Origin of the sequence: Lelliottia nimipressuralis, assembly GCF_004115925.1 — a bacterium.
Classification (GTDB): Bacteria; Pseudomonadota; Gammaproteobacteria; order Enterobacterales; family Enterobacteriaceae; genus Enterobacter; species Enterobacter nimipressuralis.
Map to the genome: position 1 here is coordinate 57,672 of NZ_SDDX01000011.1, position 55,868 is coordinate 113,539.

The 55,868-nt window shown below is 54.4% G+C and carries 58 protein-coding genes and 2 tRNA genes (2 of these 60 cut by a window edge); 28 read left to right on the plus strand and 32 right to left on the minus strand.

The window, feature by feature from the left end; all coding sequences use genetic code 11:
- Together ETG88_RS10380 and ETG88_RS10385 are read left to right on the plus strand one after the other, a co-directional pair.
- On the plus strand, positions 1-783 hold the 3' portion of the coding sequence (locus ETG88_RS10380) for a PTS fructose transporter subunit IIC (protein WP_129035367.1). The gene continues 630 nt to the left of window position 1, outside the view; 783 of the gene's 1,413 nt are visible here — the last part of the coding sequence; the start codon falls outside the window, past its left edge; its stop codon occupies positions 781-783.
- 11 nt (positions 784-794) lie between these two features.
- Positions 795-1,607: an HPr family phosphocarrier protein gene (locus ETG88_RS10385; RefSeq protein ID WP_129035368.1), complete on the plus strand. Its 813-nt coding sequence runs from the start codon at positions 795-797 to the stop codon at positions 1,605-1,607.
- A gap of 28 nt (positions 1,608-1,635) precedes the next feature.
- On the opposite strand, the gene ETG88_RS10390 is transcribed toward ETG88_RS10385, so the two are convergent.
- The gene (locus ETG88_RS10390) at positions 1,636-2,445 is read right to left on the minus strand and encodes a DeoR family transcriptional regulator (RefSeq protein WP_100778785.1); all 810 of its coding nucleotides are present in this window, start codon (positions 2,443-2,445) and stop codon (positions 1,636-1,638) included.
- Between the two features lie 250 nt (positions 2,446-2,695).
- Between ETG88_RS10390 and kbaZ the strand changes: the two genes are divergently transcribed.
- The 10 genes from kbaZ (at position 2,696) to agaD (ending at position 11,119) form a co-directional block, all read left to right on the plus strand.
- Positions 2,696-3,991, plus strand: a complete 1,296-nt coding sequence (gene kbaZ, locus ETG88_RS10395; protein ID WP_129035369.1) for a tagatose-bisphosphate aldolase subunit KbaZ — start codon at positions 2,696-2,698, stop codon at positions 3,989-3,991.
- 19 nt (positions 3,992-4,010) lie between these two features.
- On the plus strand, positions 4,011-4,484 hold the full coding sequence (gene agaV, locus ETG88_RS10400) for a PTS N-acetylgalactosamine transporter subunit IIB (RefSeq protein ID WP_129035370.1): 474 nt from the start codon (positions 4,011-4,013) through the stop codon (positions 4,482-4,484).
- Between the two features lie 10 nt (positions 4,485-4,494).
- Positions 4,495-5,274, plus strand: a complete 780-nt coding sequence (gene agaW / locus ETG88_RS10405) for a PTS N-acetylgalactosamine transporter subunit IIC (protein ID WP_129035371.1) — start codon at positions 4,495-4,497, stop codon at positions 5,272-5,274.
- The gene (agaE, locus tag ETG88_RS10410; RefSeq protein WP_095283527.1) at positions 5,264-6,142 is read left to right on the plus strand and encodes a PTS N-acetylgalactosamine transporter subunit IID; all 879 of its coding nucleotides are present in this window, start codon (positions 5,264-5,266) and stop codon (positions 6,140-6,142) included. The genes agaW and agaE overlap by 11 nt, the downstream gene beginning before the upstream one ends.
- A gap of 17 nt (positions 6,143-6,159) precedes the next feature.
- On the plus strand, positions 6,160-6,594 hold the full coding sequence (gene agaF / locus ETG88_RS10415) for a PTS galactosamine/N-acetylgalactosamine transporter subunit IIA (protein WP_123428272.1): 435 nt from the start codon (positions 6,160-6,162) through the stop codon (positions 6,592-6,594).
- A 335-nt stretch (positions 6,595-6,929) separates the two neighbouring features.
- Positions 6,930-8,087, plus strand: coding sequence for an SIS domain-containing protein (locus tag ETG88_RS10420; RefSeq protein ID WP_129035372.1), 1,158 nt, complete (start codon positions 6,930-6,932; stop codon positions 8,085-8,087).
- Positions 8,084-8,959: a tagatose-bisphosphate aldolase subunit KbaY gene (gene kbaY, locus ETG88_RS10425; protein ID WP_129035373.1), complete on the plus strand. Its 876-nt coding sequence runs from the start codon at positions 8,084-8,086 to the stop codon at positions 8,957-8,959. The genes ETG88_RS10420 and kbaY overlap by 4 nt, the downstream gene beginning before the upstream one ends.
- Before the next feature lie 46 nt (positions 8,960-9,005).
- Positions 9,006-9,482 carry a PTS galactosamine transporter subunit IIB gene (agaB, locus tag ETG88_RS10430; protein WP_100778777.1) on the plus strand — a complete coding sequence of 159 codons (477 nt, stop codon included), beginning with the start codon at positions 9,006-9,008 and terminating at the stop codon, positions 9,480-9,482.
- 52 nt (positions 9,483-9,534) lie between these two features.
- Positions 9,535-10,338: a PTS galactosamine transporter subunit IIC gene (gene agaC / locus ETG88_RS10435; RefSeq protein ID WP_129035374.1), complete on the plus strand. Its 804-nt coding sequence runs from the start codon at positions 9,535-9,537 to the stop codon at positions 10,336-10,338.
- Positions 10,328-11,119 (plus strand): PTS galactosamine transporter subunit IID, encoded by a 792-nt coding sequence (agaD, locus tag ETG88_RS10440; protein ID WP_129035375.1) that lies wholly within the window; start codon positions 10,328-10,330, stop codon positions 11,117-11,119. The genes agaC and agaD overlap by 11 nt, the downstream gene beginning before the upstream one ends.
- A gap of 21 nt (positions 11,120-11,140) precedes the next feature.
- Here the strand turns inward: agaD and ETG88_RS10445 are convergent, their stop codons facing one another.
- The gene (locus ETG88_RS10445) at positions 11,141-12,166 is read right to left on the minus strand and encodes a Fic family protein (RefSeq protein ID WP_129035376.1); all 1,026 of its coding nucleotides are present in this window, start codon (positions 12,164-12,166) and stop codon (positions 11,141-11,143) included.
- 3 nt (positions 12,167-12,169) lie between these two features.
- Complete coding sequence (rsmI, locus tag ETG88_RS10450; protein ID WP_100778773.1) at positions 12,170-13,033, minus strand: 16S rRNA (cytidine(1402)-2'-O)-methyltransferase; 864 nt, start codon at positions 13,031-13,033, stop codon at positions 12,170-12,172.
- A gap of 62 nt (positions 13,034-13,095) precedes the next feature.
- Between rsmI and ETG88_RS10455 the strand changes: the two genes are divergently transcribed.
- The 4 genes from ETG88_RS10455 to dolP are packed head-to-tail and all read left to right on the plus strand — an operon-like array spanning position 13,096 to position 16,797.
- Positions 13,096-15,246, plus strand: coding sequence for a penicillin-binding protein activator (locus tag ETG88_RS10455; RefSeq protein WP_129035377.1), 2,151 nt, complete (start codon positions 13,096-13,098; stop codon positions 15,244-15,246).
- Positions 15,204-15,599 (plus strand): YraN family protein, encoded by a 396-nt coding sequence (locus ETG88_RS10460; RefSeq protein ID WP_100778771.1) that lies wholly within the window; start codon positions 15,204-15,206, stop codon positions 15,597-15,599. The genes ETG88_RS10455 and ETG88_RS10460 overlap by 43 nt, the downstream gene beginning before the upstream one ends.
- A gap of 22 nt (positions 15,600-15,621) precedes the next feature.
- Positions 15,622-16,212 (plus strand): DnaA initiator-associating protein DiaA, encoded by a 591-nt coding sequence (gene diaA, locus ETG88_RS10465; protein WP_003861754.1) that lies wholly within the window; start codon positions 15,622-15,624, stop codon positions 16,210-16,212.
- A 9-nt stretch (positions 16,213-16,221) separates the two neighbouring features.
- Positions 16,222-16,797, plus strand: a complete 576-nt coding sequence (gene dolP / locus ETG88_RS10470) for a division/outer membrane stress-associated lipid-binding lipoprotein (protein ID WP_129035378.1) — start codon at positions 16,222-16,224, stop codon at positions 16,795-16,797.
- Positions 16,798-16,831: 34 nt separating this feature from the next.
- Here the strand turns inward: dolP and ETG88_RS10475 are convergent, their stop codons facing one another.
- Positions 16,832-17,869 carry a permease gene (locus ETG88_RS10475; protein WP_123428259.1) on the minus strand — a complete coding sequence of 346 codons (1,038 nt, stop codon included), beginning with the start codon at positions 17,867-17,869 and terminating at the stop codon, positions 16,832-16,834.
- 40 nt (positions 17,870-17,909) lie between these two features.
- The gene (locus ETG88_RS10480; protein WP_142503649.1) at positions 17,910-18,554 is read right to left on the minus strand and encodes an NAD(P)H-binding protein; all 645 of its coding nucleotides are present in this window, start codon (positions 18,552-18,554) and stop codon (positions 17,910-17,912) included.
- 128 nt (positions 18,555-18,682) lie between these two features.
- On the opposite strand from ETG88_RS10480, the gene ETG88_RS10485 reads away from it, so the two are divergent.
- Positions 18,683-19,201 (plus strand): type 1 glutamine amidotransferase domain-containing protein, encoded by a 519-nt coding sequence (locus ETG88_RS10485; protein ID WP_100778768.1) that lies wholly within the window; start codon positions 18,683-18,685, stop codon positions 19,199-19,201.
- On the opposite strand, the gene ETG88_RS10490 is transcribed toward ETG88_RS10485, so the two are convergent.
- Complete coding sequence (locus ETG88_RS10490) at positions 19,181-19,615, minus strand: YhbP family protein (RefSeq protein WP_102105476.1); 435 nt, start codon at positions 19,613-19,615, stop codon at positions 19,181-19,183. The two genes, ETG88_RS10485 and ETG88_RS10490, sit on opposite strands and share 21 nt — an antisense overlap.
- A gap of 14 nt (positions 19,616-19,629) precedes the next feature.
- On the opposite strand from ETG88_RS10490, the gene ETG88_RS10495 reads away from it, so the two are divergent.
- Entirely contained in the window at positions 19,630-19,971 is a 342-nt protein-coding gene (locus ETG88_RS10495) for a GIY-YIG nuclease family protein (RefSeq protein ID WP_100778766.1), read from the plus strand.
- Here the strand turns inward: ETG88_RS10495 and ETG88_RS10500 are convergent.
- Both ETG88_RS10500 and ubiT read right to left on the minus strand, forming a co-directional pair.
- A complete protein-coding gene (locus ETG88_RS10500; protein WP_102105478.1) occupies positions 19,958-20,461 on the minus strand; it encodes a GNAT family N-acetyltransferase in 504 nt (167 codons plus the stop codon). The two genes, ETG88_RS10495 and ETG88_RS10500, sit on opposite strands and share 14 nt — an antisense overlap.
- Complete coding sequence (gene ubiT / locus ETG88_RS10505; RefSeq protein ID WP_100778764.1) at positions 20,455-20,979, minus strand: ubiquinone anaerobic biosynthesis accessory factor UbiT; 525 nt, start codon at positions 20,977-20,979, stop codon at positions 20,455-20,457. The genes ETG88_RS10500 and ubiT overlap by 7 nt, the downstream gene beginning before the upstream one ends.
- 220 nt (positions 20,980-21,199) lie before the next feature.
- Here ubiT and ubiU point away from each other — a divergent pair, with 220 nt between their 5' ends.
- The 3 genes from ubiU (at position 21,200) to ETG88_RS10520 (ending at position 24,289) form a co-directional block, all read left to right on the plus strand.
- Positions 21,200-22,195, plus strand: a complete 996-nt coding sequence (gene ubiU, locus ETG88_RS10510; protein WP_100778763.1) for a ubiquinone anaerobic biosynthesis protein UbiU — start codon at positions 21,200-21,202, stop codon at positions 22,193-22,195.
- 8 nt (positions 22,196-22,203) lie between these two features.
- Positions 22,204-23,082 carry a U32 family peptidase gene (locus tag ETG88_RS10515; RefSeq protein WP_123428249.1) on the plus strand — a complete coding sequence of 293 codons (879 nt, stop codon included), beginning with the start codon at positions 22,204-22,206 and terminating at the stop codon, positions 23,080-23,082.
- Between the two features lie 199 nt (positions 23,083-23,281).
- Positions 23,282-24,289 (plus strand): luciferase-like monooxygenase, encoded by a 1,008-nt coding sequence (locus ETG88_RS10520; protein WP_100778761.1) that lies wholly within the window; start codon positions 23,282-23,284, stop codon positions 24,287-24,289.
- Positions 24,290-24,371: 82 nt separating this feature from the next.
- Here the strand turns inward: ETG88_RS10520 and mtr are convergent, their stop codons facing one another.
- The 12 genes from mtr to ETG88_RS10580 form a co-directional block, all read right to left on the minus strand.
- The gene (gene mtr, locus ETG88_RS10525; protein ID WP_129035379.1) at positions 24,372-25,616 is read right to left on the minus strand and encodes a tryptophan permease; all 1,245 of its coding nucleotides are present in this window, start codon (positions 25,614-25,616) and stop codon (positions 24,372-24,374) included.
- A gap of 155 nt (positions 25,617-25,771) precedes the next feature.
- The gene (locus ETG88_RS10530; RefSeq protein ID WP_100778759.1) at positions 25,772-27,691 is read right to left on the minus strand and encodes a DEAD/DEAH family ATP-dependent RNA helicase; all 1,920 of its coding nucleotides are present in this window, start codon (positions 27,689-27,691) and stop codon (positions 25,772-25,774) included.
- Positions 27,684-27,764 (minus strand): protein YrbN, encoded by an 81-nt coding sequence (gene yrbN, locus ETG88_RS10535; protein ID WP_097919743.1) that lies wholly within the window; start codon positions 27,762-27,764, stop codon positions 27,684-27,686. Before yrbN ends, ETG88_RS10530 begins: the two co-directional genes overlap by 8 nt.
- A gap of 109 nt (positions 27,765-27,873) precedes the next feature.
- Positions 27,874-28,758, minus strand: a complete 885-nt coding sequence (gene nlpI, locus ETG88_RS10540) for a lipoprotein NlpI (RefSeq protein WP_100778758.1) — start codon at positions 28,756-28,758, stop codon at positions 27,874-27,876.
- Positions 28,759-28,866: 108 nt separating this feature from the next.
- Entirely contained in the window at positions 28,867-31,002 is a 2,136-nt protein-coding gene (gene pnp, locus ETG88_RS10545) for a polyribonucleotide nucleotidyltransferase (protein ID WP_095283551.1), read from the minus strand.
- A gap of 241 nt (positions 31,003-31,243) precedes the next feature.
- A complete protein-coding gene (gene rpsO, locus ETG88_RS10550; protein WP_003861789.1) occupies positions 31,244-31,513 on the minus strand; it encodes a 30S ribosomal protein S15 in 270 nt (89 codons plus the stop codon).
- Between the two features lie 150 nt (positions 31,514-31,663).
- Positions 31,664-32,608 (minus strand): tRNA pseudouridine(55) synthase TruB, encoded by a 945-nt coding sequence (gene truB, locus ETG88_RS10555; protein WP_129035380.1) that lies wholly within the window; start codon positions 32,606-32,608, stop codon positions 31,664-31,666.
- Positions 32,608-33,009: a 30S ribosome-binding factor RbfA gene (rbfA, locus tag ETG88_RS10560; protein ID WP_100778756.1), complete on the minus strand. Its 402-nt coding sequence runs from the start codon at positions 33,007-33,009 to the stop codon at positions 32,608-32,610. Before rbfA ends, truB begins: the two co-directional genes overlap by 1 nt.
- A 104-nt stretch (positions 33,010-33,113) precedes the next feature.
- Entirely contained in the window at positions 33,114-35,807 is a 2,694-nt protein-coding gene (gene infB / locus ETG88_RS10565; protein ID WP_129035381.1) for a translation initiation factor IF-2, read from the minus strand.
- A gap of 24 nt (positions 35,808-35,831) precedes the next feature.
- Positions 35,832-37,319, minus strand: a complete 1,488-nt coding sequence (nusA, locus tag ETG88_RS10570) for a transcription termination factor NusA (protein ID WP_100778754.1) — start codon at positions 37,317-37,319, stop codon at positions 35,832-35,834.
- A 28-nt stretch (positions 37,320-37,347) separates the two neighbouring features.
- Complete coding sequence (gene rimP, locus ETG88_RS10575; RefSeq protein WP_142503648.1) at positions 37,348-37,800, minus strand: ribosome maturation factor RimP; 453 nt, start codon at positions 37,798-37,800, stop codon at positions 37,348-37,350.
- Positions 37,801-38,007: 207 nt separating this feature from the next.
- Positions 38,008-38,084: transfer RNA gene (locus tag ETG88_RS10580), tRNA-Met, on the minus strand.
- A 341-nt stretch (positions 38,085-38,425) separates the two neighbouring features.
- Between ETG88_RS10580 and argG the strand changes: the two genes are divergently transcribed.
- Positions 38,426-39,772, plus strand: coding sequence for an argininosuccinate synthase (gene argG, locus ETG88_RS10585; RefSeq protein ID WP_100778752.1), 1,347 nt, complete (start codon positions 38,426-38,428; stop codon positions 39,770-39,772).
- Between the two features lie 195 nt (positions 39,773-39,967).
- Here argG and ETG88_RS10590 read toward each other — a convergent pair.
- The 6 genes from ETG88_RS10590 to rlmE all read right to left on the minus strand — a co-directional run bounded on the left by ETG88_RS10590 (position 39,968) and on the right by rlmE (position 45,559).
- Positions 39,968-40,054, minus strand: a tRNA-Leu gene (locus ETG88_RS10590).
- A gap of 9 nt (positions 40,055-40,063) precedes the next feature.
- Entirely contained in the window at positions 40,064-40,396 is a 333-nt protein-coding gene (gene secG, locus ETG88_RS10595) for a preprotein translocase subunit SecG (RefSeq protein WP_100778751.1), read from the minus strand.
- 224 nt (positions 40,397-40,620) lie between these two features.
- Positions 40,621-41,958, minus strand: a complete 1,338-nt coding sequence (gene glmM, locus ETG88_RS10600; protein WP_100778750.1) for a phosphoglucosamine mutase — start codon at positions 41,956-41,958, stop codon at positions 40,621-40,623.
- The gene (folP, locus tag ETG88_RS10605) at positions 41,951-42,799 is read right to left on the minus strand and encodes a dihydropteroate synthase (protein WP_100778749.1); all 849 of its coding nucleotides are present in this window, start codon (positions 42,797-42,799) and stop codon (positions 41,951-41,953) included. Before folP ends, glmM begins: the two co-directional genes overlap by 8 nt.
- Positions 42,800-42,895: 96 nt before the next feature.
- Positions 42,896-44,830 carry an ATP-dependent zinc metalloprotease FtsH gene (gene ftsH / locus ETG88_RS10610; RefSeq protein ID WP_100778748.1) on the minus strand — a complete coding sequence of 645 codons (1,935 nt, stop codon included), beginning with the start codon at positions 44,828-44,830 and terminating at the stop codon, positions 42,896-42,898.
- A 102-nt stretch (positions 44,831-44,932) separates the two neighbouring features.
- Positions 44,933-45,559, minus strand: coding sequence for a 23S rRNA (uridine(2552)-2'-O)-methyltransferase RlmE (rlmE, locus tag ETG88_RS10615; RefSeq protein WP_100778747.1), 627 nt, complete (start codon positions 45,557-45,559; stop codon positions 44,933-44,935).
- Between the two features lie 126 nt (positions 45,560-45,685).
- Between rlmE and yhbY the strand changes: the two genes are divergently transcribed.
- Positions 45,686-45,979 (plus strand): ribosome assembly RNA-binding protein YhbY, encoded by a 294-nt coding sequence (gene yhbY, locus ETG88_RS10620; protein WP_095283563.1) that lies wholly within the window; start codon positions 45,686-45,688, stop codon positions 45,977-45,979.
- 151 nt (positions 45,980-46,130) lie between these two features.
- On the opposite strand, the gene greA is transcribed toward yhbY, so the two are convergent.
- Positions 46,131-46,607, minus strand: a complete 477-nt coding sequence (gene greA, locus ETG88_RS10625; RefSeq protein WP_100778746.1) for a transcription elongation factor GreA — start codon at positions 46,605-46,607, stop codon at positions 46,131-46,133.
- Positions 46,608-46,853: 246 nt separating this feature from the next.
- Between greA and dacB the strand changes: the two genes are divergently transcribed.
- From dacB to pmrB, 3 genes are read left to right on the plus strand one after another with little or no spacing between them, the layout of a single operon-like run.
- On the plus strand, positions 46,854-48,287 hold the full coding sequence (gene dacB, locus ETG88_RS10630; RefSeq protein WP_100778745.1) for a serine-type D-Ala-D-Ala carboxypeptidase: 1,434 nt from the start codon (positions 46,854-46,856) through the stop codon (positions 48,285-48,287).
- A gap of 2 nt (positions 48,288-48,289) precedes the next feature.
- A complete protein-coding gene (pmrA, locus tag ETG88_RS10635) occupies positions 48,290-48,952 on the plus strand; it encodes a two-component system response regulator PmrA (protein WP_100778744.1) in 663 nt (220 codons plus the stop codon).
- The gene (gene pmrB, locus ETG88_RS10640; protein ID WP_129035382.1) at positions 48,949-49,992 is read left to right on the plus strand and encodes a two-component system sensor histidine kinase PmrB; all 1,044 of its coding nucleotides are present in this window, start codon (positions 48,949-48,951) and stop codon (positions 49,990-49,992) included. Before pmrA ends, pmrB begins: the two co-directional genes overlap by 4 nt.
- Positions 49,993-50,027: 35 nt before the next feature.
- Here the strand turns inward: pmrB and cgtA are convergent, their stop codons facing one another.
- From cgtA to rplU, 4 genes are all read right to left on the minus strand, one after another.
- Positions 50,028-51,206, minus strand: a complete 1,179-nt coding sequence (cgtA, locus tag ETG88_RS10645; protein ID WP_100778742.1) for an Obg family GTPase CgtA — start codon at positions 51,204-51,206, stop codon at positions 50,028-50,030.
- A 15-nt stretch (positions 51,207-51,221) separates the two neighbouring features.
- Positions 51,222-52,187 (minus strand): DMT family transporter, encoded by a 966-nt coding sequence (locus ETG88_RS10650; protein WP_129035383.1) that lies wholly within the window; start codon positions 52,185-52,187, stop codon positions 51,222-51,224.
- 95 nt (positions 52,188-52,282) lie between these two features.
- Positions 52,283-52,540: a 50S ribosomal protein L27 gene (gene rpmA, locus ETG88_RS10655; RefSeq protein WP_004385076.1), complete on the minus strand. Its 258-nt coding sequence runs from the start codon at positions 52,538-52,540 to the stop codon at positions 52,283-52,285.
- 19 nt (positions 52,541-52,559) lie between these two features.
- A complete protein-coding gene (gene rplU, locus ETG88_RS10660) occupies positions 52,560-52,871 on the minus strand; it encodes a 50S ribosomal protein L21 (RefSeq protein WP_095284390.1) in 312 nt (103 codons plus the stop codon).
- A 257-nt stretch (positions 52,872-53,128) separates the two neighbouring features.
- On the opposite strand from rplU, the gene ispB reads away from it, so the two are divergent.
- Complete coding sequence (gene ispB, locus ETG88_RS10665) at positions 53,129-54,100, plus strand: octaprenyl diphosphate synthase (RefSeq protein WP_102105489.1); 972 nt, start codon at positions 53,129-53,131, stop codon at positions 54,098-54,100.
- A gap of 226 nt (positions 54,101-54,326) precedes the next feature.
- Positions 54,327-54,614 carry a DNA-binding transcriptional regulator SfsB gene (gene sfsB / locus ETG88_RS10670; protein ID WP_100778739.1) on the plus strand — a complete coding sequence of 96 codons (288 nt, stop codon included), beginning with the start codon at positions 54,327-54,329 and terminating at the stop codon, positions 54,612-54,614.
- A gap of 63 nt (positions 54,615-54,677) precedes the next feature.
- Here sfsB and murA read toward each other — a convergent pair whose 3' ends face one another.
- Positions 54,678-55,868, minus strand: partial view of a UDP-N-acetylglucosamine 1-carboxyvinyltransferase gene (murA, locus tag ETG88_RS10675; protein ID WP_100778738.1) — the 3' portion only. It continues 69 nt past the right edge of the window; 1,191 of the gene's 1,260 nt are visible here — the last part of the coding sequence; its start codon lies beyond the right edge, outside the window; it ends in the stop codon at positions 54,678-54,680.

Consider the following 55,868-nt stretch of genomic DNA (forward strand, 5'->3'; position numbering starts at 1 on the left):
CTGCTTGCCAATGCTACCGGGGCCGGATTCCTGGGCGGGATTATCGCCGGTTTTGCCGCAGGCTATTTTATGCTACTGGTTCGCCACTGGCTCGAAGGTCTGCCACGCCAGTATGAAGGGCTGAAATCCATTTTCATTATGCCGCTGGTCGGGGTACTGGTCATTGGCGTACTAATGGTACTTCTCGGTAAACCGGTCGCAGCCATTAATACGGGCATGATGGCCTGGCTAAGCTCTTTGCAGGAAGCCAACCCAATTCTGCTGGGGATAGTGGTCGGTGCCATGTGCTCCTTCGACTTCGGCGGCCCGGTCAATAAAGCGGCCTATGTAACCGGTACACTGCTTCTAGGACAAGGTAACTACTTCTTTATGGCGGGTGTCTCCGCCGCGTGTATTACCCCCCCGCTGGTGATTGCTCTGGCCACGACTTTCTTCCCGAAAGGGTTTAGTGAAGAAGAACGCGCCGCCGGGATGGTTAACTATATCCTTGGCTGCACGCACATCACCGAAGGGGCGATCCCCTTTGCCGCGAAAGATCCTCTGCGCGTCATCCCGATGATGATGATCGCTTCGTCGATCTCCGCAGTACTCAGCTATAGCCTGCACATTCAGGTACCTGCCCCGCACGGTGGCTTCTTAATTCTGCCATTAGTGAGCAAACCTCTCGCCTGGGTGCTGTGCATTCTCGCCGGATCGGCCTGCGGCGCTGTGATGCTGGGTGTGTGGCGCCTGTGGCAAAAACGTGCTCAGGTTCACGCTTCACTGGCGAATGCGATCAAATAAGGAGAATAACGATGGAACTGACCCAGAGCGATATCCAGTTTAATCACCATATTCATAGCAAAAGCGAAGCGCTGCGCGCCGTTTCTGCCGCGCTGGAGCTGGCAGGACTGGCCCGGAGCGACTACCTGGCAGGGCTGGAAGCACGCGAACAGCAAATCAGCACTTTTCTTGGCAATGGAATCGCCATCCCACACGGCACACCCCAGAGCCGCGATGCAGTGCTCAAAACCGGCGTCAGTGTATTGGTCTGCCCACAGGGCGTTGACTGGGGCGAAGGACAAACGGCGCGGCTGATCGTCGGTATCGCTGCACAGGATAACGAACATCTCGATATTCTCCGCCAGCTAACTCACGCTCTTGGCGACGACAATGTCCCTGCCGCTCTCGCCCGTGCTACCACGCCGCGAGAAGTGCTGGACGTCCTTGCCGGAAATTACACAGCGGAAGAGACGAATAATGACGAACAGCTGACGTTTGATGAAGAGGCCACTTTCACCCTGCGCAATCCGCATGGTCTTCATGCCAGACCGGGCGCAATCCTGGTGAAAACGGTCAAACAGTGGCCCGCAGAAGTATTCGTGGAAAACCTGGATACGCGTTCACCCGTAGTCGATGCCCGTAATCTGATGCGCGTCGTGTCTCTGGGCGCGAAACAAGGGCATCGTTTGCGGTTCAGGGTGAAAGGAAAAGAGGCTCGCGCCGCGTTACACGCGATCGGCGAAGCCTTTGAAGGGGGTTTGGGCGAAATGGCCGCGCACCCGCAGCATCTGGATAAAGAACCTGTCAGGACGAAACGCGGCTGGTTATCACGGCTGTTTGGCTAATAGAGATGAGCGTAGGCCTAACCTGCGCTCACTCTTTTACCCGCACCACTTCAATCCCCGAACGCTGAAGCTCCTGTAAGCTCTCAGCCGGAATACCTTCGTCGGTGATGATCATATCGATACGCGGGGTATCGATGATTTTATGCAGGCTTGAGCGATTGAACTTGCTGGAATCGGTCACCACGATTATCCGCTCCGCCACTTCGCACATCTTACGGTTCAGCCGGGCTTCATCTTCATTGTGTGTACTGACGCCACGGTCCGTATCGATAGCATCCACCCCCAGGAACAGCAGATCGAAATGGTAGTTTTGCAGCGACTGCTCAGCCTGATCGCCGTAGAACGACTGCGACTGACGACGCAGATGCCCGCCGGTCATCAGCAACTCGACGCCTTCCGCTTCCAGCAGCGCATTCGCCACGTTCATGCCGTTGGTCATGGCGATCACGTCCGTATGTTGGCGTAACATGCGCGCAATTTCATAGGTCGTGGTGCCGGAGTCGAGAATGATGCGGTGACCTGGTTTGATCAGATTGGCTGCCGCCTGGGCGATGCTGCGTTTGACCGCCGTATTGAGTGAGCTTTTATCTTCGACGGAAGGCTCCAGCCCCGGCGTGTTGCCATCGCAGATCAGCGCGCCGCCGTAGGCACGAACGGCGATACCCTGTTTTTCCAGGAAAGCGAGATCGTTGCGGATCGTCACCGTTGATACGCCATACAGCAGCGAAAGATCGTTCACCTGCACGCTACCCTGCTGCCGCAACCTCTGGATAATTTGTTCACGCCTTTCGCTGGTGCCGGTCACACGTTTCTCCGTGGAGGATTCGGTGCTGCTCATGCGAGCTCCTTTAAGAAAATCTTTCGTTTCATTTCGTTTTATCTATTAACGCCTTTCTTTTAGGGGAATGCAAGCCCCATCCCGCTTCCGACATCCTATTCTCTTCGAGCTGAAACCTTTCATTATGTTTCTTTTGTGAAACAGATCGGAAAACCATTATCTTTCGTTTTATTTTTATAAGACCATCACGCAGTATAAAGTGAAATAAAACGAAAGATTAGCACTCAAACCATCCAACGTGGAGAGGAAAGTGAAACATCTTATTGAAATGGTGGAATTGCACAAAGCAGGGGCAGACAACGGAATTTACGCCGTCTGTTCCGCACATCCACTGGTACTTGAAGCCGCGATTCGCTTCGCTCGCGATCATCACACCGCCCTGCTGGTTGAGGCCACTTCCAACCAGGTGGATCAGTTCGGCGGCTACACGGGTATGACACCCGCCGATTTTCACGCTTTTGTCAGCCAGCTTGCCAGCGGGCTGAATTTCCCCCTGTCGCAGCTGATTTTAGGCGGCGATCATCTCGGCCCTAATCGCTGGCAAAACCTCACCGCCAGTGAAGCGATGGCCAACGCCGACGATCTGATCAAAAGCTACGTGGCCGCTGGATTTACAAAGATCCACCTCGATTGCAGCATGTCATGCGAGGACGATCCGGTGCCGCTCACGGACGCCATCGTCGCCGAGCGCGCCGCACGGCTGGCGAAGATCGCCGAACAGACCTGCCGCGAGCGCTTTGGTGAGTCAGACCTGGTGTACGTGATTGGCACAGAAGTGCCGGTTCCCGGCGGTGCTCACGAGACGCTAACCGAACTGGAAGTGACCACACCACAAGCCGCTCGCGCCACGCTGGAAGCCCATCGTCACGCCTTTGAAAAACAGGGGCTGAGCGCAGTCTGGCCACGCATTATCGGGCTGGTTGTGCAGCCTGGCGTTGAGTTCGACCATACCCATGTGATCGACTATCGCCCGGAAAACGCCGTTGCGCTCAGTGAAATGGCAAAATCCTGGGATTCACTGGTCTTTGAAGCGCACTCCACCGACTACCAGACGCCACAGGCGCTGCGCCAGCTGGTAAAAGATCACTTCGCGATTTTGAAAGTCGGCCCGGCTCTCACTTTCGCCCTGCGCGAAGCGCTGTTCTCACTCGCCGCTATTGAAGAAGAGCTGCTGCCGGCCAAAGCCAGCTCGGGCCTGCGTCAGGTGCTTGAAAGCGTGATGCTCGACCGCCCGGAATACTGGCAAAGCCACTACCACGGCGACGGCAACGCTCGTCGGCTGGCGCGCGGCTACAGCTATTCGGATCGCGTTCGCTACTACTGGCCGGACAGTCAGATCGACGACGCCTTCGAACGGCTGGTGCGCAATCTGGCGGATGAGCCGATTCCCCTTCCGCTCGTGAGCCAATACCTGCCGCTGCAATATCGAAAAGTTCGCGAGGAGGCTCTCAAGGCGACGCCACGGGAACTCATTATCGACCACATTCAGGACATACTGCGCCAGTATCACGCAGCCTGTCAGGGCGCGTCGTCCCAAAACGCATAACAACGAAGAGGATAATGCCATGCCAAACATTGTCTTATGCCGCATCGATGAACGTTTAATCCACGGCCAGGTCGGCGTTCAGTGGGTGGGATTCGCAGGCGCGAATCTGGTGCTGGTCGCTAATGATGACGTCGCTGAGGATTCGGTCCAGCAAAACCTGATGGAAATGGTGCTGGCGGAGGGGATCGCGGTGCGTTTCTGGTCCCTGCAAAAAGTGATCGACAACATTCATCGCGCCGCCGACCGACAGAAAATCCTGCTGGTCTGCAAGTCACCGGCCGATTTCCTGACCCTCGTTGAGGGCGGCGTGCCCGTGAAACGTATCAATGTAGGAAACATGCACTACGCCAATGGCAAACAACAAATTGCCAAAACGGTCTCTGTTGACGCCGGTGATATTGCGGCATTTAGCGGCCTGAAAGCCGCCGGGGTGGAATGCTTCGTGCAGGGCGTCCCGACAGAACCCGCTTTGGAGCTCTTTAAACTACTCTGAGGGATTCACAATGGAAATCAGTCTGTTGCAGGCATTTGCGTTGGGCATTCTCGCCTTTATCGCGGGCCTGGATATGTTCAACGGATTAACGCATATGCACCGCCCGGTGGTGCTTGGGCCGTTGGTGGGCCTGATTCTGGGCGATCTGCATACGGGTATTCTGACCGGCGGGACGCTGGAATTAGTGTGGATGGGGCTGGCACCGCTGGCGGGCGCGCAGCCGCCGAACGTCATTATCGGTACTATTGTCGGGACGACGTTCGCCATTACCACGGGCGTAAAACCGGAAGTCGCGGTGGGTGTGGCGGTGCCGTTCGCTGTTGCGGTTCAGATGGGGATTACTTTCCTGTTCTCGGTCATGTCCGGCGTGATGGCGCGCTGCGACCGGATGGCGGCGAACGCCGACACCAACGGGATCGAGCGGGTGAACTATCTCGCACTCCTGGCACTGGGGATCTTCTATTTTCTTTGCGCATTCCTGCCGATTTACTTCGGGGCAGAGCACGCGAAAACGGCCATTGATGTTCTGCCTGCCCGTCTGATTGACGGTCTGGGCATGGCAGGCGGCATCATGCCTGCGATTGGTTTTGCCGTGCTGCTGAAAATCATGATGAAAAACGTCTACATCCCCTATTTCATCCTTGGTTTTGTCGCCGCCGCCTGGCTCAAACTGCCGGTGCTGGCCATTGCTGCGGCGGCGCTGGCGATGGCGCTGATCGATTTTCTGCGTAAAACACCTGAACCGGCCACGCCGGTCGCCCAGAAAGAGGAATTCGAAGATGGCATCTAATCAAACCACCCTGCCGACCGTCTCCGAAACCGACGAGACGCTTCTGTCCGGCGTGAACGAAAATATCTATGAAGATCAGACTATCGGTGCGGAGCTGACGAAAAAGGATATCAACCGTGTGGCCTGGCGTTCGATGCTGCTGCAGGCATCGTTCAACTACGAGCGTATGCAGGCCTCAGGCTGGCTGTACGGCCTGCTTCCGGCGCTAAAAAAAATCCACACCAACAAACGCGATCTGGCGCGCGCCATGAAGGGGCATATGGGGTTCTTCAACACCCATCCGTTCCTGGTGACCTTTGTGATCGGCATTATTCTCGCGATGGAGCGCTCGAAGCAGGACGTGAACAGCATTCAGAGCACCAAGATTGCGGTGGGCGCGCCGCTCGGCGGGATTGGCGATGCCATGTTCTGGCTGACGCTGCTGCCGATTTGCGGCGGTATCGGCGCCAGTCTTGCGCTGCAAGGCTCAATTCTTGGCGCAGTCGTGTTTATTGTGATGTTCAACGTGGTACACCTGGGTCTGCGTTTTGGTCTGGCACACTATGCTTATCGTATGGGCGTCGCCGCCATTCCATTGATTAAGGCCAACACCAAAAAGGTCGGCCACGCGGCTTCCATCGTCGGGATGACCGTAATTGGTGCGCTGGTTGCCACCTATGTGCGCCTGAATACCACGCTTGAGATCACCGCAGGGGACGCGGTGGTGAAACTGCAAACCGACGTGATCGACAAGCTGATGCCTGCGTTTCTGCCGCTGGTCTATACCCTGACCATGTTCTGGCTGGTCCGCCGTGGCTGGAGCCCGTTACGCCTCATCGGCATTACGGTGGTGCTTGGCGTGGTAGGTAAATTCTGTCACTTCCTGTGAATACAAAGAGGTCTTAGATGTTAAGCATTATTTTGACGGGCCACGGTGGGTTTGCCAGCGGGCTGGAAAAAGCGATGAAGCAGATCCTCGGTGAGCAGGAGCAGTTTGTCGCCATCGACTTTCCCGACACCTCCACCACTGCCCTGCTGACCTCGCAGCTGGAACGGGCGATCGCCGATTTGGGTGATGCGGAAGATATCGTCTTTCTGACCGATCTGCTGGGCGGTACGCCTTTCCGCGTGGCCTCCACCATGGCAATGGAAAAGCCCGGCTGGGAAGTGATCACTGGCACTAATTTGCAGCTGCTGCTGGAGATGGTGATGGAGCGCGACGGCCTGAGCAGCGAAGCCTTTCGCTTACAGGCGCTGGAGTGCGGGCATCGCGGCCTGACGAGTCTGGTGGATGAGCTGGGCCGCTGTCGGGATGAAAAGCCCGTTGAGGAAGGGATCTAACGCCAACTTTTTCATTTCATTCAGGGCAGGCTCTCCCCCTTAGCCCTTTCATTGTGTATTACCTTGGCCTTCGGTGTAGATCCGCAAGGCCTTTCTTTTCCTTTCGTCATCATATCTTGCAGGACATATACTTTTAGAATATTTCTTATTTATCAATATGATGATTTGAATTGCGTGTCTCTTTGATCACACTTTTCGTTTTATTTCTTTTTGTTTGTTGATCTTTCGTTTTCCTTTCGATAGATTTTAATCAATCGAACAAGTGAAACGAAACGAAAGGCAAAAGTGACTGCACTGGCGTCTGACGTGGGTTTCACCTTACTAAGGACTGCGTTATGTCAGAAAGCCAAACCGCCACCGGCACCTGGACGGAAAAAGAGATCCGTCAGCAACCCGACTGCTGGAGCCGTTCCCTCAAAAATATCGCCAATATCCGACAGACTCTCGATCGCTTCCTCTCACCGTTGCTGCAAAAAGACGATCTGCGGATCGTTCTGACGGGAGCGGGAACATCAGCATTTATCGGCGACATTATCGCCCCGTGGCTTTCACGCCACACCGGGAAAAATTTTACGGCGATTCCCACCACCGATCTGGTGACGAATCCCATGGATTATCTGAACTCTGCGCATCCTTTACTGCTGGTTTCGTTCGCCCGTTCCGGCAACAGCCCGGAAAGCGTGGCCGCCGTCGAGCTGGCAAACCAGTTCGTCCCTGCGTGCTATCACCTGACAATCACCTGCAACGAAGCCGGTAGCCTGTACCAAACCGCCGTCGCCAGCGACAACGCCTTTGCCCTGCTGATGCCTGCTGAAACGCACGATCGCGGATTCGCCATGACCAGCAGCATCACCACCATGATGGCGAGCTGCCTCGCGGTGTTCGCACCGGATACGATCAACTGTCACACCTTCCAGGACGTGGCGGATCGCTGCCAGTCGATCCTCGCCTCACTAACCGATTTCAGTCACGGCGTGTTCGGTGATAAGCCCTGGAAGCGCATCGTCTATCTCGGCAGCGGCGGATTACAAGCGGCAGCTCGGGAATCGGCGCTCAAAGTGCTGGAGCTTACCGCCGGGAAAGTGGTCGCGTTTTACGACTCCCCGACCGGGTTCCGTCACGGCCCGAAATCGCTGGTCGATAACGAAACCCTGGTGGTGGTATTTGTCTCCAGCCATCGGTATACGCGCCAGTACGATCTTGATCTGCTGGAAGAACTGCGCCGCGACGGCCAGGCCATGCATGTGATCGCCATCGCCGCCGATCGCGATCCGATGATCGACGCTGGCCCTCACATTCTGCTGCCCGCCTCGCGTGACTTTATCGACGTGGAACTGGCCTTTTGTTTCCTGATCTACGCCCAGGTCTTTGCCCTGACCCAGTCGATTAGCGTCGGCAATACCCCGGACACCCCATCCGCCAGCGGTACCGTCAACCGCGTAGTGCAAGGCGTTGTGATTCACCCGTGGCCAGCCCCAAGGAGCGCATCATGAGCATTATCTCCACCAAATATCTTCTTCAGGATGCCCAGGCAAAAGGGTATGCCGTGCCTGCGTTTAACATCCATAACGCCGAGACGATCCAGGCGATCCTCGAAGTGTGCAGCGAAATGCGATCGCCGGTGATCCTCGCCGGAACGCCCGGCACTTATAAACATATCGCCTTCGAAGAGATCTACGCCCTGTGCAGCGCCTACTCCATTAGCTACGACATGCCGCTGGCACTGCATCTCGATCACCACGAATCACTGGATGATATTCGTCGCAAGGTCAATGCGGGGGTGCGCAGCGCGATGATTGACGGCAGTCATTACCCGTTTGAGCAAAACGTGAAGCTGGTGAAATCGGTGGTGGATTTCTGCCATCTGAATGATTGCAGCGTCGAGGCGGAACTGGGACGGCTGGGCGGTGTGGAAGACGACATGAGCGTGGACGCAGAGAGCGCATTTCTGACGGACCCGCAGGAAGCGAAACGCTTTGTCGAACTGACCGGCGTCGACAGCCTCGCAGTGGCAATCGGCACGGCGCATGGGCTGTACACCAAAACGCCGAAAATTGATTTTAAACGCCTCGGTGAAATCCGCGACGTGGTGGATATTCCGCTGGTGCTGCACGGCGCGAGCGATGTGCCGGATGAATATGTGCGTCGCACTATTGAGCTTGGCGTATGCAAAGTGAATGTGGCGACGGAACTGAAAATCGCGTTTTCCGCGGCGGTCAAAGAGTGGTTTCGCGAAAATCCGCAGGGTAACGATCCGCGTTACTACATGCGAGTGGGTATGGACGCCATGAAAGAGGTGGTAAAAAACAAAATAAACGTCTGCGGATCGGCCAACAAGCTGGTGCTCAATTCCGCCACCGTTTGATAAAGACAACAACACTCACAACTCAACATCGGCAGGAAGGAAGACTATGAGCAGTCCCAATATCTTATTGACCCGTATCGATAATCGTCTGGTGCATGGTCAGGTTGGTGTGACATGGACGTCGACCATCGGAGCCAATTTGTTGATCGTCGTTGACGATGAGGTCGCCAAAGACGAGATCCAGCAAAAACTGATGGGCATCACCGCCGATACCTATGGATTTGGTATCCGCTTTTTCTCCATCGAGAAGACTATCGCCATCATTGAAAAAGCCGCGCCGCACCAGAAAATTTTCCTGATTTGCCGCACGCCGGACATCGTCAGGAAACTGATTGAGGGCGGCGTGCCACTGAAGGATGTCAATGTCGGCAATATGCACTTCTCAGAGGGGAAACGGCAGATCAGCAGCAAAGTGTATGTCGACGAACAGGATCTCGACGATCTGCGCTTTATCAAGCACAGCGGCGTGAATCTTTTTATCCAGGATGTTCCCGGTGATGCGAAAGAGGGCATCCCCGATTAGTGGCAGTGTCTCGACATTCAAATAGCTGAAGTCATCATTACGAGGCAAAAAAATGCACGAAATAACATTGATTCAGGGGATATCCCTGGCGGCTTTAGTATTTTTTCTAGGGATAGATTTCTGGCTGGAAGCACTGTTTCTGTTTCGTCCCATCATCGTTTGTACCCTCACCGGGGCGATTCTGGGCGATATCCACATCGGCTTAATTACCGGCGGTTTGACGGAGCTGGCGTTCGCCGGTTTAACCCCTGCCGGCGGTGTGCAGCCGCCGAACCCGATTATGGCCGGGGTGATGACCACCGTCATTGCCTGGTCCACCGGGGTCGATGCCAAAACCGCTATTGGTCTTGGGCTGCCGTTTAGCTTGCTGATGCAGTATGTGATTCTGTTCTTCTATTCAGCGTTCTCGCTGTTTATGTCGAAGGCCGATAAGTACGCGAAAGAGACCAACACCGCCGCTTTCGCCCGTCTGAACTGGACAACGACGCTGATTGTCGCCTGCACTTACGCCGTCATTACCTTCCTCTGCACTTATCTGGCGCAGGGACCAATGCAGGCGCTGGTCAAAGCGATGCCTGCCTGGCTTACCCACGGCTTTGAAGTCGCGGGCGGCATTCTGCCTGCGGTCGGCTTCGGCCTGCTGCTGCGCGTGATGTTCAAGGCGCAGTACATTCCGTATCTCATCGCCGGGTTCTTGTTCGTCTGTTATATCCAGGTGAGCAACCTGCTGCCGGTGGCCGTGCTGGGGGCCGGATTTGCGGTGTATGAGTTCTTTAACGCTAAAGCCAAAAACGCCGCGCAGCCCGCTGTCACTGCTGCGAAAAAAGATGAAGAGGATTACAGCAATGGGATCTGAAATCAGTAAAAAAGACATTACCCGCCTTGGCTTTCGCTCCTCTCTACTGCAGGCGAGCTTTAACTACGAACGCATGCAGGCGGGCGGTTTTACCTGGGCGATGTTGCCGATCCTGAAGAAGATCTACAAAGGCGACAAAGAAGGGTTAAGCGCGGCGATGAAGGATCATCTGGAATTTATCAACACTCACCCGAATCTGGTGGGGTTCCTGATGGGCCTGTTGATCTCCATGGAGGAGAAAGGCGAAAACCGCAGCACCATTAAAGGGCTGAAAGTGGCGCTGTTTGGCCCTATTGCCGGAATTGGCGACGCGATTTTCTGGTTTACGCTGCTGCCGATCATGGCCGGGATTTGTTCGTCGTTTGCCAGCCAGGGCAACCTGCTGGGGCCGATACTGTTCTTCGCCGTTTACCTTGCGATCTTCTTCCTGCGCGTAGGCTGGACGCACGTCGGGTATACGGTGGGGATCAAAGCGATCGATAAGGTGCGAGAAAATTCACAGATGATCGCCCGGTCGGCAACCATTCTTGGGATCACGGTGATCGGCGGGCTGATAGCCTCGTACGTGCACATCAACGTTGTCACCAGCTTTACCATCGATGCCACTCACAGCGTGGCGCTGCAAAAGGACTTCTTTGACAAGGTGTTCCCGAACATTTTGCCGATGGGCTATACCCTGCTGATGTACTACCTGCTGCGGGTCAAGAAAGCGCATCCGGTAATGCTGATTGCCGTCACTTTTGTGCTGGCGATTGCGGGGTCGGGATTGGGGATTTTGTAACTATGAGCGTGCCGGGCATAGCTATGCTTGCCCGGCAAGGGACACTGAATTCACCTGCCAGTGACCGCCTTTCTTCGGCCCGATACGCTGAAGCAAGGATTTTTCCTGTAACTGTTTGAGATAACGTTCAATTGTTCGCGACGTGACACCGATTTGTTCCGCCAGCATAGCCGCTGACATCTTCGGATGATCCTGCAGGAGCTCAAGAATGCGGCGTTCACCGTCTGTTAAATGTGCCACATTTTCTTCCGACACTTTATCCGACATTTCTTCCGACATGGATGGGGACTGAGATATGCCCTCCCGAAGCGCGTCAGCTATATTCCTGAGCATAAACTCGATGAAAGCTGTGCAATCGCTGGCTTTATCACACTGACCCAGAATCTGGTAGTAATCGGCCTGTTGATAATGGATCAGGGTTTCAACGGGTAACCACGCCAGTTCATTGCGCCATTGACTCAGAATCAAGGTTTGCCACAAACGGCCCATGCGGCCATTTCCATCGGCAAACGGGTGAATAAATTCAAACTCATAGTGAAAGATCGAGCTGGCAATCAGGGGATGGAGCTCCGTCTTTTTAAGCCAGTCCAGCAGTTCATCAACGAGGCGAGGCATCTGCGAAGCGGGAGGAGCCATATGCACCAGCGCGTTACCACGATAAACACCCACATCACCAGACCTCACTTTCCCGGGGCTATCAACGAGTCCGGTCATTAACAGGCGGTGAGCGTTCAGGAGATCGCTAAGCTGCCACGCTTTCCAGTCAGGCATTTTCTCATAGGCGAGAATTGCGTTTCGCACCTCCTGAATATCCTTTTCAGGCGCAAGCACTCTCTTGCCTTCCATGATCGCCGTCACCTGGCCGGTCGTCAGCGAGTTATGCTCAATCGCCAGCGATGCCTGAATGGTACGAATCCGATTTTCTTTGCGAAGCAGTGGTGACGCGCGTCCAGACTGAGCCGCCCAATGTCCCAGCAGTTCGCCAATTTCCACAACCTGATTGAGGATGGTTGGTGTAATGGTGAAAGGAGGCTGGTAGCGGCTCATAGATTATTCCCCCTGCTGCTCCAGGGCATGCTTATACAGCGCATTCTTTTTCACGCCGTGGATTTCGGCGGCGAGGGCGGCGGCTTTTTTCAGCGGCAGTTCAGCTTGCAGAAGCGCCAGAGTGCGCAGCGCTTCGGCAGGTAGCGCCTCTTCTTGCGCTTTATGGCCTTCGACAATCAGCACCATCTCCCCTTTGCGGCGGTTCTCGTCCTCTTTCACCCATGCCAGCAGTTCACCGACCGGTGCGCCGTGGATGTTTTCCCAGGTTTTGGTCAGCTCGCGGGCCAGCACCACGTAGCGAGATTCACCCCAGACGGCAACCATATCTTCTAAACTGTCCAGCAGACGGTGGGTTGATTCATAGAAAATCAGCGTGCGCGGTTCGGCTTCGAGATCCTTCAGGACGTCGCGACGGCCTTTGGATTTTGCCGGTAAGAAACCTTCGTAACAGAAGCGGTCGGATGGCAGGCCCGCCGCGCTTAAAGCGGCAATCGCTGCGCACGGGCCCGGCAGCGGCACCACGCGGATACCCGCTTCGCGGCAGGTACGCACCAGGTGATAGCCCGGATCGTTGATCAGCGGCGTCCCTGCATCGGACACCAGCGCGATAGTCATCCCTTCTTTCAGTTTAGCCACCAGCGTTTCGGCTTTTTGTTGCTCATTGTGATCGTGCAAGGCAAACATTTTGGCGCTGATCGCGAAATGTTGCAGCAGCAGGCCAGTGTGGCGGGTATCTTCAGCGGCAATTAAATCAACAGCTTGTAAAACGGTGAGCGCACGTTGGGTAATATCAGACAAATTCCCGATAGGAGTAGGTACAATATAAAGCTGGCCTTGAGAATTATCTGCCGTTTCGTGTTGTTTCATTGTTTAGTCCGTATTGCCGATTTAATATTGAGCATTGCCTAAAAAATATCACTGGATACAGTATGGTACCCTTAACGTTTCTTCGAACAAAAGCTTCGCGCAGCCTGCCCATTGTGCTGGCAGCGCTGATTTTCGCAGGCTGTGGCACTCAGGCGCCCGATCAGACTGCTGCCCATATGCAGGGTACTGCGCAGGCTGATTCTGGCTATTATCTGCAACAAATGTCGCAAAGCTCAGATGATACCAAGACCAACTGGCAATTACTTGCCATTCGTTCACTGCTGAAAGAAGGCAAAACGCAGCAGGCTGTCGATCTGTATAACCAGCTGCCGCAGGAACTGAACGATACCCAGCGCCGCGAACAGACTCTGCTGTCGGCCGAAGTGAAAACCGCGCAGAAAGATTACGCGGCGGCGAAAAAGATCCTCGCCGATATCGACGTGAAAGCGCTGGATAACAACCAGCAGGCACGCTACTGGCAGGCGACCATCGCCGCCGAACAGGGTCGCCCTTCTCTGGCCCTGCTCCGCGCGCTGATTGCGCAAGAGCCGCTGCTGAGCGGCGATGCTAAGCAGAAAAATATCGACGCCACCTGGCAGGCGCTTTCCGCTATGACGCCGGAACAGGCGCAAACGCTGGTGATCAACGCCGACGAAAACGTACTCCAGGGCTGGCTGGATTTGCAGCAGATGTGGTTCAACAACCGCAGCGATCCGAAAATGCTCAAAGCCGGAATCACCGACTGGCAGACTCGCTATCCGCAAAATCCAGGCGCGAAAATGCTGCCAACGCAGCTGGTGAACGTGCAGAACTTCAAACCGGCTTCCGTCAATAAAATCGCCCTGTTACTGCCCCTGAACGGTCAGGCGGCGGTGTTTGGTCGCACCATTCAGCAGGGCTTTGAAGCGGCGAAAAACGGCACCACCGCCGTTGCGGGGAACGCCATCCCGGCACAGGCTGCGCAGGCCGCCAACGTCAATGACGTGATTAGCCCCTCTGCGGCAGAAACCAGTGATTTAACGACCTCGCAAGCGCCTGCTCAGGGCACGATGCAGAATCCAGTCACGGCGCCAACCACGCCTCCGGTGGCTGCGCCAGCGCCCGAAGCGCAGGAACAGACTCCGGCGCAAGCGCCAGTTGCTCCGGCAACCGATGCCGCTGTTACTGCCCCGCAAACCACCGCACCGGAACAGCAGCCTGCCGCTCAGCCACAGGCCGTTGCAGCCACCACCGCAAATCCAGGCGCCGAACTGAAGATTTACGACACCAGCTCACAGCCGATCGATCAGGTTCTGGCGCAGGTTCAGCAGGACGGTGCAAGCATTGTGGTCGGCCCGCTGCTGAAGAATAACGTTGAAGAGCTGATGAAGAGCAACACCACGCTGAACGTGCTGGCCCTCAATCAACCTGAGCAAGTGCAAAACCGCGCGAACATTTGCTATTTCGCACTTTCGCCGGAAGATGAGGCGCGTGACGCCGCGCGTCATATCCACGAGCAGGGGAAACAGGCTCCGCTGCTGCTGACGCCGCGTAGCGCTCTCGGCGATCGCGTGGCGAATGCGTTTGCTCAGGAATGGCAACAGCTGGGCGGCAGCGTGGTACTGCAGCAGAAATTCGGTTCGACGTCTGAACTTCGTGCAGGCGTAAATGGCGGTTCCGGTATCGCCCTGACTGGCAGCCCGATTTCGGCCAGCCTGCCTCAGCAGCAGAGCGTCACCATCGGCGGCCTGACCATCCCAGCTCCGCCAACTGATGCGCAAATCAGCGGTGGCGGTAAAGTGGACGCCGCATACATTGTCGCCACGCCAGAAGAGATTGCCTTTATCAAACCGATGATTGCGATGCGTAACGGCAGCCAGAGCGGTGTAACCTTGTATGCCAGCTCACGTAGCGCGCAAGGTACGGCTGGCCCGGATTTCCGTCTGGAGATGGACGGCCTGCAGTACAGCGAAATTCCAATGCTGGCGGGCAGCAATCCGGCCCTGATGCAGCAGGCGCTGAGCAGCGTGCGTAACGATTACTCCCTCGCACGTCTTTACGCGATGGGCGTGGATGCGTGGGCGCTGGCGAACCACTTTACCCAGATGCGTCAGGTGCCAGGCTTTGAGCTTAACGGCAACACCGGCGATCTCACCGCGACTCAGGATTGCGTGATTAACAGGAAGTTATCATGGCTCAAATACCAGCAGGGGCAGATCGTCCCGGCGAGTTAAGCCGTAAACAGACGGGCGACGCGTGGGAGTTAACAGCGCGTCGCTGGCTGGAAGGCAAAGGACTGCGCTTTATCGCCGCCAACGTTCGTGGACGGGGCGGCGAAATTGATCTGATCATGAAAGAGGGTCAGGTCACCGTGTTTATTGAAGTCCGTTTCCGACAGTCGTCCCGCTTTGGTGGCGCTGCCGCCAGCGTGACGCTCGCCAAACAACGTAAATTATTACAAACTGCCCACTTGTGGCTCGCCCGCCATAATGGGAGTTTTGATACTGTGGATTGCCGGTTCGATGTGGTAGCCTTCACCGGAAACGACGTAGAATGGCTTAAAAATGCCTTTGGCGAAGACGTCTAAAACAAAGTTTTAAAGGGATAACGTGCTCGAAAGAATTAAGGTTTGTTTCACAGAAAGCATTCAAACTCAGATTGCAGCGGCGGAAGCCCTCCCGGATGCTATTTCTCGTGCCGCGATGACGCTGGTGCAGTCCCTGCTTAATGGCAACAAAATCCTCTGTTGTGGCAATGGCACATCGGCCGCCAACGCACAGCATTTTGCTGCCAGCATGATCAATCGTTTTGAAACAGAACGCCCAAGTTTACCCGCCATTGCACTTAATACCGATAATGTGGTCTTAACGGCGATTGCCAACGATCGTCTGCATGACGAAATATACGCAAAACAGGTACGCGCCTTAGGGCATGCCGGGGATGTTCTGCTGGCGATTTCCACGCGCGGTAATAGCCGCGATATCGTCAAAGCCGTTGAGGCGGCCGTGACGCGCGATATGACTATCGTCGCGCTGACGGGCTATGACGGTGGCGAACTGGCGGGTCTTTTAGGGCCGCAGGATGTGGAAATCCGCATTCCTTCGCATCGTAGCGCGCGCATTCAGGAAATGCACATGCTGACGGTGAACTGCTTATGCGATCTGATCGATAACACGCTTTTCCCTCACCAGGATGATTAAGGAGTACTAATGAAGGCATTAACGCCCCTCGCAGTCCTTATTTCTGCGCTGCTGCTTCAGGGATGCATCGCGGCGGCCGTTGTGGGTACTGCGGCTGTTGGCACCAAAGCCGCAACCGACCCGCGCTCTGTGGGAACTCAGGTGGACGACGGTACGCTGGAACTGCGCGTGAACAGCGCCCTGTCGAAAGACGAACAAATTAAGAAAGAAGCGCGTATCAACGTTACCGCCTATCAGGGCAAAGTGCTGCTGGCAGGCCAGGCGCCGAATCTGGATCTCGCGTCCCGTGCGAAACAGATTGCCATGGGCGCAGAAGGCACCACCGAGGTGTTTAACGAAGTGCGTCAGGGCCAGCCGATTGGTCTGGGCGCTGCGTCGTCGGATACCTGGATCACCACCAAAGTGCGCTCCCAGCTGTTGGGTAGCGATCAGGTGAAATCGTCCAACGTGAAAGTCACCACCGAGAATGGCGAAGTGTTCCTGCTCGGTCTGGTCACGGATCGTGAAGGCAAAGCGGCAGCTGATATTGCCAGCCGCGTGAGCGGTGTGAAGAAAGTCACGACGGCCTTTACCTTCATCAAATAATAAAAAACCCGGCGATTGCCGGGTTTTTTATGTCTTACAGCAGCGCAATGCTGCCCGTGATAACCCCACCTATCGCCACCAGCAGTCCCGTCAGCCACAGGGCTTTTGCCGGGAATGATTTGCGCAGCATAATCAGCGATGGCAGGCTGACCGCCGGAAGCGTCATCAAAAGCGCCAGCGCAGGCGCAGCGCCCATCCCCGCGAGCATCATGGTCTGCACAATCGGGATTTCTGCCGCCGTCGGGATGACAAACAGGCATCCAGCAACCGCCATCGCAATCACCCACAGCAGCGTGTTATCGATCGCCCCGTCCGCATGAGGGAACAACCAGACACGCGCCGCGCCAAGGACCAGCACCGCCAGAATATAGACCGGGATGGTGCTCCAGAAGAGCTGCCACAGCGCCTTACCCCAGCGGGAGAAAAACGTCCCTTGCGGTTCAGGCGTGGCAACGTCGATTGGCACAGGCTGCACGAGCCGATCTTTCACCAGATACTGCACCAGTGAAGCAACAACCAGCACCATGATCACCCCGGCCACCAGACGGATTAGCGCGAAATGCCAGCCCAGCACAAAGCCCATAAAGACCAGCGTCGCCGGGTTAAGCACCGGATTTCCCATCCAGAAAGCCAGCGCCCCGCCCATTGACACATTCTGGCGCCGCATCCCCGCCGTCACGGGCGCCGCGCAGCAGGAACACATCATTCCAGGCAGAGAGAAGATCGTGCCAAGCAGCGTTCCCTGAAAGCGTGGCTGCCCGAGCGTACGCATCAGCCAGTGGCGCGGAATCAGCACTTGAATCAGGGAACCGAGCAGCACGCCCAGCACTGCCGCTTTCCAGACCGCCAGGAAGTAGACCATCGCGTAATCCCAGGCCGCCTGCAGCGGGCTGGTTTCTGCCTGCGCCAGTATGGATTTACCGATGCTGTGGGTTTCCGCGGCGGTGAACGCTTTGCCGTAATAGGGCTGCCATTTCACATACCAAAGACCAATAATAACGACGAGAAAAAAGAGTGCGGGCTTCCACCACTGAAATGGCGTTGCCGCCTGAGATGAAGACTGACCAGTCATAGCATTCCCCGGGGAGTGTAATTAATTTAGCCCGGGGAGTTTACGCCTCACCTTTGGCGATTTCACGCAGTTTAGCCGAGGGGATAATATTGACGCCCTCTTTTGAGGGAGAACGTGCTTCGTGCAGCATAGCGCTCGCCACATCACGTGCCTGAATAGATTTCCAGTTACCCGGAAAAAGCTGGAACAGGGGCGCAAAAATGGACTCATTAAAACGCTGCTTTTCGCGATCGCCCAGCAACATTGACGGTCGCACAATCGTGAGCCGCTCCCAGTTCTGTGCAATTAGCGCGTCTTCCATTTTGCCTTTCACTTTGTTGTAAAAGAACGGCGAGCTGGCATTGGCTCCCATTGAGCTGACCACCAGGAAATGCTTTGCGCCCAGCCGTTTAGCCGTGAGCGCCGTGTCCACCACCAGCGTGTAGTCGGCGTGGATAAAAGCCTCTTTGCTCCCGGCTTCGCGACGGGTCGTGCCCAGGCAGCAGAAGGCGATATCAATCGGATCCTGCACCTGGCCGAGTGCATCGGTTAGCTGCGGATCGTGGGGGTTAAAGACGCCGGAAATATCCGCCAGTGGGCGTCGCGTCGGCGCGGCAATGTAGTTGATCCAGGGCTGCTGGATCAGCATTCGCAACAAGTGTCCGCCCACCAGCCCGGTGGTACCTGTGATTAATACCTGGCTCATTTTGTCTCCTTTGCAGATTAGTCCGTTTGCGATTTCAGTCTGCTTAGCCACACTTAAAAGTCTGTTACGGGTAAGTATTTACCACAAACGGCAAAAAATCTGTCTGAAGCCAAAACAACGGAGGAAGCATGAGCAAGAAAATAGCCGTCTTGATCACCGATGAGTTTGAAGATTCAGAGTTCACCTCTCCCGCAGAGGCGTTCCGCAAAGCGGGACATGAGGTCATCACCATCGACAAGCAGGCCGGAAAAACGGTGAAAGGCCATAAAGGCGAGGCCAGCGTCACCATCGACAAAGCAATTGATGAGGTGCGTCCGGCGGATTTCGACGCCCTGCTGCTGCCTGGCGGTCACTCCCCGGATACGCTGCGCGGCGACGAGCGCTTTGTGACGTTCACCCGCGATTTTGTCTCCAGCGGCAAGCCTGTCTTCGCGATCTGCCATGGCCCACAGCTGCTGATCAGCGCCGAAGTGGTGCGCGGGCGCAAGCTGACGGCGGTTAAACCGATCGTTATCGATCTTAAAAACGCGGGCGCTGATTTTTACGATCAGGAAGTGGTCGTCGACAACAATCAGCTGGTGACCAGCCGTACGCCGGACGATCTGCCCGCCTTTAATCGCGAAGCGTTACGCCTGCTCGGCTCGTAGCCAGTGAAGCTTTTTGCCAAAGCCCAGCGTGTTGTCTGTGAACTTCAGCTCATCGAGGCGAATTTCCCAGACGGGCGCTGACAGGGCAAGCGCAACCGGGAAGCGACGTGTATAGCGCTTGCGCATCGCGTCGCTCTCTTCCCCTTCCAGACGGCGGATCTCGCCTTTGAACTGCACGCCACGAATCAGCGCGACATTTTTCGGCTGGCCGTTAACAGTGCCGGCGACAGGCGCTTGTGGACCGGACATCTGCGCATGACGGGTTTTATCTTCGCTTAAGAGGTAAAACGCGACGCGTTCGGGATCGTAAAGGTAAAACGCATTCGCGCACCACAGCTCGCCCTCCTGATGGACACACCAGGTGACGACGTGCTGCTTTGCCAGCCAACGGCTGATAGCGGCCAGAGTTTCCATTTTCGCGCTCTCTCATGCTATGGTGCGTTCACCTTAACATACTGAATCTGCAAACTGTGTGCTGGTTTCTTTATCTTGTCCGAACGGCCAATAATGCCCTGTACACCGGGATTACCACCGATGTAGCGCGGCGTTTCCTTGAACATCAAACGGGGAAAGGCGCCAAAGCGCTGCGGGGGAAAGGTGAGCTGACGCTGGCCTTTTCGGCGCATGTCGGTGAGCGCTCGCTGGCACTGAAGATGGAGTACCGCATTAAGCAGCTGACGAAGCGCCAGAAAGAGCGCCTCGTCGCCGGAGATGGTTCGTTTGAGGCGCTACGTGAGAGCCTGCAAAACGCGTCGATTAAAGACGATTGAAGTGGTCGTGGTACTCCACCAGACCGCTGACGCCGTTCAGCGCGTCATCTGCCAGACGATGCACCTGGAAGGCGGTCTCAGTACCCGGCCAGCGGCAGTGCAGATCGTAAGGGGCGGCAGGCTCAAAACCTAAACGGCCATAGAACGCCGGGTCGCCCAGCGTGACCACCGCCGCGTATCCGAACTCATTCAGAGAATCCAGCCCTTCATAGACCAGCTGGCGCGCCAGCCCTTGACCGCGATAGTTTTCGTCGACCGCCAGCGGTGCCATTCCGACCCACTGAAGATCTTCGCCCTGAACGGCGACCGGGCTGAACGCCACGTAACCCACAACCTGTCCTTCGTCATCTGTCGCAACCAGGCCGAGCGTGACCAGCCCGTCTTCACGCAGATCGTGGACCAGTCGGGCCTCGGCGTCTTCCGGGAATGACCGACGTAATAATGAATCAATGCCAGGGGCATCAATCCCAATTTCAACTCGAATCAGCATGGCTCACCTACTGAAGTGTGTTTACTTTCGGGCGGGGTTTTCAGACCCGCCTCAACGAAATCGGCCATTTGCATCAGCACCGTGCGCAGCGCCTTCGGCATCTGATCCAGCTCAATGGCATCCATTAAATTTTTGACGTACAGGCCAAGCTCGGTATCCCCTTCAATCACCAGACGACGCTGGAAGAAGAGGGTATCCGGGTCCTGCTTACGCGCGGCGATCATCAGCAGATCGCTGGCATTCGCGCTGAAACTGACATCTGCCGGGGCGGAATCACTGACCATCAGCTTGCCGTTCTCCACGGAGGTAAACCAGCACAGTCCGATGTCACGCACCTCGATGCTTAGCCAGCGCCCGTCGAGAAACTCCAGCTCACCCTCTTCCAGCGCCTGGCGGAACTGCCAGCTCAGCACCTGCTGAATCACCTGGCGTTTAAGAGCGAACGGCGTGAGTTTGACCGGCACGCTTAGCAGAGATGGACCAAATTGTACGAGGCGTGAACGCAGTTTTTCCAGCACGAGCTTTACTCCCTGATGTCGATAATTCCGTTATTTTGCCATATCCGGCAGCCATCGTAGCGGCGTAAATCAACAAACCGTATTGCGGCATGATTGATTATTGGTGTCATCAATACGCCATTAACTGCCTTAAATCAAAAATTGTCGCGTGGAGGTTAATTAAACTCCCCGTTCGTTAACAATTTTGTGCCCTCTGGGGCAGCGAACGTCAGGATAAATTATGGAGCTGCTCTGTCCAGCCGGAAACCTTCCGGCACTTAAAGCGGCCATCGAAAACGGCGCCGATGCGGTCTATATCGGGCTGAAAGATGACACCAACGCCCGCCACTTTGCTGGTCTGAACTTCACGGAGAAGAAGCTCCAGGAAGCGGTCAATTTCGTCCACCAGCACCGCCGCAAGTTACATATCGCCATCAACACCTTTGCGCATCCCGATGGTTATGTGCGCTGGCAGCGCGCGGTGGATATGGCGGCACAGCTCGGGGCAGACGCGTTGATCCTCGCCGACCTCGCTATGCTGGAGTATGCCGCAGAACGCTATCCGCATATTGAGCGCCATGTCTCTGTTCAGGCCTCGGCCACCAACGAAGAGGCCGTGCGCTTTTATCATCGTCACTTTGACGTCGCCCGCGTGGTGTTGCCGCGCGTGCTGTCTATTCATCAGGTTAAGCAACTGGCGCGGGTCTCGCCAGTTCCACTGGAAGTTTTTGCGTTCGGCAGCCTGTGTATCATGGCTGAAGGCCGCTGCTATCTCTCGTCCTATCTGACCGGCGAATCACCGAATACCGTCGGGGCATGCTCCCCTGCGCGCTTTGTGCGCTGGCAGCAGACACCACAGGGGCTGGAGTCGCGTCTGAATGACGTGCTGATCGACCGCTATCAGGACGGGGAAAACGCCGGATATCCGACGCTGTGCAAAGGCCGTTATCTGGTCGACGGCGAGCGCTATCACGCCCTGGAAGAACCCACCAGCCTGAACACGCTGGAACTGCTGCCGGAACTGCTGGCGGCGAACATTGCCTCGGTGAAAATCGAGGGTCGTCAGCGCAGCCCGGCGTACGTCAGCCAGGTGGCGAAAGTGTGGCGACAGGCGATCGATCGCTGCATGGCCGATCCGCAGAATTACGCCCCACAACCGGCCTGGATGGACACCCTGGGCGCGATGTCCGAAGGCACGCAAACCACGCTTGGCGCGTATCACCGTAAATGGCAGTGAGATAATCCATGAAATATTCATTAGGACCCGTGCTCTACTACTGGTCAAAAGAGACGCTGGAAGATTTTTACCAGCAGGCGGCGGGCAGTAGCGCCGATACGATTTATCTCGGGGAGTCCGTCTGCAGCAAACGTCGTGCAACCAAAGTGGGCGACTGGCTGGATATGGCGAAAAACCTCGCTGGCAGCGGCAAGCAGGTGGTGCTGTCGACGCTTGCGCTGGTGCAGGCCTCATCGGAGCTAGGCGAGATTAAACGCTACGTCGAGAACGGTGATTTCCTGCTGGAAGCGAGCGATCTCGGCGTGGTGAACATGTGCGCTGAACGCAAGCTGCCGTTTGTCGCCGGACACGCGCTCAACTGCTATAACGCCGTGACCCTGCGCCTGCTGCTGAAACAGGGGATGACGCGCTGGTGTATGCCGGTGGAACTCTCCCGCGACTGGCTGGTCAACCTGCTGAATCAGTGTGAAGAGCTGGGCATCCGCAATCAGTTTGAAGTGGAAGTGTTGAGCTACGGGCATCTGCCGCTGGCGTATTCCGCGCGCTGCTTCACTGCCCGCTCCGAAGACCGCCCGAAAGACGAGTGCGAAACCTGCTGCATCAAGTATCCCAACGGACGCAATATGCTGTCGCAGGAGAACCAGCAGGTCTTTGTCCTTAACGGCATTCAGACCATGAGCGGCTATGTTTACAATCTCGGCAACGAGCTGACGTCGATGCAAGGCGTGGTGGATATGGTGCGCCTGTCCCCGCTGGACACTAACGTGTTTGCGATGCTGGATGCGTTTCGTGCTAACGAAAATGGCACCGCTCCCCTTCCGCTAAAGGCAAACAGCGACTGCAACGGTTACTGGAAACGTGTGGCCGGGCTGGAGCTGCAGGCCTAAATGTAGACATCATTGAAGCTGCATGAAAGCGGCCAGTCTGGAAATCCACGGGACCATACTCAGGTCAGTGTCGGGATAAACAGATCAAGCCCACGCACAGGCAGTTTGCAGGATGAAGTGTAAAAGCTCACTTTGTTAACAACGGTTATTAATTTTTAATGCACTATTAAAAGATTCACCGTCGACAAAGTGAGCTGTTATGACTGATAAATCCATTCCTTTTTCGGTGCTCGATCTGGCGCCGATCCCAGAAGGCTCCTCGGCCCGAGAAGCTTTTTCTCACTCTCTGGATCTCGCCCGTCTCGCTGAACAGCGTGGCTATCATCGCTATTGGCTGGCGGAACATCACAATATGGTGGGCATCGCCAGCGCGGCGACCTCAGTGCTGATTGGCTATCTGGCGGCAAACACCACGACTCTTCATCTCGGCTCGGGCGGCGTAATGTTGCCGAACCACTCCCCGCTGGTGATTGCCGAACAGTTTGGCACCCTGAATACGCTCTATCCCGGGCGAATTGATTTAGGGCTTGGTCGTGCGCCAGGCAGCGATCAGCCAACTATGCGCGCGCTGCGTCGTCATATGGGCGGTGATATTGATAACTTCCCGCGCGATGTGGCAGAGCTGGTGGACTGGTTTGATGCACGCGATCCTCATCCGCAGGTGCGCCCGGTACCCGGTTACGGCGAGAAGATCCCCGTGTGGCTGCTCGGTTCAAGTCTGTATAGCGCACAGCTGGCGGCGCAGCTCGGCCTGCCGTTTGCGTTTGCCTCCCACTTTGCCCCGGATATGCTGCATCAGGCGCTGCATCTCTATCGCACTCAGTTCAAACCGTCCGAACGGCTGGAAAAACCGCACGCGATGGTGTGTATCAACATTATCGCCGCCGACAGCAACCGCGATGCGGAATTCCTCTTTACCTCCATGCAGCAGGCGTTTGCGAAGCTGCGCCGCGGCGAGAGCGGACAGCTGCCGCCGCCGGTGGAGAATATGCATCAGCTGTGGTCAGCGTCGGAACAATACGGTGTGCAGCAGGCGCTCAGTATGTCGCTGGTGGGCGATAAAGCGAAAGTGCGTCACGGGCTGGAGGCGGTGCTACGAGAAACGCAGGCTGACGAGATTATGGTTAACGGGCAGATTTTCGATCACCAGGCGCGTTTGCACTCGTTTGATCTGGCCATGCAGGTGAAAGAAGAGTTGTTAGGATAGCGTTTGTGCCCGGTGGCGATACGCCTGCCGGGCCTGCAGATTTTTATGCCGGATAAGGCGCAGCCGCCATCCGGCAATCGTCTTACTGATACACCGGCAACACATCAAAGCTCGACAGCACATGTACCAGCGCGTTTCCGACACCAAAGATCAGAATCAGGGCAATCATCGGCTTGCCGCCCCAGACGCGGAATTTTGGGCTGCCAAAGCGTTTACGTGATTTACGGGCCAGCAGCGCCGGAACGATCGCCGCCCAAATGGTGGCCGCTAAACCGGCATAGCCGATAGCGTACAGGAACCCGTTCGGCCACAGCAGGCCACCGACAATCGGCGGCAGGAAGGTCAGCAACGCGGTTTTGAGACGACCCAACGCGGAATCGTCAAAGCCAAACAGATCCGCCAGATAGTCAAACAGCCCCAGCGTCACCCCGAGGAACGAACTCGCCACGGCAAAGTTCGAGAACACCACCAGCAGCAGATCCAGACTGCGGCTGTTTAGTACGCCACTCAGCGCCTGCACCAGCACATCGATGTTGCCGCCCTTCTGCGCAATGCCGATGAATTCCGGACGCGGGATGTTACCCATCGTCCCCAAAAGCCAAATCACATACAGCCCCAGCGCCAGCAGCGTGCCGTAAACCAGGCAGCGAATAATGGTGCGAGGATCTTTGCCGTAATACTTCATCAGGCTCGGGACGTTACCGTGGTAGCCAAATGACGCCAGGCAGAATGGCAAGGTCATGAGCAGGTACGGCGAGTACGATGCGTGGCTTTCGGCAACGTTAAACAGCGTCGCGGGCGTGACATGACCCAGCAGGCTGCCGAAGGTCAGGAAGAAAGTGATGACTTTTGCACCGAGGACGATGGCGGTCATGCGGCTCACCGCTTTGGTGCTCATCCAGACGATAAACGCCACGGCTAGCGCAAAGATCAGACCCGCCACACGCGCCGGGACATTCAGCGACATTTCAGAAAACGTGTGGTGCAGTATCGAACCGCTCGCCGAAATGTAGGCGTAGGTCAGGATATACAGCACGAAAGCAATCGAGATGCCGTTTATCAGGTTCCAGCCTTTCCCCAGCAGGTCTTTAGTGATGGTGTCGAAGCTCGACCCGATACGGTAGTTCAGGTTCGCCTCAAGGATCATCAACCCCGAATGCAGCATGCAGAACCAGGTAAACACCAGCGCTGCCAGCGACCAGAAGAACCACGCACCGGACATGACCACCGGCAGGGAAAACATCCCTGCACCGATTATCGTCCCGCCGATAATCACCACGCCGCCGAGCAGCGAAGGTGAAGTTTGTGTGGTGGTTAGTGTCGCCATACAGCCGTTTCTCCAGTTAAACATTTTGCTACTGCATTTTAATGTGTCGCACTGTACCAGTACGATAGTACAAATGGAATAAAAAAAGCCCCGATAAAAAATATCGGGGCTGTAATGATTACTTTACGCTATCAGGCGTGTATCAGGCGTGGCAATTACGCGTCACGGCGACGTGCAGTACCTTCATCGCGACGTGGGCCGCGGTTTTCGCGACGCTCACCGCTGAAGCGACCTGCACCGGCTGGTGCTGCGCCATCACGACGAGGACCACGACCGCCTTCACGACGCTCACCGCCACCGAAACGACGCTCGCCCGCTGGACGATCACCTTCACGGCGAGGACCACGATCAGGACGCGGCTGGGCATCGCCCATCAGCTGCATGTTCATCGGTTTGTTCAGGATGCGGGTGCGAGTAAAGTGCTGCAGAACTTCGCCCGGCATGCCTTTTGGCAGTTCGATCGTAGAGTGCGTACCGAACAGCTTGATGTTACCGATGTAACGGCTGCTGATGTCGCCTTCGTTCGCGATAGCGCCAACGATATGACGAACTTCAACACCATCATCACGGCCAACTTCAATGCGGTACAGTTCCATATCGCCTGCGTCACGACGCTCACGACGTGGACGGTCTTCACCGCTACGCTCTGGACGGTCGCCACGTGGACCACGGTCATTACGATCGTTACCGCGACGCTCGAAACGCTCATCGCGCTCACGGAATTCACGCTTAGGACGCATCGGTGCATCAGGTGGCACGATCAGAGCACGTTCGCCCTGCGCCATTTTCAGCAGCGCTGCAGCCAGAGTTTCGATGTCCAGCTCTTCGCCTTCCACAGTCGGCTGGATTTGCGCCAGCAGAGCACGGTACTGATCCAGATCGCTGCTTTCCAGCTGCTGCTGTACTTTCGCGGCGAATTTTTCCAGGCGGCGTTTGCCCAGCAGGTCTGCGTTTGGCAGTTCTGCTTCTGGAATGGTCAGCTTCATGGTGCGTTCGATGTTACGCAGCAGACGACGCTCGCGGTTCTCAACGAACAGCAGAGCACGGCCAGCACGACCCGCACGACCGGTACGACCGATACGGTGAACGTAAGACTCGGAATCCATAGGGATGTCGTAGTTCACAACCAGGCTGATACGTTCTACGTCCAGACCACGTGCTGCCACGTCGGTTGCAATCAGGATATCCAGACGACCGTCTTTCAGACGCTCCAGAGTCTGCTCACGCAGGGACTGGTTCATGTCGCCGTTCAGCGCTGCGCTGTTATAGCCGCTACGTTCCAGGGCTTCAGCCACTTCCAGGGTCGCGTTTTTGGTACGAACGAAGATAATCGCCGCATCAAAATCTTCTGCTTCCAGGAAACGCACCAGCGCTTCGTTTTTACGCATACCGTATACAGACCAGTAGCTCTGGCTGATGTCCGGGCGAGTGGTTACGCTGGATTGGATACGCACTTCCTGCGGATCTTTCATGAAGCGACGAGTAATACGACGGATCGCTTCTGGCATCGTTGCAGAGAACAGAGCGGTCTGATGACCTTCTGGGATCTGCGCCATAATGGTTTCTACGTCTTCGATGAAGCCCATGCGCAGCATTTCGTCAGCTTCATCCAGTACCAGACCACTCAGTTTAGAGAGATCCAGAGTACCGCGTTTCAGGTGATCCAGCAGACGGCCAGGTGTACCGACAACAATCTGTGGACCCTGACGCAGGGCGCGTAACTGCACGTCATAACGCTGGCCGCCGTAAAGGGCTACCACGTTCACGCCGCGCATGTGTTTAGAGAATTCAGTCATCGCTTCCGCTACCTGAACAGCCAGTTCACGGGTCGGAGCGAGTACGAGGATCTGCGGTGCACGCAGTTCCGGATCAATGTTGTGCAGCAGTGGCAGCGAGAACGCTGCGGTTTTACCGCTACCAGTCTGGGCCATGCCCAGCACGTCACGACCAGAGAGCAGATGCGGGATGCATTCAGCCTGGATCGGAGATGGTTTTTCGTAACCCAGATCGTTAAGGGCTTCAAGGATAGTGGCCTTCAGGCCCAGATCTGCAAAAGTGGTTTCGAATTCAGCCATGTAGTACAAGTGCCTCGATATTAATGGCGGCCAGTCTACATAACTCGTCGTGAAAATGATTAGCAATTTTCATTGAAAAGTGTGAACCGGCTCAAAGTAGGTGTATTGACGAACAACAACGCCCTCACCAGTTAAGGTGATGGCAATCAAAAAATGATTACGGGCTGATGTGGTGACGTCAGCTATTGCTGGTCCGATTCTGCCAGGTCGTCTTGCTCCTGGCCCAAGAGCGATAATTCCAACAATGCATAACGGTGCTCAACGAAGTTGTGGACGTTGTTAGCAACCGCTAATTTGAACAGTGCCGTAGCGCTGTCCATATCCCCCAGACTTAGGTAGTACTTACCTAAATAGAAGTTGGTTTCACTGAGATGCTCAGCGAGCGAGGTGTTATCCGTTGCGTCCGCCTTGAGCCTATCCATCAGCGTTGCTTCGCTAATGTTGCCCAGGTAGAACTCGACAATGTTCCATCCCCATTGTTCCTTGTCCGATTTCTCGAAGCGTTGTTTTAACGCCTCTTTCGCCTGCTTCTCATTGAGCTTCTGCTCAACGATGTAAAGCCACAGGACGCGGAAAGGATCATTAGGATCGTCTTGATAAAACGCCAGCAGATCATCTTGCGCTAACTTGTCACGACCGCCGTAATACAATGCGATACCGCGATTCAAGTGCGCGTAGTTGTAAGTTGGATCAAGCTCAAGTACAGAATCAAACGCTTCATAGGCAGCATCAAAATTGCCTGCCTGCGTTAAATATATACCTAAGTAATTGAATACTTCAGGCATATCAGGTCGGATTGCCAGCGCTTGTGAAAAATCATTTCGCGCTAGTGCCCTCAGACCGAGACTATCATACAACACTCCGCGCTCATATAAAAGCTGTGCGCGTTCATCATCGGTTAAAGCCCGACTGGCAAGAATTTGTTCCATGCGTGCCAGAATCACTTCCTGCTGCAAAGTCGGTTGCAATGGCACTGCGAGGACTTCGCTCTTACGCCAGGCAGAGTTGCTGCATCCTGCCAGCGTTAAAGCTGTCGCAACGAAACACCAGCGCAAAAAAGGCTTCATTTCCCACTCCCGAAGACAACTATTGGATGAACGTCCTGTCCCCCGGCTGCTAACAAGGCGTCCTGCCTGATAATACGCCCCCCGCCGAAGCGGAGGGCAAATGCAACCTTACTCGCCTTGTTCTGCGGCCGGGGCTTCCGGCGCGGCAGCAGGCTGAGACTGCTCGGTCGCTTCTTTAATGCTCAGACGGATACGGCCCTGGCGGTCAACTTCCAGAACTTTAACCGGGACTTCCTGGTTCATCTGCAGGTAGTCGGTCACTTTCTCAACGCGCTTGTCAGCGATCTGAGAGATGTGTACCAGACCTTCTTTACCGCCACCGATGGCAACGAACGCGCCAAAGTCAACGATACGGGTCACTTTACCATTGTAGATGCGACCCACTTCGATTTCTGCAGTAATCTCTTCGATACGACGAATCGCGAATTTCGCTTTTTCGCCGTCGGTCGCTGCGATCTTCACAGTACCGTCATCTTCGATTTCGATAGTGGTGCCGGTCTCTTCAGTCAGAGCACGGATAACAGAACCACCTTTACCGATCACGTCTTTGATCTTGTCTGGGCTGATCTTAATGGTGTGGATACGCGGTGCGAACTGAGAAATGTCGCCGCGTGGCGCGTTGATCGCCTGCTCCATCACGCCCAGGATGTGCAGACGCGCACCTTTAGCCTGGTTCAGTGCAACCTGCATGATCTCTTTGGTGATACCTTCAATTTTGATATCCATCTGCAGTGCAGAGATACCTTCGCGGGAACCCGCTACTTTGAAGTCCATATCACCCAGGTGATCTTCGTCGCCCAGAATGTCAGACAGAACAACAAAGTTGTCGCCTTCTTTCACCAGGCCCATTGCGATACCCGCAACAGCAGCTTTGATTGGCACGCCTGCATCCATCAGGGCCAGGGAAGCGCCACATACGGAAGCCATGGAAGAAGAACCGTTAGATTCGGTAATTTCAGAAACCACACGAACGGTGTACGGGAATTTGTCAGCTTCCGGCATAACTGCCAGCACGCCGCGCTTCGCCAGACGACCGTGACCAATTTCACGACGCTTAGGCGAGCCAACCATACCGGTTTCACCTACGGAGTACGGAGGGAAGTTATAGTGGAACAGGAAGCTGTCAGTGCGCTCGCCCATCAGTTCGTCGATGTTCTGTGCGTCACGTGCAGTACCCAGAGTCGCGGTTACCAGCGCCTGAGTTTCGCCACGGGTGAACAGTGCGGAACCGTGAGTACGTGGCAGAACGCCAGTACGCACATCCAGACCACGGATCATGTCTTTTTCGCGGCCATCGATACGCGGTTCGCCAGCCAGAACGCGGCTACGTACAGCATTTTTCTCGATAGCGTGCAGGATTTCGCTCAGCTCGTTCGCGTCCAGAGATTCATCTTCTGCAACCAGCGTAGCGATGGTTTCAGATTTGATGACATCAATCTGCGCGTAACGCTCTTGTTTGTCAGTGATGCGGTATGCATCGCTCAGACGCGCTTCTGCCAGTGCAGCAACGCGCGCGTTCAGCGCTTCGTTAACGGCTTCTGGCTGCCAGTCCCAACGTGGTTTACCGGCTTCTTTCACCAGATCGTTGATGTTCTGAATAACAATCTGCTGCTGCTCGTGGCCAAATACCACGGCGCCCAACATCTGGTCTTCGCTCAGCAGTTCTGCTTCGGATTCAACCATCAGTACGGCAGCTTCAGTACCGGCAACAACCAGGTCCAGCTTACTTTCTTTCAGCTCATCCTGAGTCGGGTTCAGTACGTACTGGTCGTTGATATAACCAACGCGAGCAGAACCGATAGGACCGTTGAATGGAATGCCTGACAGGGACAGTGCAGCGGATGCACCGATCATCGCCACGATGTCCGGGTTAACCTGCGGGTTAACGGAAACAACGGTCGCGATAACCTGAACTTCGTTTACGAAGCCTTCCGGGAACAGCGGACGAACCGGGCGGTCAATCAGACGCGCAATCAGGGTTTCGCCTTCGCTTGGACGGCCTTCACGACGGAAGAAGCCACCCGGGATTTTACCAGCAGCGTAAGTACGCTCCTGATAGTTCACGGTCAGAGGGAAGAAGTCCTGACCTGGTTTTGCTTTTTTCTGGCCTACAACGGTCACGAATACAGCGGTGTCATCCATGCTTACCATAACGGCAGCAGTAGCCTGACGTGCCATCATGCCGGTTTCCAGCGTGACGGTATGCTGACCATACTGGAATTTACGAACGATCGGATTCAGCAAAATTCTGTCCTTTCTTAATGAATGACAGCACACCTTCGGTGTGCTGTCGATTTAACCCGACCTTCTTCGCATCCTCGCGACTAATGACAACCGACACCCCCATGGGTGAAGCCTCTCATTAGCCGCGCGAACCTCTGCAATGAAGATCATTTATAGCAACAATACAATAGTTTCCAGTGAATTGCTGCCGTCTGGTTGAAAAAAGGGGCCATTAGGCCCCTTTTTCTGAAACTCGCAAGACTTAGCGACGCAGACCCAGACGCTCGATCAGCGCGGTGTAGCGTGCAACATCTTTACGTTTCAGGTAGTCGAGCAGTTTACGACGCTGAGAAACCATACGCAGCAGACCACGACGGCTGTGGTGATCTTTTTTGTGCTCTGCAAAGTGACCCTGCAGGTGGTTAATCTGTGCAGTCAGCAGGGCAACCTGAACTTCGGTAGAACCGCTGTCGTTAGTACCACGACCGAACTCGGAAACGATTTTAGCTTTAGCTTCAACGCTTAGAGACATGATGAACTCCAAAAAATAAAGAATGAAAGGGTGCCGATCTCTAATTCAGCAACCCCAGTTTACGCCGCGCAGATTGTTAAACAATTTGCCCGACGTTAAGCGGCGATATTCTACCCGTCTCCCCTGCTTATCGCAAGGCAAGTAAATCGCTTAGAGGGGATATTCAACAACCAGGCGACGCGGTGCGACGCGGCCTTCGTCATCGATTTCACCCATTCCGATAAACTTGTTTTCTTCGCCTTCGGTAACGCGGACCAGCCCGGTATGCGGGGTATCTGTCGTGCGAACCGGATTACCGTTTTTAAAGTAAACGGATGAAGTCAGGGGCAAATTCACAACCGGGAAATCAGCAGCCGGACTGTCCATCGGCATCAGCAGCGGGTCAAGCAAATCGGCCGGGGAGATCCCCTGCTCTTCTGCCTGAACGACCAGCGCACGAAGATGCTCAAGCGTCACCATACGTTCAACCGGATATTTACTGACCGCAAGACGACGCAGGTAAATCACATGCGCGCCACAGCCCAGTTTTTCACCCAGATCGTCAATGATGGTGCGAATGTACGTGCCTTTCGAGCAGTGAACTTCCAGCTCTAGCTCGTCACCTTCGTGGCGAATGAACAGCAGTTCGTAGACGGTGATCGGGCGCGCTTCACGCGGGACTTCAATCCCCTGGCGGGCATATTCGTAGAGCTTTTTGCCCTGATACTTCAGCGCCGAATACATGGACGGCACCTGCAGGGTATCCCCACGGAAGCTTTGCAGCGCGGCCTGAAGCTGCTCGGCACTGAAGGTCACCGGACGTTCTTCGACAACCTGACCGTCTGCGTCGGAGGTGTCCGTACGCTGACCAAGTTTCGCAATCACGCGATAGCGCTTATCAGAATCGAGCAGGTACTGGGAAAACTTGGTTGCTTCGCCCAGACAGACCGGCAGCATGCCTGTCGCCAGTGGGTCCAGCGCACCGGTATGCCCGGCGCGGTTAGCGTTATAAAGACGCTTCACTTTTTGCAGCACGTCATTGCTGGATGCACCCTGAGGTTTATCCAGCAGCAGCACGCCGTGCACGTCGCGACCGCGACGACGAGGACGACTCATCAGTCCTCCTTGCTGTCGTCCGGGTTCACACGACGTTCATCGTCATGTTTAACCACGCTGGTCACCAGGTTGGACATCCGCATACCTTCAACCAGCGAGTTATCGTAGAAGAAAGTCAGCTCCGGCACGATACGCAGACGCATCGCTTTACCGAGCAGAGAGCGGATAAAACCAGAGGCTTCCTGCAATGCTTTAATGCCGTTCTTAACAGCGGCTTCGTCTTTGTCGTTCAGGAACGTGACGAACACTTTGGCATAGGCCAGATCACGGGACATCTCAACGCCCGAAACAGTGGTCATCATACCCACGCGTGGGTCTTTGATTTCGCGTTGCAGGATGAGTGCGATCTCTTTCTGCATCTCCTGAGCCACGCGCTGTGGGCGACCAAATTCTTTCGCCATAATAAATTCTCCAGACAAAAAAGGGGCCATAAGCCCCTTTTGATATTTCATGCCGGGTGGCGCTTCGCTTACCCGGCTTACAATTTTCTTAATCCTTTCGGGGATTAAGCAATGCTACGCTGGATTTCGATGATTTCGAACACTTCGATCATATCGCCAACGCGAACATCGTTGTAGTTCTTAACGCCGATACCACATTCCATGCCGTTACGGACTTCGTTAACGTCATCTTTGAAGCGGCGCAGGGATTCCAGCTCGCCTTCGTAGATAACCACGTTGTCACGCAGAACGCGGATTGGGTTATGACGTTTGATGGTACCTTCGGTAACCATACAACCCGCGATCGCACCAAATTTCGGTGATTTGAACACGTCACGAACTTCAGCCAGACCGATGATCTGCTGTTTCAGTTCTGGAGACAGCATGCCGCTCATCGCTGCTTTCACTTCGTCGATCAGATGGTAGATGACGGAGTAGTAGCGCAGATCCAGGCTTTCTGAATCGATAACTTTACGCGCAGAAGCATCAGCACGAACGTTGAAGCCAACCAGAATCGCGTTGGACGCCGCTGCCAGGGTTGCGTCGGTTTCGGTGATACCACCGACACCAGAACCGATGATCTTCACTTTCACTTCGTCGGTAGACAGTTTCAGTAAAGAGTCGGAGATCGCTTCCACAGAACCCTGAACGTCCGCTTTCAGTACGACGTTCACTTCGTGAACTTCGCCTTCAGTCATGTTAGCGAACATGTTCTCGAGTTTAGATTTCTGCTGACGAGCCAGTTTAACTTCACGGAATTTGCCCTGACGATACAGTGCAACTTCACGCGCTTTCTTCTCGTCACGAACAACGGTCACTTCATCACCGGCAGCCGGAACACCGGACAGACCCAGGATTTCCACAGGAATGGATGGACCTGCTTCCAGAACTTCCTGACCCAGTTCGTTACGCATCGCACGAACACGACCGTATTCGAAGCCACACAGTACGATATCGCCTTTGTTCAGCGTACCTTCACGGACCAGAACCGTTGCAACCGGACCACGACCTTTATCCAGGAAGGATTCGATAACGGCACCGCTTGCCATGCCTTTACGAATGGCTTTCAGCTCCAGAACTTCAGCCTGCAGCAGGATTGCGTTCAGCAGGTCATCAATACCGGTACCCGCTTTTGCAGATACTGGGATGAACTGAGACTCACCGCCCCACTCTTCCGGCATAACGCCGTACTGGGACAGTTCGTTTTTAACGCGATCCATGTCAGCTTCTGGCTTATCGATCTTGTTCACAGCAACAACCACTGGCACCTGCGCCGCTTTCGCGTGCTGGATTGCTTCGATTGTCTGTGGCATCACGCCATCGTCTGCTGCTACAACCAGAACAACGATATCCGTTGCCTGTGCACCACGAGCACGCATAGAGGTAAACGCGGCGTGACCCGGGGTATCCAGGAAGGTGATCATACCGTTGTCAGTTTCAACGTGGTAAGCACCGATGTGCTGGGTAATGCCGCCCGCTTCGCCAGAGGCTACTTTCGTTGAACGAATGTAGTCCAGCAGAGAGGTTTTACCGTGGTCAACGTGACCCATGATGGTCACAACGGGTGCGCGGGATTCTGCCGCAGCGCCAGTATCACGGTCGCTCATTACCGCTTCTTCCAGCTCGTTTTCACGACGCAGGATAACTTTGTGGCCCATCTCTTCAGCAACCAGCTGCGCGGTTTCCTGATCGATAACCTGGTTAATGGTTGCCATTGCGCCCAGTTTCATCATCGCTTTGATGACCTGAGAACCTTTAACAGCCATTTTGTTTGCCAGGTCGCCCACGGTGATGGTTTCGCCAATCACTACGTCGCGGTTAACGGCCTGAGCAGGTTTCTGGAAGCCCTGCTGTAAAGAGGAACCTTTACGCTTGCCACCTTTACCACCGCGAACAGCGGCGCGCGCTTCTTCACGGTCAGCTTTGGATTCAGAGTGCTTGTTACCTTTCTTCTGAGGACGAGCCGCTTTAGTCGTGCGAGTACGGCCACGGCCGCCTTCAACTTCACGATCGTTCTCATCTTCGGCCTGGCGAGCATGCTGAGAAGTCGTGACGTGATAATCGCTCTTATCCTCTTCACCTTTCTCTTTTTCTTGCTCAGCCCAAACACCGGCATTTTCTTCCGCCATACGACGTGCTTCTTCAGCCACGCGACGCGCATCTTCTTCGAGCTTGCGACGTGCTTCTTCTTCCGCTTTACGCTTCAGGTCGGCTGCTTCGGTTTCACGACGGGCTTTTTCTGCCTGGGCGGTTTTGGTCATTTCGTCAGTTTGTTGATTGCTCACTTTGTCTTTTTCCGCAGCTTCACGCTTTGCTTTATCACTGGCATCGCGTTTCGCTTTTTCAGCGGCCTCACGTTCAGCTTTTAATACTGCCTCACGCTTGGCTGTTTCTTCTGCCTCACGATGGGCTTGCTCTTCCGCTTCACGCTGCGCCTGCTCTTCCGCTGCAAGGCGCTCGGCCTCTTGCGGATCACGTTTTACAAAGGTGCGTGTCTTGCGGACTTCGATTTGTACCGATTTGCTTTTTCCACCGGTACCTGGAACATTTAACGTGCTGCGCGTTTTACGCTGCAACGTCAGTTTGTCAGGCGTTGAACCGTGTTCACGGTTCAGGTGCGCTAACAAAGTTTGTTTTTCTTGTGCAGTTACTGAGTCATCAGCAGCCTTTGGGATCCCTGCATCAGCAAATTGCTGTACCAGGCGGTCCACAGGGGTCTGAATCTCAGCAGCCAGCGATTTTACAGTTACATCAGTCATGCTGTTCCTTCCTGCTACAGTTTATTACGCTTCGTCGCCGAACCAGCAAATATTACGTGCGGCCATGATGAGTTCGCCGGCTTTCTCGTCGGTTAAACCTTCGATATCAGCCAGGTCATCAACGCCTTGCTCAGCGAGATCTTCCAGCGTACAAACACCACGGGCAGCCAGCTTGAACGCAATCGCACGATCAAGACCTTCCAGATTCAGCAGGTCATCAGCCGGCTTGTTATCACCAAGGCTTTCTTCCTGAGCCAGCGCCAGGGTGGTCAGTGCGTTTTTAGCGCGTTCACGCAGGGCTTCAACGGTTGCTTCATCCAGGCCGTCAATTTCCAGCAGTTCTTTAATTGGCACATAGGCCAGTTCTTCAAGCGAAGAGAAACCTTCTTCGACCAGGACAGTGGCGAAATCTTCGTCGATGTCCAGGTACTTCGTAAAGTTATCGATCGCTGCATGGGCTTCAGCCTGATGCTTAGCCTGCAGGTCATCAACCGTCATTACGTTCAGATCCCAGCCGCTCAGCTGAGATGCCAGACGGACGTTCTGACCGTTACGACCGATAGCCTGTGCCAGGTTACCTGCTTCAACGGCGATATCCATGGTGTGCTTGTCTTCGTCGACAACGATAGAAGACACGTCAGCCGGAGCCATAGCGTTAATCACGAATTGTGCCGGGTTGTCGTCCCAAAGCACGATATCAATGCGCTCGCCGCCCAGTTCAGTAGAAACAGCCTGGACACGTGCGCCACGCATACCAACGCAAGCACCGACCGGGTCGATACGCTTATCGTTGGTTTTTACCGCGATCTTAGCGCGAGAACCCGGATCGCGGGCCGCTGCTTTGATCTCGATAACTTCTTCACCGATTTCTGGCACCTCAATGCGGAACAGTTCGATCAGCATTTCTGGCTTAGAGCGAGTGACGAAGAGCTGCGCACCACGCGCTTCCGGACGCACTGCGTACAGAACGCCGCGGATACGGTCGCCTGGACGGAAGTTCTCACGCGGCAACATGTCTTCACGCAGGATCACGGCTTCAGCGTTGCTGCCCAGATCCAGAGAGATGTTGTCACGGTTCACTTTCTTCACCACACCGGTGATGATTTCACCTTCGTGTTCGCGGAACTGATCAACCACCATAGCGCGCTCAGCTTCACGTACTTTCTGTACGATAACCTGCTTAGCGGTTTGGGTGGTGATACGGTCGAAGGTGACAGATTCGATCTGATCTTCAACATATTCGCCAACGTTGAAGCTTTCGTCTTCGTAACGAGCTGCTTCAAGCGTGATTTCTTTGGTTGGTTGGGTCACTTCTTCGACGATCACCCAACGGCGGAAGGTATCGAAGTCACCACTTTTACGATCGATTTCTACGCGAACATCGATCTCTTGTTCGTATTTTTTCTTGGTTGCTGTAGCCAGTGCACTTTCCAGCGCTTCGAAAATCTTCTCACGCGGCAGTGATTTCTCGTTAGAGACGGCTTCAACAACAGCCAAAATTTCTTTGTTCATCGCGGGCTTTTCACCTCAATCCAGACTGTTAAAAGTGGGGAACCAGGTTCGCCTTCTGGATATTACTCAGCGCGAACACTTCATCTTTGCCTTCGACTGTCACCGTGATCATCTCACCATCAACGGCCTTAATAATGCCCTGCCATTTACGGCGGTTTTGCACAGCCATACGCAGAACGACAGTCACTTCTTCACCGAGATACCGCGTGTAGTGCTCAGCGGTGAACATCGGACGGTGGAGACCAGGCGAGGAAACTTCCAGGTTATAGGCAACAGTAATAGGATCTTCAACGTCAAGAACTGCACTAACCTGGTGGCTGACATCAGCACAATCATCAACATTGATGCCATCTTCACTATCAATATAGATGCGCAGCGTGGATGTGCGGCTGCGAATAAATTCGATGCCGACCAGTTCGTAGCCCAGTGCTTCGACTGGTGCCTTAATCATCTCTGTTAATTTTTGCTCTAATGTGGACAAGCCCACCCCCAAGACATAAAAAAAGGGCCTAAAGCCCAGTTATTCTGTAGTCAGATAACAAAAAACCCCGATAAATCGGGGCTTTAGATAACTGAACCCTATAGCCGCAACTGCGGCCTGGAGCACTTTCTGAAAGAATTTTTTCAAATCCAGCTACGAAGGCTCTGAGTCTTCACAGTATATTTGAAAAAGAACTTTATAGGAAAGTGGTTGCGGGGGCCGGATTTGAACCGACGACCTTCGGGTTATGAGCCCGACGAGCTACCAGGCTGCTCCACCCCGCGCCTGAAACGTGGCAAATTTTACTCGTTTTGGGTAAAAAATGCAAATAATGCTGGGATTTGGTACCGAGGACGGGACGTAAAATCTGCATGCATTATATTGGTTAGAGCATTCCGCTGTCAACTCTGGTTTCCATGCGCTACGCTGAATAACGTTAAAGGCTTGTGTCTTTTTTCCTGTTTGCCTCGCAACAGGCAGCAGCACAGGATTTTTCACAAAAAATGCATGAATCTCTTCCGGTCATCGACAAAAGATGATTAAATGAAAACTCACTTATTTTGCATAAACATGCAATGAGAGCGAAAGCGGTCTCTAATCAGTCAATCAAGCAGGGTTTTATTTTATGACGACGATTCTCAAGCATCTTCCGGTAGGACAACGTATTGGCATCGCTTTTTCTGGCGGCCTGGATACCAGCGCTGCACTGCTGTGGATGCGCCAAAAGGGAGCGGTTCCTTATGCTTATACTGCGAACCTGGGTCAGCCGGATGAGGAAGATTATGATGCGATCCCTCGTCGTGCCATGGAATATGGCGCAGAGAACGCACGTCTGATTGACTGCCGTAAGCAGCTGGTTGCGGAAGGTATCGCTGCGATTCAGTGCGGTGCATTCCATAACACCACGGGCGGTCTGACCTATTTCAACACCACACCGCTGGGTCGTGCGGTGACGGGCACGATGCTGGTTGCCGCCATGAAAGACGATGGCGTGAACATCTGGGGCGATGGTAGCACCTATAAAGGCAACGACATTGAGCGTTTCTATCGTTATGGTCTGCTGACAAACGCCGAGCTGCAGATTTATAAACCGTGGCTGGATACCGACTTTATTGACGAGCTGGGCGGCCGCCATGAGATGTCCGAGTTCATGATCGCCTGCGGCTTCGACTACAAAATGTCAGTTGAGAAAGCCTACTCCACCGACTCCAATATGCTGGGTGCGACGCACGAAGCGAAAGACCTGGAATTCCTGAACTCCAGCGTGAAGATCGTTAACCCGATCATGGGCGTGAAGTTCTGGGACGAAAACGTCAAAATCCAGGCTGAAGAAGTGACGGTACGTTTTGAGCGTGGCCACCCGGTTGCCCTGAATGGTCAAACGTTCGCTGATGACGTCGAGCTGATGCTGGAAGCAAACCGCATCGGTGGTCGCCACGGCTTAGGCATGAGCGATCAGATTGAAAACCGTATTATCGAAGCTAAAAGCCGTGGCATCTATGAAGCCCCGGGGATGGCACTGCTGCACATTGCTTACGAGCGTCTGCTGACCGGTATTCACAACGAAGATACCATTGAGCAGTATCACTCCCACGGTCGTCAACTGGGTAAACTGCTGTACCAGGGCCGCTGGTTCGATCCACAGGCACTGATGCTGCGTGATGCTCTGCAGCGTTGGGTTGCAAGCGCTATCACCGGTGAAGTGACTCTGGAGCTGCGTCGCGGTAACGATTACTCCATCCTGAACACCGTGTCTGACAACCTGACCTATAAAGCAGAGCGTCTGACCATGGAGAAAGGTGATTCCGTGTTCTCTCCGGACGATCGTATCGGTCAGTTAACCATGCGTAACCTGGATATCACCGACACCCGTGAGAAGCTCTTCAACTACATCGAAACCGGTCTGCTCTCTGCCTCTTCCGGCAATGGCCTGCCGCAGGTTGAGAATCTGGAACACAGCGACAAGAAGTAATTCTTAATGAGGACATGCAAAAGGCGCCTGAGGGCGCCTTTTTTGTTGGCGTTCTTTTGTCGGGCGGGTAAGCACACTGCTATACGCCCGTTTTGCCTGGTGGTACTACTACGCTTACCGAGCCTGTGAAAACAGGGACTCAAAAGATACAGACGAAAAAAAAAGACGTCTTTCGACGTCTTTTTTCTGGAATATTGGTACCGAGGATGGGACTCGAACCCACAAGCCCGTTAGGGCACTACCACCTCAAGGTAGCGTGTCTACCAATTCCACCACCTCGGTACTGAGTACTTAGTGCGGGATATCGCTGGTCGGCTTAGCCGGTTCAGCTGGCTGAGTCTGCTCAGTTTTAGACGGAGCACTCAGATTGTCCCACTCGCTTCCTTTTGTGGTCTTGTTGCTATTGATATTGCCAAGCGCCAGACTGATGATGAAGAACAGCGTAGCCAGAATAGCCGTTGTACGGGTCATGAAGTTCGCAGAACCACTTGAACCAAACAGCGTACCGGAAGCGCCTGCTCCGAAGGAGGCTCCCATATCAGCGCCTTTACCTTGCTGCAGCATGATCAGCGCTACAAGAGCGATGGCTACAATAAGGAAAACAACTAAAAGAGCTTCGTACATAATCAACCTGTTCCTTGCGGAGTTGCCGCATACCAATGCTTCGACCAATTTAGCAGGAATTGTGTTTCCCACTGAAGCGGGTGTGAATACTAACCAAAGCGAATGACCTTCGCAAGGGCAATTTCAGCGCATTGTATCAACTGCGGAAAAAAACAGCAAAAGCGCATCTGTCGGGCAAAATAAAGGCGACAAGCGTCGCCTTTTTAAACACTTACTGTGCAAAGTTATGCAGCTTTCACCGCATCGGCGATTCGATGAGCAAACTCAGTAACCTGCTGCTCGTCTTCACCTTCGACCATCACGCGGATAAGCGGCTCAGTACCCGATTTACGCAGCAGCACGCGGCCACGATTCCCGAGGGCAGCTTCGACTTCCGCCATCACCGTTTTCACGTTCTCATTTTCCAGCGGATCGCCTTTACCCGCGGTAAAGCGAACATTCACCAGAATCTGCGGGAACATTTTCATGCCGGTGCAGAGATCGTGCAGACTCATATGGTTGCGCACCATCGCGGCAACCACCTGCAGACTGGCGACGATACCGTCACCCGTAGTGGTTTTATCGAGCAGGATCACGTGACCGGAGTTTTCAGCCCCAATGCGCCAGCCTTTTTCCTGCAATTTTTCCAGCACATAGCGGTCGCCCACTTTAGCACGCGCAAATGGAATACCCAGCTGCTTCAGCGCCAGCTCGAGACCCATGTTGCTCATCAGCGTACCTACCGCGCCACCGCGAAGCTGGCCCTGACGCAGTCCTTCACGGGCGATGATATAGAGGATCTGATCGCCATCGACCTTATTGCCTTCGTGATCAACCATAATGACGCGGTCGCCATCACCGTCGAACGCAATCCCCAGGTCGGCTTTTTCAGCCAAAACGCGGGCCTGCAGCGCGCGCACGTCAGTGGCGCCCACTTCTTCGTTGATGTTGACGCCGTCTGGCTCACAGCCGATAGCAATCACTTTAGCGCCGAGTTCACGGAACACATTTGGCGCAATGTGGTATGTCGCGCCATTGGCACAATCGACCACAATTTTGAGGTGGCTCAGGCTCAGTTCGTTCGGGAAGGTGCCTTTACAGAATTCGATGTAACGGCCCGCTGCATCCACAATACGGCTGGCTTTGCCCAGCTCAGAAGAGTCAACGCAGGTCAGCTCTTTTTCCATTTCTGCTTCGATGGCCTCTTCGACTTCATCTGGCAGTTTGGTGCCATCGATGGAGAAGAATTTGATGCCGTTGTCGTAGAACGGGTTATGGGAAGCTGAAATCACAATACCGGCTTCAGCGCGGAAGGTGCGCGTCAGATAAGCCACCGCAGGGGTTGGCATTGGACCGGTAAAGGAAGCGGAAAGCCCGGCGGCTGAAAGCCCCGCCTCTAATGCCGACTCCAGCATATAGCCAGAAATACGGGTGTCTTTACCGATGATGATCTTACGCGAGCCATGACGCGCCAGTACCTTACCTGCCGCCCAACCCAACTTAAGTACAAATTCAGGAGTAATAGGTGCATCACCCACACGCCCACGGATACCATCGGTGCCAAAATATTTACGATTACTCATAGCGTTTGTTTTCCTTCGCTGACAATGTGGCTTCAACCACACGCATAGCTTCTACTGTCTCTTTGACGTCATGGACGCGAATAATGTGAGCACCTTGCATAGCCGCGATCACCGCGCAGGCAAGGCTGCCGCTCAGACGTTCGCTCGGGCCAACATTCAGCAATTGCCCGACCATGGTTTTTCGCGACATCCCGACCAGCAACGGCAAGCCAAAATGGTGAAATTCCGATAAGCGTGCAAGCAGCTCATAGTTATGGGAGAGATTTTTACCGAAACCGAATCCCGGGTCGAGCAGCAATTTCTCTTTTGCGATACCGGCACGCTCACAGCGCGCGATTTGCTCAATAAAGTAGCGATTCACGTCCGCGAACACATCAGAATATTTTGGAGCTTCCTGCATCGTTTTTGGCTGCCCCTGCATGTGCATCAGGCAGACCGGCAAACCGGTTTCTGCGGCAGCCTCAAGAGCACCAGGCTCAGACAGAGAGCGAATATCATTAATGATGTGAGCACCCACTCTCGCCGATTCACGAATGACTTCCGGCTTAGAGGTGTCGACGGAGATCCAGACTTCAAAGCGCTGGGCGATAGCCTCAACCACCGGGATCACGCGTGATAACTCTTCTTCCACACTCACGTCCGCCGCACCGGGGCGCGTCGATTCACCGCCGATATCAATAATCGTTGCGCCTGCATTGATCATCAGATTGGCATGCTTCACCGCGTCAATCAGCGTGTTATGCGTGCCGCCGTCGGAAAAGGAGTCAGGGGTAACGTTCAGGATGCCCATCACATGGGGATGTGAGAGATCGAGAGTCGTGTCCTGGGCGAAAAGTTTCATGGCTAAATCCCTGGTATTTTGAGTTATGCAGATAAGAAAAACCCCGGAGCAAGCTCCAGGGTTTCAGGTGAAGATAAATACATCTTCAGCGGTGACTTATTTGTCGCCTAACTGTTCTGACATGGTATTGCCCGGATTTGGCGTACGCGGTTCATCGACCGGACGCGGTGCACGCGGGGTGCCATTGTTGTCAGAATTATTGGAAGCGCCTGGATCTTCCCAGCCTGCTGGTGGACGCACTTCGCGGCGAGCCATCAGGTCGTCAATCTGCGGAGCATCAATGGTCTCATATTTCATGAGCGCATCTTTCATTGAGTGCAGAATGTCCAGGTTGTCATTCAGGATTTCACGTGCGCGGCCATAGTTACGTTCAACCAGTGCCTTCACTTCCTGATCGATGATACGCGCAGTTTCATCGGACATGTGTTTCGCTTTCGCTACAGAGCGGCCCAGGAATACTTCGCCTTCCTCTTCCGCGTACAGCAGCGGACCGAGTTTGTCGGAGAAGCCCCACTGAGTAACCATGTTACGTGCCAGGTTAGTCGCGACTTTGATGTCGTTAGACGCACCGGTAGAAACATGCTCCACACCGTAGATAATCTCTTCAGCCAGACGACCGCCGTACAGGGTCGAAATTTGGCTTTCCAGCTTCTGACGGCTGGCACTAATCGCATCGCCTTCCGGCAGGAAGAAGGTCACACCCAGTGCGCGACCGCGCGGGATAATGGTCACTTTATGCACCGGATCGTGTTCCGGTACCAGACGACCAATAATCGCATGGCCTGCTTCGTGGTATGCCGTGGACTCTTTCTGCGCTTCAGTCATCACCATGGAGCGACGTTCCGCACCCATCATGATTTTGTCTTTCGCTTTCTCGAACTCCACCATCGACACGACGCGTTTGTTACCGCGAGCGGCAAACAGCGCTGCTTCGTTGACCAGGTTCGCCAGGTCAGCACCGGAGAAGCCCGGCGTACCACGTGCGATGATTGCCGCATCGATGTCCGGAGACAGCGGTACGCGACGCATGTGGACTTTAAGGATCTGTTCACGACCACGAACATCTGGCAGACCGACCACAACCTGACGGTCGAAACGGCCTGGACGCAGCAGCGCAGGGTCAAGTACGTCTGGACGGTTAGTCGCCGCGATAACGATGATACCTTCGTTACCTTCGAAGCCATCCATCTCAACCAGCATCTGGTTCAGAGTCTGTTCACGTTCATCGTGACCGCCGCCCAGACCCGCGCCACGCTGGCGGCCTACAGCATCGATTTCATCGATAAAGATAATGCACGGTGCTGCCTTCTTGGCCTGCTCGAACATGTCACGCACACGAGATGCACCAACACCCACGAACATTTCAACGAAGTCAGAACCTGAAATGGTAAAGAACGGGACTTTCGCTTCACCCGCAATGGCTTTCGCCAGCAGGGTTTTACCGGTACCCGGAGGACCAACCATCAGAACGCCTTTCGGGATCTTACCGCCCAGTTTCTGGAAACGGCTCGGCTCACGCAGGTATTCAACCAGTTCCGCCACTTCTTCTTTTGCTTCGTCACAACCTGCGACGTCGGCAAACGTGGTCTTGATCTGATCTTCCGTCAGCATGCGCGCTTTGCTCTTACCGAACGACATGGCGCCTTTGCCACCGCCGCCCTGCATTTGGCGCATGAAGAAGATCCAGACACCGATAAGCAGCAGCATCGGGAACCAGGAAATGAAGATAGAAGCCAGCAGGCTTGGCTCTTCAGGCGGCTCACCTACCACCTTGACGTTTTTAGTCAGAAGGTTATCAAGCAGCTTAGGATCGTTCACCGGGATGTAAGTCGTGTAACGGTTACTATCTTTCTTGGTAACGTTGATCTCACGTCCGTTGATACGCGCTTCGCGAACCTGGTCCTGATTGACCTCTTGCAGGAAGGTAGAATAATCCACCTTGCGGCCATTCGACTCGCTGGGCCCAAAGCTCTGGAACACTGACATCAGCACAACGGCAATGACCAGCCAGAGTATTAGGTTTTTCGCCATGTCACTCAAGGGATTAACCTCATATTACAACTGTGTTAAAAACAGCGTCAGGAGACTCTCTATCCAGTATCTTTCGAACGTTCGTCCGAAGTCAGCCGGTTATCATTTCCGCCCGGTCGCTACAATATACACTTCACGTGAACGAGCACGGGAAGAGTCCGGCTTACGAACTTTCACTTTCGCAAACAGGGAGCGAATTTCCTTAAGATACTCCTCGAAACCTTCGCCCTGGAACACCTTCACTACAAAACTACCACCAGGCGCTAGAACATCACGACACATTTCTAACGCAAGTTCAACCAGATACATGGAACGGGGAATATCCACCGCTGGTGTTCCGCACATATTTGGCGCCATATCAGACATGACAACCTGAACTTTACTGTCACCTACACGTTCGAGTAATGCTTTCAGGACTAATTCATCACGAAAATCGCCCTGAAGGAAGTCAACACCGACAATCGGATCCATTGGTAAAAGATCGCATGCGATGATTCGCCCCTGGCCACCAATTTGTGTCACAGCGTACTGTGACCATCCGCCAGGTGCCGCACCGAGGTCAACAATCGTCATTCCCGGTTTAAAGAGTTTGTCACTTTGCTGTATTTCATCAAGTTTAAACCAGGCACGGGAACGTAACCCCTTTTTCTGTGCCTGAAGAACATATTTATCGCTAAAGTGTTCCTGGAGCCAGCGGCTGGAGCTGGCAGAACGCTTTTTACCTGTCATTTAACTTTCCGTCCTGGTTCATCGTAACCTGCCTTTGACGTAAATTTCTACGCAGCTATTTGGCGATATAAGGGAGATGGCGGTAGAATGAACCGTTTTCAATCCCAACGTAAGCAAAAATATACGATGAATCTGAGTACTAAACAAAAACAGCACCTTAAAGGTCTGGCACATCCACTCAAGCCTGTAGTCATGCTTGGCAACAATGGTTTGACCGAAGGGGTGCTTGCCGAGATCGAACAAGCGCTGGAGCACCACGAGCTGATTAAGGTGAAAATTGCCTCTGAAGACAGAGACACGAAAACCCTGATCGTGGAAGCTATCGTGCGCAATACCGGTGCCTGTAATGTACAGGTTATCGGTAAAACGCTGGTGCTCTACCGCCCGTCTAAAGAGCGTAAAATCTCGCTGCCACGCTAAGAATATCCTGAATCGAACACTTTTTCAGTGTAAAACGAGGGATTTCCAATAGCAGGTGAGCAAAATGCCATGCTCCGTGAGTTGATAAAAGGCCGCTATGCGGCCTTTTTCCTTTCTTTACAATGTATCAACAACTGCGGTGAGATGCGAATTACAGGTACTCGACCTTGATAATTTCGTATTCCACTTCGCCGCCTGGCGTGCGGATCACCACCACATCGTCCTGTTCTTTGCCAATCAGACCACGGGCAATCGGCGAGTTAACGGAGATGAGGTTCTGTTTAAAGTCTGCCTCGTCATCGCCCACAATGCGGTAAGCCTGCTCTTCGTCATTGTCCAGGTTCAGCACCGTCACGGTAGAACCAAAAATCACGCGGCCATTGTTCGGGATTTTGCTGATATCGATCACCTGTGCATTCGACAGTTTCGCTTCAATATCTTTGATACGGCCTTCACAGAAGCCTTGCTGTTCGCGCGCGGCGTGATACTCCGCGTTCTCTTTCAGGTCGCCATGCTCACGCGCATCCGCGATTGCGGCGATGATTTCAGGACGGCGAACAGATTTCAGAAAATCCAGTTCTTCGCGCAGTTTTTCGGCACCACGTAAGGTCATCGGAATAGCTTGCATTTGTTATACCTCTTAAACATTCCTGTTGGGAGCGACTCACTCACTCCGACTTCCGGCCTCGCAGGCGTCAAAGCGTGTCACAGGTCGGGAGCAAAAGAAAACTGCCCGGAAGCAAAGTTCCAGGTCAGCAGCAATTTTTCAATTTGATGCGCATTTTACCGCGAAGTTCACTATGGGTCATCGTTTACTTTACAGGGCGTTGCACCGTAGTATGACGGTTTGTTTACGGGTTGTTAGCGCGAGATTATGCGATTTTCCAGATTTATCATCGGATTGACTACCAGTGTGGCGTTCACTGTCCAGGCAGCGAATGTGGATGAGTATATTAATCAACTCCCAGCTGGCGCTAACCTTGCGCTGATGGTGCAAAAAGTGGGTGCCCAGGCGCCGGAGATTGACTATCACAGCCAGCAAATGGCACTCCCCGCCAGTACACAGAAAGTGATTACAGCTCTGGCTGCACTCTTGCAGCTGGGGCCCGATTTCCGCTTCACCACCACGCTGGAAAGCAAAGGCAGCGTGGATGACGGCGTCCTGAAAGGCGATTTAATCGCCCGTTTTGGTGGCGATCCGACTTTTAAGCGCCAGGATATCCGCAATATGGTCGCGGTGCTGAAAAAGTCCGGGGTGCAGAAAATCGACGGTAATGTGCTGATCGACACCTCCATTTTTGCCAGCCACGACAAAGCCCCTGGCTGGCCGTGGAACGACATGACCCAGTGCTTTAGCGCCCCGCCGTCTGCGGCAATCGTCGACCGTAACTGCTTCTCCGTCTCGCTGTACAGCGCGCCTAAGGCCAATGATTTAGCCTTTATTCGCGTGGCGTCCTACTACCCCGTCACCATGTTCAGCCAGGTACGCACGCTGGCGAAAGGCTCGCCTGATGCACAGTATTGCGAGCTGGATGTGGTGCCTGGCGATCTGAACCGCTTTACCCTGACCGGATGCCTGACGCAGCGTGCCGACCCGCTGCCGCTGGCGTTCGCTATTCAGGATGGTGCCAGCTACGCCGGTGCCATTCTGAAAGATGAGCTGAAACAGGCCAATATCAGCTATTCCGGGACGCTGCTGCGCCAGACGCAGTCCAATGAACCCGGCACGGTGATTGCCAGCAAACAGTCCGCGCCGCTGCACGATCTGCTTAAGATTATGCTGAAAAAGTCCGACAACATGATCGCCGATACGGTGTTCCGCATGATCGGCCATGCCCGATTTGGCGTTCCCGGTACGTGGCGTGCAGGTTCCGATGCCGTTCGCCAGATCTTGCGCCAGCAGGCGGGGATCGATCTGGGTAACACTATTGCGGTCGATGGCTCCGGCCTTTCGCGCCATAATTTGATCTCACCTGCAACAATGATGCAGGTTCTTCAGTACATTGCGCAGCACGACACTGAGCTAAACTTTATCTCGATGCTCCCTCTCGCGGGTTACGATGGATCTCTTCAGTACCGTGCAGGTCTGCACGCTGCTGGCGTAGACGGCAAAGTTTCCGCCAAAACGGGTTCACTGCAAGGGGTGTATAACCTGGCAGGGTTTATTACGACGGCCAGCGGCCAACGCATGGCGTTTGTGCAGTATCTTTCCGGCTATGCCGTCGAACCGAGCGACCAGCGTAATCGCCGTATCCCTCTGGTGCGTTTCGAAAGCAGGCTTTACAAGGACATCTACCAGAATAACTAGCGATGAAATTACTCATTGTTGAAGACGACCTGTTATTACAGGAAGGTCTGGCGCTGGCGCTGGCCAACGAAGGATATGCGCTTGATTGTGCCGCCACTGCGGCAGAAGCTGACTCGCTGATTCAAAGCGGCGAGTACAGCCTGGTGATCCTGGATTTAGGGCTGCCCGATAAAGACGGCGCTACGTTGCTGAGCCAGTGGCGTCGCCGCGGCGTTGATAATCCGGTGCTGATCCTGACAGCGCGCGATGCCCTCGCAGACCGAATCAATGGTCTCGACTCCGGCGCAGATGACTATCTGGTGAAACCCTTTGCCCTGGCAGAGCTACAGGCTCGCGTTCGCGCGCTGATTCGCCGCTATCAGGGGCACAGTGACAATCTGGTGACGGATGGCGATCTGACGCTGAATTTGCAAACCCAGCAGGTGATGCGCCATTCGCAGGCGGTCGAAGTCACTCCGAAAGAGTTCGCTCTGCTCACGCGGCTGATAATGCGCACCGGACAAACGGTGCACCGCGAAACTCTCCAGCAGGATATCTATTCCTGGCAGGACGATCCGGGATCAAACACCCTTGAGGTCCATATTCACAATCTGCGGCGCAAGCTCGGTAAAGACCGCATCAAAACCGTTCGCGGCGTGGGCTATCGCCTGGAGAGTCAAAAATGAACAGCATGCGTCGGCGATTGATGGTTTTGCTGGCGGTCATTCTGTTATTTTTCCAGTTGATTAGCGTGATTTGGCTGTGGCATGAAAGCCGCGAGCAAATTGGCTTTCTGGTGAGTGAAACCCTGTCGGCAAAATCGCGTAATCAACATGTCGAGAAGGAGATCCGCGAAGCCATAGCCTCGCTGCTGGTGCCTTCGCTGGTCATGGTCGGTTTTACCCTGCTCTTCTCCTTCTGGGCCATCACCTGGATAACGCGCCCGCTAAATAAACTGCGCGTCAGTCTCGCCAACCGCTCGGCGGATAATCTCACTCCCCTGCCTCTTTTTTCCGATATGGAAGAGATTGGAGCGGTGACGACGTCGCTGAATCAGCTGCTTGCCCGTCTGGACCACACCATCAAGCAGGAGCGCTTATTCACGGCTGACGCGGCCCATGAGCTACGTACACCGCTCGCTGGTATCCGGCTTCATCTGGAACTCATGTCTCAGTCAGGCTCACCACAGGCTGCGACGCTGATTCATCGCATCGATCAGCTGATGCATACCGTCGAACAGCTGTTGATGCTCGCGCGAGCGGGGCAGGCAATGGCCAGCGGCCATTATGATACGGTCAACTGGAGTGAGCATATTATCGCGCCGCTGGCGTTAGAGCATGAGGCGAAAGAGCACAGCGTCATTTGGCCGCTTAAAAGCTCTCTGACCGTTCAGGGCGATCCGGTACTCCTGAGACTGATGCTGCGCAATCTGCTGGAGAATGCGGCGCGCTATAGCCCGGCGGGTACGACTATCACCGTCACGCTAACGGAGCACGACGAGGGCACCCAGGTCAGCGTTATCGATCAGGGGCCAGGCATCGACGAGGCGCATCGCCATTCGATTACCGAGCCGTTCCGTCGTCTCGACCAACGCTTTGGTGGCAGTGGGCTGGGGCTGAGTATTGTCCTGCGTATCGTGCAGCTGCACCGTGGCAATCTGACGCTGGAGAATGCGCCTGAGGGCGGGTTAATCGCCAGTTGCTGGCTGCCCTCCACGCTGAGCTAAAAAAAGCCCCCTTCGAGAGGGGGCTTCTTAGCGGATTAGTGCTTGTAGATGAATTCGACACCTTCTTCGTCGTCTTCGTCCCAGTCATCATCCCAGTCTTCGTCATCTTCGACGTCAACTTCTTGTTCTTCGAGCTGCTGGCGATGATAGTCATCCCACATAAACTCAACTTTCTCAGGCCCTTTCACTTCTTCTGCCTGAGCAACTGGGTTTTCGATGATAAACGTCATCACATCCCAGCAAAGATCTTTCACGCCCATCTGGCTTGCCGCAGAGATCAGGTAGTATTTGTCTTCCCAACCCATTGCTTCAGCGATGGCTTTCGCTTTCGCTTCTGCTTCGGCTTTGTCCATCAGGTCGATCTTGTTAAAGACCAGCCAGCGCGGTTTAGCGGCCAGCTTATCGCTGTATTTCTCCAGCTCACCGATGATGATGCGCGCATTCTCAACCGGATCAGAACCGTCGATCGGATCGATATCGATGAGGTGCAACAGAACACGACAACGCTCAAGGTGTTTCAGGAAGCGAATACCGAGGCCTGCGCCTTCAGCCGCACCCGCAATCAGACCAGGGATATCGGCGACCACAAAGCTCTTTTCGTTATCCATACGGACAACGCCGAGGCTTGGTACCAGGGTCGTAAACGGATAATCCGCCACTTTTGGTTTCGCCGCAGAGACCGCACGAATGAATGTCGATTTACCGGCGTTTGGCATGCCCAGCATACCCACATCCGCCAGCAGCATCAGTTCCAGCTGCAGATCGCGTTTATCGCCCGGCGTACCCATCGTTTTTTGACGCGGAGTACGGTTTACAGAGGATTTGAAACGGCTGTTACCCAGACCGTGCCAGCCACCTTTTGCCACCATCAGACGCTGACCGTGTTTGGTCATGTCACCCATGGTCTCGCCCGTACCCTGATCGATAACACGCGTACCGACAGGCACTTTAATGGTGACGTCTTTGCCGCGTTTACCGGTACAGTCGCGGCTCTGACCATTCTGCCCACGCTCCGCGCGGAAAGATTTTTCAAAGCGGTAGTCGATCAGCGTGTTGAGGTTTTCATCCGCCTCTAACCACACGTCACCACCATCTCCACCGTCGCCGCCGTCAGGGCCGCCACGAGGAATGTATTTTTCACGGCGGAAGCTAACGCAACCATTACCGCCATCACCTGCAACAACCAGGATCGTTGCTTCATCAACAAACTTCATCTTACTCTCCGTAAATCATTCGCCTGAGCGGGGGACAACTACAACCGCTTCACTTTTGCGCCAACGTCCCCAAAGACGATGACCAATGGCGGAATACATCGCGCCCGCAACCACGACAAACGCACCGAGATAACCCAACAGGTTTAACATCGGTTTGACGAAGAAATCGGGCCAGGCCATTGATAACAAATCTGAAAATAACAGCGTAAACAGCGGCGTGAGTGTAATCAGGGCACTCACTTGTGCTGCCTGCCAGCGCGCCATCGCTTCGGCCAGCGCGCCATAACCGACCAGCGTGTTAAGCCCACAAAAAATGAGGCACGCCAGTTGCCAGTCGCTTAACTGAGTAATCACACCCGGTTTCGCCAACGGCAGTAGTGCTATCGTACACAAAGTGTACAGCAAAAAGAGGATCTGCTGTGAGGCAAGTCTGCGCAATAACACCTTTTGCGCGACGCCGTAGCTCACCCAGACCGTTGCTGCCCCGACGCCAAAAATCACACCCCAGGTGTAATCTGTCAGTCGGGTAAAGATCTCAATCAGGCTGGTGTTAAAGAACATCACCAGACCACACAGCAACATGATTGCCCCGATGATCTGTGTGCCGCGCATCTTTTCCTTGAGGATAAAGACGCTGGCCACCATCATGCCAACCGGTGAAAGCTGACCAATCACCTGAGACGCGGTGGGACTTAAATACTGCAAGGAAGAGCTGAACAGAATGAAGTTACCGAACAGACCGCCCGTCGCAATAGCCAGAAGCACCAGCCAGCGTGGTTTACGGAAAATCCGCAGCCGCGGCAGTTTGCCTTTTATCGCCAGAATCGCGCCAAGGCCGATACTGGCCATCAGAAAGCGATAAAACACCACTGTTGGCGGTTCCATCACTTCCAGGACCTGCTTCATTGCAATTGGCAACGCCCCCCAGCACACCGCTGTAGTGAGTGCCAGAAGAATGCCGATGCCAGCCTGCTGTTTCATGCCGGTTTTCCCTGCAGAAAATTTTCCGGGTTTTCAATGTAAAAAGCCCCGCAACACGTTGCGGGGCTTTAATCCGTTACCGGACCACGAAAAACTTACTCAGCAACGATGCTGATGTATTTACGGTTGTTCGGGCCTTTAACTTCAAATTTCACTTTACCGTCTGCTTTAGCAAACAGAGTGTGGTCACGACCGCAACCTACGTTATTGCCAGCGTGGAATTTGGTGCCACGTTGACGAACGATGATGCTACCCGCCAGAACAGATTCGCCACCGAAACGCTTAACGCCAAGACGTTTAGCTTCTGAGTCGCGACCGTTACGAGTTGAGCCGCCAGCCTTTTTATGTGCCATTTAAATCTCTCCTCAGGTCTTAGGCGCTGATGCCAGTAATTTTCACATCAGTGAACCACTGACGGTGGCCCTGCTGCTTACGGTAGTGTTTACGACGACGAAACTTAACGATTTTAACTTTCTCGCCACGACCATGAGCAACAACTTCAGCTTTAATCACGCCGCCATCAACGAAAGGAACGCCGATTTTGACTTCTTCACCGTTTGCGATCATCAGAACTTCAGCGAACTCAACAGCTTCGCCAGTTGCGATGTCCAGCTTTTCCAGGCGAATGGTCTGACCTTCGCTTACTCGGTGTTGTTTACCACCACTTTGGAAAACCGCGTACATATAGAACTCCGCTTCCGCGCACATCCTCGTGTGATTCAGAGTGCGCTATAAATATTCACAATAGGGCGCGAATATTACGCAAAACGCGAGCCTTTGACAAGTGCTACCATCAATACATGAAGAAAAAAAACACAACGCGTACGCTAACGTTTATCTGAGCCGTTTTTTCAGTACAATCAGCAATACTATTGATAAACCGAAACCTTCATTAGCCCAGTAGTCATGCGCTAAACAGAATAAGAAGCCCGGCTTTTGCGATGAATTTAGAAAAAATCAACGAGTTAACCGCGCAAGATATGGCGGGTGTGAATGCAGCAATCCTGGAGCAACTCAACTCTGATGTTCAACTCATCAATCAGTTGGGTTATTACATTGTCAGTGGCGGCGGTAAACGTATCCGCCCGATGATCGCCATCCTGGCCGCGAGAGCCATTGGCTATCAGGGAAATGATCACGTCAATATCGCGGCCCTGATTGAGTTTATCCACACAGCCACGCTGCTGCATGATGATGTGGTGGATGAATCCGATATGCGTCGCGGTAAAGCCACTGCGAACGCCGCCTTTGGCAACGCCGCCAGCGTTCTGGTCGGCGATTTTATCTATACCCGCGCCTTCCAGATGATGACGCGTCTCGGCTCGCTCAAAGTGCTGGAGGTGATGTCTGAAGCCGTGAACGTCATCGCTGAAGGCGAAGTGCTGCAGCTGATGAACGTCAACGACCCGGACATCACTGAAGAAAACTACATGCGCGTCATCTACAGTAAAACCGCGCGCCTGTTTGAAGCTGCGGCTCAGTGCTCCGGTATTCTTGCGGGCTGCACCGAGGCGCAGGAGCGGGGTCTGCAGGATTATGGCCGCTACCTGGGCACCGCGTTCCAGCTGATTGACGATCTGCTCGACTACAGCGCCGATGGCGAAACGCTGGGCAAAAACGTCGGAGACGACCTGAACGAAGGTAAACCGACCCTGCCGCTGCTGCACGCAATGCGTAACGGCACGCCAGAGCAGGCAAAGCTTATCCGCGAAGCGATTGAGCAAGGAAACGGCAGACATCTTCTGGAACCCGTACTGGAAACAATGGCAATCTGCGGATCGCTGGACTGGACGCGTCAGCGCGCAGAAGAAGAAGCCGACAAAGCCATTGCCGCTATTCAGGTTATCCCAGACAGCCCATGGCGAGATGCGCTAATCGGGCTGGCACACATCGCCGTTCAGCGCGATCGTTAAGTTCCTTTTTCTCCCCGCGGCATTCGCGGGGAGTTTCAATAAGTTCCCAAAACACCCCATCTACCGTTACACATTCGGCTTACATGCCGTGTGTATAAAGCCTTGATATATTCTGAATGTTGCATCCTGTTATTCGAACTTTTTAGAACGACCGTTCGAAGAAGGTATACTCGCCATGTCAGTTCAGCCGAAATGACGTGGACGTATTTGAACCAGAGGACAGGATATGGATAAGAAATTTATCGACTGGCATTCGGCCGACATTATTGCCGCATTGCGCAAAAAAGGGACATCGCTGGCAGCCGAATCACGACGAAGTGGGTTAAGTTCTTCTACGCTGGCTAACGCGTTAACCCGTCCGTGGCCCAAGGGAGAGTTGATCATTGCCAGTGCGCTGGAAACGCAGCCCTGGATTATCTGGCCCTCGCGCTATCACGATCCCATTACCCACGAATTTATCGACAGAACACGCATGATGCGCAAGAAGACAGAGGGAAAAGAGCGCCAGAACTGACGCTTTGACTCAGACAGGAACAGCAACCCCCCGGTCAATATTGGCAGGGGGCTGCGCGAACGATTACTCGCCCTTCACACGCTCGATATTTGCACCCAGCGCGCGCAGTTTGTCTTCAATACGCTCGTAGCCGCGATCGATATGATAGATACGATCCACAATCGTCGTCCCTTCCGCAATACAACCCGCCAGCACCAGGCTCGCAGAAGCACGTAAATCCGTTGCCATTACCTGCGCACCAGACAGCGTTGCTACACCGTGGCAGATGACTGTATTGCTCTCGATTTCTGCGTGTGCACCCATACGGATCAGTTCCGGTACGTGCATGAAGCGGTTTTCGAAAATGGTTTCAGTGATGAAGCCAGTCCCTTCCGCCACCAGGTTCAGCAGCGTGAATTGCGCCTGCATATCCGTCGGGAAAGCCGGGTGTGGTGCCGTACGCACGTTCACCGCTTTTGGACGGTTGCCATGCATATCCAGGCTGATCCAGTCTTCCCCGATTTCGATATCCGCACCCGCGTCACGCAGTTTTGCCAGAACCGCATCCAGCGTATCCGGCTGCGCGTTGCGGCAGATGATTTTGCCGCCAGAAATGGCAGCAGCAACCAGGAAAGTACCGGTCTCGATACGGTCTGGCAGAACACGATACACACCGCCGCCCAGGCGCTCAACGCCTTCGATGGTAATACGGTCGGTACCCTGCCCGGTGATCTTCGCACCCAGCGCCACGAGGAAGTTCGCGGTATCCACGATTTCCGGCTCGCGCGCGGCGTTTTCGATAACCGTAGTTCCTTCAGCCAGCGTCGCCGCAGACATGATGGTGACGGTCGCGCCAACGCTCACTTTATCCATTACAATGTGCGCGCCTTTCAGACGGCCATTGACGGACGCTTTCACGTAACCTTCTTCCAGCTTGATCTCTGCGCCCAGTTTTTCCAGACCAAAGATGTGCAGGTCGACCGGACGCGCACCGATAGCACAGCCGCCCGGCAGAGAAACCTGGCCCTGACCAAAACGCGCCACCAGCGGGCCAAGCGCCCAGATGGATGCGCGCATGGTTTTTACCAGGTCGTACGGTGCGGAGAAGTTATTGACGTTGCTGGCATCGATCCACACGGAACCATTGCGCTCCACTTTGGTGCCCAGCTGAGTGAGCAACTTCATGGTGGTGTCGATATCTTTCAGTTTCGGTACGTTCTGGATTTCTACCGGCTCTTCCGCAAGCAGTGCGGCGAAGAGGATCGGCAGCGCAGC

Excerpts from the sequence above, each read along its gene's own strand:
- rpsO (WP_003861789.1), bottom strand. The coding sequence starts at position 31,513 with ATGTCTCTAAGCGTTGAAGCTAAAGCTAAAATCGTTTCCGAGTTCGGT.
- ETG88_RS10480 (WP_142503649.1), bottom strand. The coding sequence starts at position 18,554 with ATGAGCCAGGTATTAATCACAGGTACCACCGGGCTGGTGGGCGGACAC.
- nlpI (WP_100778758.1), bottom strand. The coding sequence starts at position 28,758 with ATGAAGCCTTTTTTGCGCTGGTGTTTCGTTGCGACAGCTTTAACGCTG.
- rlmE (WP_100778747.1), bottom strand. The coding sequence starts at position 45,559 with ATGACAGGTAAAAAGCGTTCTGCCAGCTCCAGCCGCTGGCTCCAGGAA.
- ETG88_RS10460 (WP_100778771.1), top strand. The coding sequence starts at position 15,204 with ATGGCTCAAATACCAGCAGGGGCAGATCGTCCCGGCGAGTTAAGCCGT.
- pmrB (WP_129035382.1), top strand. The coding sequence starts at position 48,949 with ATGAACAGCATGCGTCGGCGATTGATGGTTTTGCTGGCGGTCATTCTG.
- agaD (WP_129035375.1), top strand. The coding sequence starts at position 10,328 with ATGGGATCTGAAATCAGTAAAAAAGACATTACCCGCCTTGGCTTTCGC.
- secG (WP_100778751.1), bottom strand. The coding sequence starts at position 40,396 with ATGTACGAAGCTCTTTTAGTTGTTTTCCTTATTGTAGCCATCGCTCTT.
- sfsB (WP_100778739.1), top strand. The coding sequence starts at position 54,327 with ATGGATAAGAAATTTATCGACTGGCATTCGGCCGACATTATTGCCGCA.
- ETG88_RS10530 (WP_100778759.1), bottom strand. The coding sequence starts at position 27,691 with ATGGCTGAATTCGAAACCACTTTTGCAGATCTGGGCCTGAAGGCCACT.
- rbfA (WP_100778756.1), bottom strand. The coding sequence starts at position 33,009 with ATGGCGAAAGAATTTGGTCGCCCACAGCGCGTGGCTCAGGAGATGCAG.
- ftsH (WP_100778748.1), bottom strand. The coding sequence starts at position 44,830 with ATGGCGAAAAACCTAATACTCTGGCTGGTCATTGCCGTTGTGCTGATG.
- ubiU (WP_100778763.1), top strand. The coding sequence starts at position 21,200 with ATGGAGCTGCTCTGTCCAGCCGGAAACCTTCCGGCACTTAAAGCGGCC.
- ispB (WP_102105489.1), top strand. The coding sequence starts at position 53,129 with ATGAATTTAGAAAAAATCAACGAGTTAACCGCGCAAGATATGGCGGGT.
- nusA (WP_100778754.1), bottom strand. The coding sequence starts at position 37,319 with ATGAACAAAGAAATTTTGGCTGTTGTTGAAGCCGTCTCTAACGAGAAA.
- mtr (WP_129035379.1), bottom strand. The coding sequence starts at position 25,616 with ATGGCGACACTAACCACCACACAAACTTCACCTTCGCTGCTCGGCGGC.
- kbaY (WP_129035373.1), top strand. The coding sequence starts at position 8,084 with ATGAGCATTATCTCCACCAAATATCTTCTTCAGGATGCCCAGGCAAAA.
- rsmI (WP_100778773.1), bottom strand. The coding sequence starts at position 13,033 with ATGAAACAACACGAAACGGCAGATAATTCTCAAGGCCAGCTTTATATT.
- infB (WP_129035381.1), bottom strand. The coding sequence starts at position 35,807 with ATGACTGATGTAACTGTAAAATCGCTGGCTGCTGAGATTCAGACCCCT.
- glmM (WP_100778750.1), bottom strand. The coding sequence starts at position 41,958 with ATGAGTAATCGTAAATATTTTGGCACCGATGGTATCCGTGGGCGTGTG.
- ETG88_RS10475 (WP_123428259.1), bottom strand. The coding sequence starts at position 17,869 with ATGACTGGTCAGTCTTCATCTCAGGCGGCAACGCCATTTCAGTGGTGG.
- ETG88_RS10490 (WP_102105476.1), bottom strand. The coding sequence starts at position 19,615 with ATGGAAACTCTGGCCGCTATCAGCCGTTGGCTGGCAAAGCAGCACGTC.
- yhbY (WP_095283563.1), top strand. The coding sequence starts at position 45,686 with ATGAATCTGAGTACTAAACAAAAACAGCACCTTAAAGGTCTGGCACAT.
- ETG88_RS10485 (WP_100778768.1), top strand. The coding sequence starts at position 18,683 with ATGAGCAAGAAAATAGCCGTCTTGATCACCGATGAGTTTGAAGATTCA.
- cgtA (WP_100778742.1), bottom strand. The coding sequence starts at position 51,206 with ATGAAGTTTGTTGATGAAGCAACGATCCTGGTTGTTGCAGGTGATGGC.
- ETG88_RS10390 (WP_100778785.1), bottom strand. The coding sequence starts at position 2,445 with ATGAGCAGCACCGAATCCTCCACGGAGAAACGTGTGACCGGCACCAGC.
- pmrA (WP_100778744.1), top strand. The coding sequence starts at position 48,290 with ATGAAATTACTCATTGTTGAAGACGACCTGTTATTACAGGAAGGTCTG.
- agaB (WP_100778777.1), top strand. The coding sequence starts at position 9,006 with ATGAGCAGTCCCAATATCTTATTGACCCGTATCGATAATCGTCTGGTG.
- ETG88_RS10420 (WP_129035372.1), top strand. The coding sequence starts at position 6,930 with ATGTCAGAAAGCCAAACCGCCACCGGCACCTGGACGGAAAAAGAGATC.
- ETG88_RS10500 (WP_102105478.1), bottom strand. The coding sequence starts at position 20,461 with ATGCTGATTCGAGTTGAAATTGGGATTGATGCCCCTGGCATTGATTCA.
- ETG88_RS10385 (WP_129035368.1), top strand. The coding sequence starts at position 795 with ATGGAACTGACCCAGAGCGATATCCAGTTTAATCACCATATTCATAGC.
- dacB (WP_100778745.1), top strand. The coding sequence starts at position 46,854 with ATGCGATTTTCCAGATTTATCATCGGATTGACTACCAGTGTGGCGTTC.
- agaE (WP_095283527.1), top strand. The coding sequence starts at position 5,264 with ATGGCATCTAATCAAACCACCCTGCCGACCGTCTCCGAAACCGACGAG.
- rpmA (WP_004385076.1), bottom strand. The coding sequence starts at position 52,540 with ATGGCACATAAAAAGGCTGGCGGCTCAACTCGTAACGGTCGCGACTCA.
- ETG88_RS10455 (WP_129035377.1), top strand. The coding sequence starts at position 13,096 with ATGGTACCCTTAACGTTTCTTCGAACAAAAGCTTCGCGCAGCCTGCCC.
- agaW (WP_129035371.1), top strand. The coding sequence starts at position 4,495 with ATGGAAATCAGTCTGTTGCAGGCATTTGCGTTGGGCATTCTCGCCTTT.
- folP (WP_100778749.1), bottom strand. The coding sequence starts at position 42,799 with ATGAAACTTTTCGCCCAGGACACGACTCTCGATCTCTCACATCCCCAT.
- ETG88_RS10515 (WP_123428249.1), top strand. The coding sequence starts at position 22,204 with ATGAAATATTCATTAGGACCCGTGCTCTACTACTGGTCAAAAGAGACG.
- yrbN (WP_097919743.1), bottom strand. The coding sequence starts at position 27,764 with ATGAAAATTGCTAATCATTTTCACGACGAGTTATGTAGACTGGCCGCC.
- ETG88_RS10650 (WP_129035383.1), bottom strand. The coding sequence starts at position 52,187 with ATGAAACAGCAGGCTGGCATCGGCATTCTTCTGGCACTCACTACAGCG.
- greA (WP_100778746.1), bottom strand. The coding sequence starts at position 46,607 with ATGCAAGCTATTCCGATGACCTTACGTGGTGCCGAAAAACTGCGCGAA.
- truB (WP_129035380.1), bottom strand. The coding sequence starts at position 32,608 with ATGAGTCGTCCTCGTCGTCGCGGTCGCGACGTGCACGGCGTGCTGCTG.
- agaV (WP_129035370.1), top strand. The coding sequence starts at position 4,011 with ATGCCAAACATTGTCTTATGCCGCATCGATGAACGTTTAATCCACGGC.
- rplU (WP_095284390.1), bottom strand. The coding sequence starts at position 52,871 with ATGTACGCGGTTTTCCAAAGTGGTGGTAAACAACACCGAGTAAGCGAA.
- dolP (WP_129035378.1), top strand. The coding sequence starts at position 16,222 with ATGAAGGCATTAACGCCCCTCGCAGTCCTTATTTCTGCGCTGCTGCTT.
- agaC (WP_129035374.1), top strand. The coding sequence starts at position 9,535 with ATGCACGAAATAACATTGATTCAGGGGATATCCCTGGCGGCTTTAGTA.
- ETG88_RS10445 (WP_129035376.1), bottom strand. The coding sequence starts at position 12,166 with ATGAGCCGCTACCAGCCTCCTTTCACCATTACACCAACCATCCTCAAT.
- agaF (WP_123428272.1), top strand. The coding sequence starts at position 6,160 with ATGTTAAGCATTATTTTGACGGGCCACGGTGGGTTTGCCAGCGGGCTG.
- ETG88_RS10495 (WP_100778766.1), top strand. The coding sequence starts at position 19,630 with ATGCTATGGTGCGTTCACCTTAACATACTGAATCTGCAAACTGTGTGC.
- argG (WP_100778752.1), top strand. The coding sequence starts at position 38,426 with ATGACGACGATTCTCAAGCATCTTCCGGTAGGACAACGTATTGGCATC.
- ETG88_RS10520 (WP_100778761.1), top strand. The coding sequence starts at position 23,282 with ATGACTGATAAATCCATTCCTTTTTCGGTGCTCGATCTGGCGCCGATC.